This window comes from Faecalimonas sp. LCP19S3_D12 (assembly GCF_052121495.1).
Classification (GTDB): Bacteria; Bacillota; Clostridia; order Lachnospirales; family Lachnospiraceae; genus Faecalimonas.
In genome coordinates this window covers 1-57,671 of sequence record NZ_JBQKED010000011.1, presented here as the reverse complement: position 1 = coordinate 57,671, position 57,671 = coordinate 1, and the positions used below count along the sequence as shown (strand labels likewise).

47 protein-coding genes, 2 tRNA genes and 1 pseudogene (1 of these 50 running past the window's edge) are annotated in these 57,671 nt (G+C 41.5%); 10 read left to right on the top strand and 40 right to left on the bottom strand.

The window, feature by feature from the left end; translation table 11 throughout:
• The 24 genes and pseudogenes from ACTQXY_RS04950 to trmB all read right to left on the bottom strand — a co-directional run.
• On the bottom strand, window positions 1-572 hold the 5' end (the start) of the coding sequence (locus ACTQXY_RS04950) for an alpha amylase N-terminal ig-like domain-containing protein (RefSeq protein ID WP_441658541.1). Its footprint begins 1,459 nt before the window's first position; the window shows 572 of its 2,031 coding nt (coding positions 1-572); it begins with the start codon at window positions 570-572; its stop codon lies beyond the left edge, outside the window.
• Between the two features lie 17 nt (window positions 573-589).
• Window positions 590-2,407, bottom strand: a complete 1,818-nt coding sequence (gene ftsH, locus ACTQXY_RS04945) for an ATP-dependent zinc metalloprotease FtsH (protein ID WP_441658554.1) — start codon at window positions 2,405-2,407, stop codon at window positions 590-592.
• A 38-nt stretch (window positions 2,408-2,445) separates the two neighbouring features.
• Entirely contained in the window at window positions 2,446-2,973 is a 528-nt protein-coding gene (gene hpt / locus ACTQXY_RS04940; protein WP_441658540.1) for a hypoxanthine phosphoribosyltransferase, read from the bottom strand.
• Window positions 2,949-4,370, bottom strand: coding sequence for a tRNA lysidine(34) synthetase TilS (gene tilS / locus ACTQXY_RS04935; RefSeq protein ID WP_441658539.1), 1,422 nt, complete (start codon window positions 4,368-4,370; stop codon window positions 2,949-2,951). The genes hpt and tilS overlap by 25 nt, the downstream gene beginning before the upstream one ends.
• A 55-nt stretch (window positions 4,371-4,425) precedes the next feature.
• Window positions 4,426-5,838 (bottom strand): SpoIIE family protein phosphatase, encoded by a 1,413-nt coding sequence (locus ACTQXY_RS04930; RefSeq protein ID WP_441658538.1) that lies wholly within the window; start codon window positions 5,836-5,838, stop codon window positions 4,426-4,428.
• A gap of 94 nt (window positions 5,839-5,932) precedes the next feature.
• Complete coding sequence (locus tag ACTQXY_RS04925) at window positions 5,933-6,259, bottom strand: septum formation initiator family protein (RefSeq protein ID WP_441658537.1); 327 nt, start codon at window positions 6,257-6,259, stop codon at window positions 5,933-5,935.
• Between the two features lie 46 nt (window positions 6,260-6,305).
• Window positions 6,306-6,659 (bottom strand): spore cortex biosynthesis protein YabQ, encoded by a 354-nt coding sequence (gene yabQ, locus ACTQXY_RS04920; protein ID WP_441658536.1) that lies wholly within the window; start codon window positions 6,657-6,659, stop codon window positions 6,306-6,308.
• Between the two features lie 7 nt (window positions 6,660-6,666).
• Window positions 6,667-6,951: a sporulation protein YabP gene (yabP, locus tag ACTQXY_RS04915; RefSeq protein WP_441658553.1), complete on the bottom strand. Its 285-nt coding sequence runs from the start codon at window positions 6,949-6,951 to the stop codon at window positions 6,667-6,669.
• Between the two features lie 114 nt (window positions 6,952-7,065).
• Window positions 7,066-7,305, bottom strand: a complete 240-nt coding sequence (locus tag ACTQXY_RS04910; RefSeq protein ID WP_004613031.1) for an RNA-binding S4 domain-containing protein — start codon at window positions 7,303-7,305, stop codon at window positions 7,066-7,068.
• A gap of 99 nt (window positions 7,306-7,404) precedes the next feature.
• Window positions 7,405-7,680 (bottom strand): non-specific DNA-binding protein Hbs, encoded by a 276-nt coding sequence (locus ACTQXY_RS04905; protein ID WP_441658535.1) that lies wholly within the window; start codon window positions 7,678-7,680, stop codon window positions 7,405-7,407.
• A gap of 198 nt (window positions 7,681-7,878) precedes the next feature.
• Complete coding sequence (locus ACTQXY_RS04900; RefSeq protein WP_441658534.1) at window positions 7,879-9,612, bottom strand: phospho-sugar mutase; 1,734 nt, start codon at window positions 9,610-9,612, stop codon at window positions 7,879-7,881.
• A gap of 48 nt (window positions 9,613-9,660) precedes the next feature.
• A complete protein-coding gene (locus ACTQXY_RS04895; protein WP_441658533.1) occupies window positions 9,661-10,665 on the bottom strand; it encodes a CotS family spore coat protein in 1,005 nt (334 codons plus the stop codon).
• A gap of 72 nt (window positions 10,666-10,737) precedes the next feature.
• On the bottom strand, window positions 10,738-12,081 hold the full coding sequence (locus ACTQXY_RS04890) for a CCA tRNA nucleotidyltransferase (RefSeq protein ID WP_441658532.1): 1,344 nt from the start codon (window positions 12,079-12,081) through the stop codon (window positions 10,738-10,740).
• Between the two features lie 79 nt (window positions 12,082-12,160).
• A tRNA-Gly gene (locus ACTQXY_RS04885) sits at window positions 12,161-12,231 on the bottom strand.
• A 44-nt stretch (window positions 12,232-12,275) separates the two neighbouring features.
• Window positions 12,276-12,348, bottom strand: a tRNA-Phe gene (locus ACTQXY_RS04880).
• Between the two features lie 285 nt (window positions 12,349-12,633).
• A complete protein-coding gene (locus tag ACTQXY_RS04875) occupies window positions 12,634-13,515 on the bottom strand; it encodes a YitT family protein (protein ID WP_441658531.1) in 882 nt (293 codons plus the stop codon).
• 159 nt (window positions 13,516-13,674) lie between these two features.
• Entirely contained in the window at window positions 13,675-18,381 is a 4,707-nt protein-coding gene (locus ACTQXY_RS04870; RefSeq protein WP_441658552.1) for a discoidin domain-containing protein, read from the bottom strand.
• A gap of 147 nt (window positions 18,382-18,528) precedes the next feature.
• A pseudogene (locus ACTQXY_RS04865) lies at window positions 18,529-19,908 on the bottom strand (beta-N-acetylglucosaminidase domain-containing protein); the annotation flags it as partial.
• A gap of 177 nt (window positions 19,909-20,085) precedes the next feature.
• Window positions 20,086-21,474, bottom strand: a complete 1,389-nt coding sequence (locus ACTQXY_RS04860) for an amino acid carrier protein (protein ID WP_441658530.1) — start codon at window positions 21,472-21,474, stop codon at window positions 20,086-20,088.
• Window positions 21,475-21,536: 62 nt separating this feature from the next.
• Window positions 21,537-22,670, bottom strand: coding sequence for a toxic anion resistance protein (locus tag ACTQXY_RS04855; protein ID WP_441658529.1), 1,134 nt, complete (start codon window positions 22,668-22,670; stop codon window positions 21,537-21,539).
• Between the two features lie 17 nt (window positions 22,671-22,687).
• Window positions 22,688-23,932 (bottom strand): 5-bromo-4-chloroindolyl phosphate hydrolysis family protein, encoded by a 1,245-nt coding sequence (locus ACTQXY_RS04850; protein ID WP_441658528.1) that lies wholly within the window; start codon window positions 23,930-23,932, stop codon window positions 22,688-22,690.
• Window positions 23,933-23,983: 51 nt separating this feature from the next.
• Complete coding sequence (locus tag ACTQXY_RS04845) at window positions 23,984-24,256, bottom strand: thioredoxin family protein (protein WP_441658527.1); 273 nt, start codon at window positions 24,254-24,256, stop codon at window positions 23,984-23,986.
• Window positions 24,257-24,292: 36 nt separating this feature from the next.
• Window positions 24,293-24,427, bottom strand: coding sequence for a hypothetical protein (locus tag ACTQXY_RS04840; protein ID WP_441658526.1), 135 nt, complete (start codon window positions 24,425-24,427; stop codon window positions 24,293-24,295).
• A 57-nt stretch (window positions 24,428-24,484) separates the two neighbouring features.
• Window positions 24,485-25,150: a tRNA (guanosine(46)-N7)-methyltransferase TrmB gene (gene trmB, locus ACTQXY_RS04835; RefSeq protein WP_441658525.1), complete on the bottom strand. Its 666-nt coding sequence runs from the start codon at window positions 25,148-25,150 to the stop codon at window positions 24,485-24,487.
• 132 nt (window positions 25,151-25,282) lie between these two features.
• Here trmB and ACTQXY_RS04830 point away from each other — a divergent pair, with 132 nt between their 5' ends.
• The 9 genes from ACTQXY_RS04830 to ACTQXY_RS04790 are packed head-to-tail and all read left to right on the top strand — an operon-like array spanning window position 25,283 to window position 33,733.
• On the top strand, window positions 25,283-25,594 hold the full coding sequence (locus ACTQXY_RS04830) for a hypothetical protein (protein ID WP_004613043.1): 312 nt from the start codon (window positions 25,283-25,285) through the stop codon (window positions 25,592-25,594).
• A 2-nt stretch (window positions 25,595-25,596) separates the two neighbouring features.
• The gene (locus ACTQXY_RS04825; RefSeq protein WP_441658524.1) at window positions 25,597-26,649 is read left to right on the top strand and encodes a V-type ATPase subunit; all 1,053 of its coding nucleotides are present in this window, start codon (window positions 25,597-25,599) and stop codon (window positions 26,647-26,649) included.
• Window positions 26,646-28,577: a V-type ATPase 116kDa subunit family protein gene (locus tag ACTQXY_RS04820; protein ID WP_441658523.1), complete on the top strand. Its 1,932-nt coding sequence runs from the start codon at window positions 26,646-26,648 to the stop codon at window positions 28,575-28,577. The genes ACTQXY_RS04825 and ACTQXY_RS04820 overlap by 4 nt, the downstream gene beginning before the upstream one ends.
• An 18-nt stretch (window positions 28,578-28,595) precedes the next feature.
• Complete coding sequence (locus ACTQXY_RS04815; RefSeq protein WP_004613046.1) at window positions 28,596-29,027, top strand: ATP synthase subunit C; 432 nt, start codon at window positions 28,596-28,598, stop codon at window positions 29,025-29,027.
• Between the two features lie 2 nt (window positions 29,028-29,029).
• On the top strand, window positions 29,030-29,338 hold the full coding sequence (locus ACTQXY_RS04810) for a V-type ATP synthase subunit F (RefSeq protein WP_004613047.1): 309 nt from the start codon (window positions 29,030-29,032) through the stop codon (window positions 29,336-29,338).
• 17 nt (window positions 29,339-29,355) lie between these two features.
• Entirely contained in the window at window positions 29,356-29,943 is a 588-nt protein-coding gene (locus ACTQXY_RS04805; RefSeq protein WP_441658522.1) for a V-type ATP synthase subunit E family protein, read from the top strand.
• Complete coding sequence (locus ACTQXY_RS04800; RefSeq protein WP_004613049.1) at window positions 29,936-31,702, top strand: V-type ATP synthase subunit A; 1,767 nt, start codon at window positions 29,936-29,938, stop codon at window positions 31,700-31,702. Before ACTQXY_RS04805 ends, ACTQXY_RS04800 begins: the two co-directional genes overlap by 8 nt.
• 15 nt (window positions 31,703-31,717) lie before the next feature.
• Entirely contained in the window at window positions 31,718-33,103 is a 1,386-nt protein-coding gene (locus ACTQXY_RS04795) for a V-type ATP synthase subunit B (protein ID WP_441658521.1), read from the top strand.
• A gap of 15 nt (window positions 33,104-33,118) precedes the next feature.
• On the top strand, window positions 33,119-33,733 hold the full coding sequence (locus tag ACTQXY_RS04790) for a V-type ATP synthase subunit D (protein ID WP_004613051.1): 615 nt from the start codon (window positions 33,119-33,121) through the stop codon (window positions 33,731-33,733).
• A 38-nt stretch (window positions 33,734-33,771) separates the two neighbouring features.
• On the opposite strand, the gene ACTQXY_RS04785 is transcribed toward ACTQXY_RS04790, so the two are convergent.
• The 16 genes from ACTQXY_RS04785 to ACTQXY_RS04710 all read right to left on the bottom strand — a co-directional run bounded on the left by ACTQXY_RS04785 (window position 33,772) and on the right by ACTQXY_RS04710 (window position 56,689).
• Window positions 33,772-34,146, bottom strand: a complete 375-nt coding sequence (locus tag ACTQXY_RS04785; RefSeq protein WP_441658520.1) for a DUF1284 domain-containing protein — start codon at window positions 34,144-34,146, stop codon at window positions 33,772-33,774.
• 8 nt (window positions 34,147-34,154) lie between these two features.
• The gene (locus ACTQXY_RS04780; RefSeq protein WP_441658519.1) at window positions 34,155-36,128 is read right to left on the bottom strand and encodes a methyl-accepting chemotaxis protein; all 1,974 of its coding nucleotides are present in this window, start codon (window positions 36,126-36,128) and stop codon (window positions 34,155-34,157) included.
• Between the two features lie 49 nt (window positions 36,129-36,177).
• Complete coding sequence (glgB, locus tag ACTQXY_RS04775; protein WP_441658518.1) at window positions 36,178-38,091, bottom strand: 1,4-alpha-glucan branching protein GlgB; 1,914 nt, start codon at window positions 38,089-38,091, stop codon at window positions 36,178-36,180.
• Window positions 38,092-38,313: 222 nt separating this feature from the next.
• Window positions 38,314-40,848 (bottom strand): hypothetical protein, encoded by a 2,535-nt coding sequence (locus ACTQXY_RS04770; protein WP_441658517.1) that lies wholly within the window; start codon window positions 40,846-40,848, stop codon window positions 38,314-38,316.
• A 687-nt stretch (window positions 40,849-41,535) separates the two neighbouring features.
• Window positions 41,536-43,413 carry a beta-propeller domain-containing protein gene (locus ACTQXY_RS04765; RefSeq protein WP_441658516.1) on the bottom strand — a complete coding sequence of 626 codons (1,878 nt, stop codon included), beginning with the start codon at window positions 43,411-43,413 and terminating at the stop codon, window positions 41,536-41,538.
• Window positions 43,414-43,427: 14 nt separating this feature from the next.
• Complete coding sequence (locus ACTQXY_RS04760; protein WP_441658515.1) at window positions 43,428-43,973, bottom strand: RNA polymerase sigma factor; 546 nt, start codon at window positions 43,971-43,973, stop codon at window positions 43,428-43,430.
• A 148-nt stretch (window positions 43,974-44,121) separates the two neighbouring features.
• The gene (locus ACTQXY_RS04755) at window positions 44,122-46,416 is read right to left on the bottom strand and encodes a hydratase (protein WP_441658514.1); all 2,295 of its coding nucleotides are present in this window, start codon (window positions 46,414-46,416) and stop codon (window positions 44,122-44,124) included.
• A gap of 45 nt (window positions 46,417-46,461) precedes the next feature.
• The gene (locus ACTQXY_RS04750; protein ID WP_441658513.1) at window positions 46,462-47,547 is read right to left on the bottom strand and encodes a helix-turn-helix domain-containing protein; all 1,086 of its coding nucleotides are present in this window, start codon (window positions 47,545-47,547) and stop codon (window positions 46,462-46,464) included.
• 63 nt (window positions 47,548-47,610) lie between these two features.
• Window positions 47,611-48,960, bottom strand: coding sequence for a glucose-6-phosphate isomerase (locus tag ACTQXY_RS04745; protein WP_441658512.1), 1,350 nt, complete (start codon window positions 48,958-48,960; stop codon window positions 47,611-47,613).
• Between the two features lie 564 nt (window positions 48,961-49,524).
• Complete coding sequence (locus ACTQXY_RS04740) at window positions 49,525-50,286, bottom strand: hypothetical protein (RefSeq protein WP_441658511.1); 762 nt, start codon at window positions 50,284-50,286, stop codon at window positions 49,525-49,527.
• 133 nt (window positions 50,287-50,419) lie between these two features.
• Window positions 50,420-51,112 carry a 5'-methylthioadenosine/adenosylhomocysteine nucleosidase gene (locus ACTQXY_RS04735; RefSeq protein WP_441658510.1) on the bottom strand — a complete coding sequence of 231 codons (693 nt, stop codon included), beginning with the start codon at window positions 51,110-51,112 and terminating at the stop codon, window positions 50,420-50,422.
• 16 nt (window positions 51,113-51,128) lie between these two features.
• Window positions 51,129-52,265: a carboxynorspermidine decarboxylase gene (gene nspC, locus ACTQXY_RS04730; protein ID WP_441658509.1), complete on the bottom strand. Its 1,137-nt coding sequence runs from the start codon at window positions 52,263-52,265 to the stop codon at window positions 51,129-51,131.
• A gap of 29 nt (window positions 52,266-52,294) precedes the next feature.
• Window positions 52,295-53,497, bottom strand: a complete 1,203-nt coding sequence (locus ACTQXY_RS04725) for a saccharopine dehydrogenase family protein (RefSeq protein WP_004613073.1) — start codon at window positions 53,495-53,497, stop codon at window positions 52,295-52,297.
• A gap of 28 nt (window positions 53,498-53,525) precedes the next feature.
• Entirely contained in the window at window positions 53,526-54,383 is an 858-nt protein-coding gene (speB, locus tag ACTQXY_RS04720; RefSeq protein ID WP_441658508.1) for an agmatinase, read from the bottom strand.
• Window positions 54,373-55,224: a polyamine aminopropyltransferase gene (gene speE / locus ACTQXY_RS04715; RefSeq protein ID WP_441658507.1), complete on the bottom strand. Its 852-nt coding sequence runs from the start codon at window positions 55,222-55,224 to the stop codon at window positions 54,373-54,375. The genes speB and speE overlap by 11 nt, the downstream gene beginning before the upstream one ends.
• Window positions 55,225-55,240: 16 nt before the next feature.
• Complete coding sequence (locus ACTQXY_RS04710) at window positions 55,241-56,689, bottom strand: aminotransferase class V-fold PLP-dependent enzyme (protein WP_441658506.1); 1,449 nt, start codon at window positions 56,687-56,689, stop codon at window positions 55,241-55,243.
• 593 nt (window positions 56,690-57,282) lie between these two features.
• On the opposite strand from ACTQXY_RS04710, the gene ACTQXY_RS04705 reads away from it, so the two are divergent.
• Window positions 57,283-57,525: a TIGR03905 family TSCPD domain-containing protein gene (locus ACTQXY_RS04705; RefSeq protein ID WP_441658505.1), complete on the top strand. Its 243-nt coding sequence runs from the start codon at window positions 57,283-57,285 to the stop codon at window positions 57,523-57,525.
• The last annotated feature ends 146 nt before the right edge of the window (window positions 57,526-57,671 follow it).

Sequence of the window (57,671 nt, the reverse complement as noted above, 5' to 3'; positions counted from 1 at the left end):
ATTACTTCGATCCCCAATTCTTGCAGATAGTCCAGCTTTTCCAGCACTCCCTTAAGATCACCGCCATAAAATTCCCGAACTCCCATCAGCGCCGGATATTTATCCCAGTCATCTACCTTTGTACACGGCTCTCCAATATACATATACTCGCCGGACTCTACATCATTATTTCTATCTCCATTATAAAAACGATCCACAAAAATCTGATACATTACTGCGCCTTTTGCCCAATCCGGCGTTGCAAACCTAGGAGCAATGGCAAATGCGTAATATCCGATTATCTCGTTTGTGACACCGTATCTGTTGTAATAACAGATCTCCTCTCCTTTTTGTATCTCAAAGCAATATCGGAATGTATGCTCTCCCATTCTCCAGTTCACTTCATAGAAGTCAAATTCACCCTTTGTATATGCTTTTTGCAAATCATATTTCGCGTCTTTGGTCAAAAGGCGAACGGCATCTACATCATCTTTCGCAGTACGAAAACGCAGCGTGATTACCTCATTTGCATCGGGCTGCGGGGGGATGACATACGCCCCCGTCCCGTCACAAAACAGTGCCTGCTCATTCATATTTCTTATCCTCTTTCCTAAGACTCAGTTATTTCTTCATCAAACAACGCACTAAATTCTTCTCTCGTGATCTTCTCTTTTTCAAGGAGCAGGTCTGCACAAGACTCTAATACATGATTATATTTTTGAATGATTCCTTTTGCATTCGCATAGCATTCATCTATAATCTTCTTCACTTCACGGTCAATCTTTCCTGCAACTTCTTCTCCATATCCTCTTGAGGCGTGACCAAAATCTCTTCCCACAAATACTTCTTCACTGTCGCTGTCGTAGTTGACAAGTCCAAGTTCCTCAGACATACCGAACTTCATAACCATAGATTTTGCAAGTGCTGTAGCCTGCTTGATATCCTGTGAAGCTCCTGTTGTAATATCGTCAAATACAAGTTCCTCTGCAATACGTCCGCCAAGCGCTACGGTAATCTCCTGCAGCATCTTTCCGCGTGTATTGAACATCTCATCATTTTCCGGCAGTGGCATCGTATATCCAGCAGCACCTACTCCGGTAGGAATGATGGATACGCTGTAGACAGGTCCCACATCTGGAAGCACATGGAATAAGATCGCATGCCCCGCTTCATGGTAAGCCGTAATTTTCTTTTCTTTTTCAGATACCACTTTGCTTTTCTTTTCTGATCCGATTCCGACCTTGACAAACGCATGACGGATATCAGACTGTTGGATATATACACGATTCTCTTTTGCCGCCAAAATCGCAGCCTCATTTAACAAGTTCTCAAGATCTGCTCCCGTAAATCCGGAAGTTGTCTGTGCAATCTGCGCCAGATCCACATCGTCACCGAGTGGTTTCCCTTTCGCATGAACCTCCAAAATCTCTCTCCTGCCCTTCACGTCCGGTCTTCCGACCATCACTTTTCGATCAAAACGCCCAGGTCTTAAAATTGCCGGATCCAGAATATCCACCCGGTTCGTCGCTGACATTACAATAATTCCTTCATTTACACCGAAACCATCCATTTCAACAAGAAGCTGATTCAATGTCTGCTCTCTTTCGTCATGTCCGCCACCCATTCCGGTACCACGACGTCTCGCAACCGCATCAATCTCATCAATAAAAATAATACATGGGGCATGTTTCTTCGCGTCCTCAAATAAATCACGCACACGAGAGGCACCAACACCGACAAACATCTCTACAAAATCAGAACCGGAAATCGTGAAGAACGGAACACCCGCTTCTCCTGCCACAGCTTTTGCAAGCAATGTCTTTCCTGTTCCCGGAGGTCCCACCAAAAGAACGCCCTTCGGGATTCTAGCTCCCACCTGAATGTATTTCTTCGGACTTTTCAAGAAATCTACGATTTCTTCCAATTCTTCTTTCTCCTCTTGAAGACCTGCCACCTGCGCAAACTTCACCTGCTTCTCTGAACCATTCGTCATGCGTGCACGGCTCTTTCCAAAGTTCATAGTCTTCGCATTTGCACCGCCGCCCTGTCTGTTCATCATCATAAACAAGAAAATCACAACTCCGACCATCAAAAGTGTCGGAAACATCGTCGTCATAAACCATGACTCTCTAGGCACATCATCAAGTGTACACTTTACATCTGCTTTACTCAACAGTTCCTGTATCTCATTCACATCAGACACATTCAAATATTTGACATCTTCGCTCTGATCCTTCATCTGAATCTCAAGCCGTCCAGTCGGCACCTCTTTATTCTGTCGGATAATGACCGACTCCACATCTCCACTCTGAACTGCCTGCGTAAATTCCTGATACGTATACTCACGCTGCTTCATGTTCATCTGGCCAATAAACCAATACACTAATAAGGCAAGCGCTACAACCATAAAGATTGAAGCACCTCCCATTCCTCTGCTTTTCTTACTATTCAATTCTTAGCTCCTTCCTACTCCACACCTTCTACAACACCGATGTATGGCAGATTTCTATATTTTTGCGCATAGTCAAGTCCGTATCCCACAACAAATTCATCCGGAATATTGAACCCTACATAATCTACTTTTACATCGCGCACACGTCTCTCCGGCTTGTCAAGCAATGTGCAAAGTCTCATACTCTTCGGTCCTCTCTTTGCCAAGATTTCAAGCAGATAAGACAATGTTCTTCCAGAATCAATAATATCCTCCACGACGATCACATCTTTTCCTTCTAATGTCTCATCCAGATCTTTTGCAATCTTTACAACACCACTTGAAGTCGTTCCATCTCCATAGCTGCTCACGCTCATGAAATCCATGGATACCGGAACTGTAATTCTTTTTGCAAGTTCACACATAAAAAACACGCCCCCCTTTAACACACAGATAAGGTGTACCTGTTTCCCCGCATAATCTTCACTGATCTGCTTTCCAAGTGCCTCAATTCTCGCATCTACTTCTTCTTCTGATACTAATACTTTAATTTTTTCTGACATGACTCTTCTCCTTCGTTTATTTGTATTTCTAATATCCTTTTTGTATTCTCAGTTACTCGGCAGACACTGCTCGTACGATAGCCAACAATCCACAATATATGACTGCCCTCAGCAATCAGAGGAATGGTTCCTCTTTTCTCCGCTGAAATCTTCTCATTGATAAAGTAAGACTTCAGTTTCTGCGTCTTTCCCTCGCTATGAATTGTCAGGTAATCGCCCTGTCTTCGCGTCCTAATACTTACCGCGCTCCTTATTATATCATAATCAAACCATTTCGTGTAGACTTTTTCAGAAGGCTCTTTTGTCGCTCGTTCTGCCGCAAACACACGGCTTTTTATTTTCCATCCACACCACTCATAGAGATGTGTTACTCCTTCCTCGCAGCAAAGCCTTTTTTCTTCATTCCCCTGCAATACCGATTTCGCTTTTTTTCTGCAGACAACTCCCTCATATGTCCGTAAAGCTTCCATACCATATGGCAAATCAACCCGCCTTCCAACTTGCTTTTCAAACAAATTCCGAACCATCTGCAAATGTATGGACTCAATATCTTTCTCTTGCTTGCATACTTCTCTCAACACTCTTTTCAACACAAACGGCTGTATCACCTGCGGAACCTTTTGAAATTCACTCTGCCCGATAGCAATCCCTGCCCCCTCTTTCCCAACGCACTGTCTCCACGAAATTTCCGTCTGTTCTTCCAAAAATACTTCGATATCCCGCAGTTGCTCCATCACCTCATTGATGTGGGCAATGGTCTTTTTATTCACCTGCTCCTCAAAATAAGGCAAAATATGATTCCGGATACGATTTCTCATATACGCATCACTCTTATTGGTCTCGTCCACACAAAAGGTAATTCCTTCTTCTTCCAGATATTTCTCAATTTCACTACGCTGTACCGCAAGAAGCGGCCGAATCACATTCCCATTGATAGGACGTATGCCACCGAGTCCTTTCAGACCCGCTCCTCTTGCCACATTCATGAGAAATGTCTCCGCATTATCATTCTCGTGGTGCGCAAGTGCAATCTTTGTTCCACCGTATTCCCGCAATGTCTTTGCAAAGGCCTTTCGGCGCACTTCACGCCCTGCCTCCTCCAAAGATTGTTTCCTTTTTTTTGCAATTAATGCAACGTCTTCATGATAGATTTCACAGGGAATCCGATATCTTTCACAAAACGTTTTTACATATGTCTCATCTGCATCCGCATCTGCCTCCCGCAGTTGATGGTTTACATGAACACAGGCAAGTTCAAAAGGGAGCTCTTTTTGCAACTGTATCAATACAAAAAGAAGGCATATAGAATCTGCACCTCCTGATACGCCTACAATTACCTTATCGCCTTTTTCGAGCATATGCCATTTTTCCACATACCTTCTTATTTTTTCTAACATTATCCACATTTTCCTTTGTAATTATTCACTCAGACTAATTTTATCGTATTCCTTTTTATTTTTCAAGACTCCACATGCCCACAACCATAACCGTCATATCGTCTAAGGGTATCTCTCCGGAACACTCCAGAACCTGCTCTAAAATGTGATGCGCCATCTCTTTTGGGTTGGTTATACTCGTCCCATCAATGATCATTTTCATGATTACTTCCTGCTCTCCGACCGGAAGCGCATCAAGTACCCCATCTGTCACCATCACAACAAAATCTCCATCGCACAAGCTTCGCACAACACGATCCACTTCCAATTTCGGCAAAACTCCTATCGGAAGGCTTGTAGATTTGATTGTCTCTACCTTTCCGGAAAATTTTACAAATGTAGTTGACGCTCCTGCCTTCACAAATTCACACTTTCCACTATACAGGTCAAATACACTCATATCAATTGTGGAAAAACGCACTTCTTCACGCCCCATGACCAATGCCGTATTCAGCATTTGAATGGCAGTTTCTTTTGGAAATCCAGCCGCCAAAAGTTCTTCAAGCATTTCCACAACCATAGCACTTTCTTTGAATGCATCCTCCCCCGCACCCATTCCATCCGAAAGTATGAGCCCCTTTCTGCCTCCCGGCATCTCCATCATTGAAAAGCTATCTCCCGATATTTTATGACATCCCTTTCCGATTTTCGCAATTCCCTGCAGCGTGTGAAAACGCGGACCCTCCACACACGTAATCGTGCAATATGTCTCTCCCAGCACTTGCCTTTCATCACGGTCTGCCACCATCTTTCTTCCGACACATTCTGATATAATCTGCACAAGCTCTTTCGTAGATACACATTGCCCTTTGACGCATTTCGCAGTCACATGAACTTCATATTTTCCATCTTCCGTCACGAAAAACACCGTACTTAAAAGCCTTACCCCGATTTTTGAAAATCTCCCCCGTATTTTTTTCTCCAAATGCTCGTCCGCAAAAATGCTGGCATCCAACTCTCTCGTTGCGTGCTGAATCATCTGCGCAAACGCATCTAACTGTACGGCACACCCTTCCCGATTCTGAGCCATCTTATTATTCCACATCAAATTCTGTCGCGCACCTTTGAATACTTCTAATGCTGTTCGCAAAAAACGAGGTGCCTGCATGCACCTTTTCTGTATCTTTCGCTTTACCTCTGTATTCAATTCCACACCATACTCTTCTATCGTACAAAAAATTTCATGCACCATCTGATAAGTTAAAAACGCCTCTTGTCCAAGGCATACTTCTTTGTTCACACAATTACTACACACTTTCTCATGTACTTTTTCATACATTTCTTCCATTTCTGTTTTTGTAAATAAATCGTGTTTTTTCTCCAATTGCACAAATACCTTTGTTAGCTTTTCCAACGAATGTACAAACTTGTCCATCTGTATCACATATGGATTCACCTGCACAGTCCGTCCACCATTTAACTCCTCCATCACGAAATAACCCCTTTCTAATACATCTATATACACAAAAAGAATGTGTTTAAAACACATTCTATCTTTTGTATGATATTATGAAATTTTCTTATTATGACTCTGGCTCAAACAAAATCTCATTCTCATATATAAGCCCCAGTTTATCTTTGGCAACATCTTCTATGTAGGAATCTGTTCCAGCGTACTCTTCAAATTCTTCAATCTCTTCTGTGCGCGCTTTTTCCTTCTTCAATTGTGCCATAAGCTCCGCTTCTTGCTGCTGATAGCGTCTATTCTTTGACAAAAGCGATATACTTCCCACAGATAGTATAATTGTCAGCAACAGAATCACACCGCATATCGAAAGAATACTCGCCTTGTGACGGCGCATCCTCATCCGCTGACGTTTGTTGCGATTTTTCTCTTTGATACTTCCCATTATTTTACACCCTTATAAACCTATTTTTCGTCCCAATATAGTTATATTACCTTGTTTCAATTGATTTATCAATAGATTTTTCGTCTTTTTCACGAATCCTTATTCTCCATTTTCTTCTAATTTCAGACAGAACATGCAGTACAAAAAAAGTGAAAATCCCTCCAATCACAACACCTATGGTAAAAAACCAGCGAATACTACCATCACTAGTGTTATAAATCTTCTTAAACAAATATGCTCCGACCCAAATCCAAAAGAAAAAATCTTCTAAAGAAATAAAAAACAGACTATGTCTTATAAGTCTTCTAAAAATACGGATGCACGTATATACCAAAATGACAATATTTCCGGCTAGCATCGCCTGCAAAAAAATAGACATTTCATCACCGATTCCAAGCATAGCTCACCTACTTAAATAATTTTGCTAAAAAATTCTCACCCTGTCCGGCATTTTGCTGAACATCTGAATATGTAATACTGTCGATGTGACCTGACAGATCCACTTCCCCTTTTTCCACACTCAGACGGTTCACGTGTAAATCTTTTCCTTTTACCATAAGCATGCCCTGATCTGTCTCCAATAATATCTCATTCAAATCAAACGACAGCACATCAAGCACTCCTGTGACCATACTTGTCTTTCTATTATTCACCACCAGCTTATGAGGTTTTTGGACTTGTTTTTCTTCCAAGATTTCACAACCTTTCTCCATATTTCAGACTGCTGCCGGTATACTTACCGGAAGTAATATCAAACTTTGATATATCCTAATTATATGAACGGCTATGCTATATTATGACTGTTTTTATAAATATTTAAACAAATCTTTTGCTTCTTCTTTCTTTGTCGTATCCTGAATGTCCAACACTTCCACTTTTACATTCTTTGTTCCAAATTGAATCTCAATAACATCTCCCGGCTTTACTTTGACGGATGCTTTGGCTACATTTCCATTCACAAGCACTCTCCCCGCATCACACGCCTCATTCGCCACTGTTCTTCTTTTGATCAATCTTGATACTTTTAAAAATTTGTCCAATCTCATCTTTTCTTCTCCACCTTTATTTTTCTTTTTTCTATAACTGTTATTTAACAGTTATAGAAAAAAGAATGTGCCAAGCACATTCTTTTTCATGAACATTTATTATGCATTTACAGCATCTTTTAAAGCTTTTCCAGGTTTGAATTTTGGAACTTTGCAAGCCTCAATCTTCATTGTCGCACCTGTCTGAGGATTTCTTCCTTCTCTTGCTGCTCTTTCGCTTACTTCAAATGTTCCAAATCCAACTAACTGAATTTTTTCACCTTTCTTCAATTCTTCTTCCACTACGTCCGTGAAAGCTTTTAAAGCCTTTTCTGCATCTTTCTTTGACAATTCTGCTTTCTCAGCGATTGCTGCAATAAATTCTGTTTTGTTCATGGATTATGTTCCTCCTCTTATTTCAAACATAGAATGTATTTGTCAATAAATTCTATCGGTTTCTTTGCATGTTTCACACGCTTTTTCTGTATGAATATGCCTTTAAATACTGTTATACCTTTTCACTCGTCTTTTGTCAAGTGTATTTGCCCACTTTTCCTTGTTTTTTCGGGGTTTTTAGGCACTTTTCACACCCTTTTATAGCATTTTATCAATCATCGCCAGAACTTCTTTTCCAAGCGCTTCTGATTTGGCATCTGCATCCTCTAAAGAAGTGCCTTTTACACCATAATAGAATTTTACTTTTGGCTCTGTTCCCGATGGGCGCACACATAACCATGCGTCATCTGTCAGGTCATAATATAAGACATTGGAGTTTGGAAGTCCCGTTCCTGTCATCTCACCTGTCACAAGATCCTTGATTGTATCAGCCTGATAATCTCTTGCTTTCAACACTTCATATGCACCGATTTTTGTAGGAGGCTCTTTGCGCAGTGTCTCAAGGATTTCCTGAATCTTTGCCAAGCCTTCAATTCCTTTTAATGTAATGGCCTGAATATCATCCTTGTAATATCCAAATCTCTCATACATATCAACCATGGCATCCCAAAGTGTCATACCTTTTGTCTTATAGTATGCAGCTGCCTCACACAGTGCCATCGTCGCAACAATTGCATCTTTATCTCTTGCATGGGTTCCAATCAGACAACCATAGCTTTCCTCAAATCCGAATAAATATGTGCCTTTTTTACTCTGCTCAAAACCGAGAATCTGCTGTCCGATAAACTTAAATCCTGTCAGAACTTCGATCAATCCTGTACCATATCCTTTTGCAATCGCATCTGCCATATTTGATGTCACGATTGTCTTGATCAGATAACCGTCTTCCGGCAGTCCCACGGTCGCTTTTCGTTGTCCAATCTCATAATCCGCAAGCAGACATCCTGACATATTCCCTGTCAGAACTTTATATTCTCCGGATTTACTGTCTTTCACATATACACCGAGACGGTCTGCATCCGGGTCTGTCGCCAGAACAAGATCCGCATCTACTTCTTTTGCCAGTTTTAATCCCAACTCAAATGCTTCCTCAGCCTCTGGGTTCGGGTAAGAGACTGTAGGAAATTCTCCATCTGGTAATTCCTGCTCTTTTACAACATATACATTTTCAAATCCAAGCTCTTTTAAAATACGTCTTGCCGGGATATTGCCTGTTCCATGAAGGGGACTGTAAACAATCTTTAATTCTTTCCCCATCTCTTTGATCGCGTCCCAATGGATTACCTGCTTTTTCAATTCTTCCATATAAGCGTCATCAATCTCACCGCCGATCACCACATAAAGTCCTGCTGCCTTAGCCGCCTCCATTGTCATCGTCTTCACAGTATTGAAATCAGTCACTTTTTTCACTTCATCCATGATTCCTTTATCATGAGGAGGCGTGATCTGAGCCCCATCTTCCCAATATACTTTATATCCGTTATATTCCGGCGGGTTGTGACTTGCTGTAATATTGATTCCCGCAACACAATTCAACTTTCTTACCGCATAGGAAAGTTCCGGTGTCGGGCGGAGTGATTCAAATACATACGCTTTGATTCCATTTGCATTCAGACACAAAGCTGCCTCATCTGCAAACTCTGGCGACATTCTTCTTGAATCATATGCGATTGCCACGCCTTTTTCCTGAAGTCCTTTTTGCAAAATATAATTTGCAAGTCCCTGTGTTGCTTTTCTCACTGTATAGATATTCAAACGGTTTGTTCCTGCACCGATCACGCCGCGCAACCCCGCTGTTCCAAACTCTAAGTCTTTATAAAATCTTTCTTTTATCTCATTCTCATTATCTGCAATTGCTTTTAATTCCTGTTTCGTCTCTTCATCAAAATATGGATTTGTGAGCCACTCTTGATATTGTTCCTGATAATTCATACCATTTGTTCCTCCTTCGCTTTATCGCTACTATTATACACCAGCATTTTATAAATGAAAAGAAAATATCGTCTCTAAAAAATGTTTCTTTTCATCCATCTGACGAATTGCCATCTCTAATTTTTCAACACTCTTTGTAGGAATCCACGCTTTACTGGAACGATAATAGGAATTTGCAGCCTTCCAAAATTTCTCTGGATAAGATAAACTAATCGCAAGATACTCTAGTTCATGCTTTCCAAGTGACATAATCTGACTATAGGCATCGATTATTTTATCTCCAAGCAAAATATTCCACCGATTCTTTTCCATTGTCTTTCTGATGAAATAGTACAGATCTGCCAACTGCACATCCTGATGGAAATGCTCAAAATTTGTTGTTGCAATTCCATCCTGCATCATCAGAACATTGTGATAATTGTATTCACCATGCGTGATCGTTGTTTTCTCTTTGCTTTGCTGTACCAGCAACTCATATTCAGAATTTTCCAATCTGGCGCTCGCACTCTGCGCCCAATCATACATCGCATCAAAATGTTTTAAAAACGCCAGTTCGAACTCACCTTTTCCCACTTTCCCGCGGATAAACGCCCGCACCTTTTTCATCTCACGGTTATGTCTGCAGTACTCCTTTCGCAAATCCTCACCTTCCATAACAAAGGTCTCCGATTCCTCACCGAAATCAATGGGTTCTCGCAAAACTTTATGCAGTTTTGCAAGATTTTTTGTCGCCCCCACAATTTCCTGCTCTTTTCGGATATCGCATTCTTTTCCGTCATACCAACGTTTGACCACATACTTAATCCCATCTTCTGATGTGCTGAATAATTCATGCTCTTTATTTTCTATGACCTCATCTACCCTGTCACATCCATTTTCCATCATGTGTGCATATAATTTGTGCAACATCGGAATTCTTTTTTCCGAAATCATAAGCTCCCTGAGCACAAAGAGTCCCTGATTCGTAGTACATAAAATAGCACCCCTGATTCTGCGGGTGCTTTTTATATCTATATCATATTGATCCAACACACTTACTTCATTCTCTTTCATCGTTGCCCCCTACATTCATTATTTCCTATTCTCTCTAAATGTATGACGGACATCTTGTAAGTATGTGCATTTCTACAAAAGAGTTTCCTCGCGCAGCTTCCTGCTTTGCTCCAATAAAATCTCCTTTGTATTGTATTCCGGCTGCTCAATCACAAGCTCCAACAACGCCTGCAAGACGGCGCCAATCTGTTTTCCAGGCTGCATACCATCCGCAATCAGATCGCTCCCCGTAACTGCTAACATCTTCAGAGAAACACACTCTTTTTTCTTCAGAATCTCTTTGTAGCATCGCTCGATTCCTGCAATATTTGAAAGCTTCTCCTCGCGCATATATTCACTTTGTGCCATTGTATCCGCTTTTCTGACCTCCAGATAACACGGAAATAATTCTTCACCGATCTTATTCATGGCTCTTCTGACGTTCTTCGGCTGTGCGGGCATGCGATAATCATGATACTGCACAAGTTTTGTCACTTTTCCAAGTGTATCATTATCAAACTTCAGTCTCTTCAAAATTTTTTTTGCAACTTCCGCTCCTTTTACATCATGCATCTTAAAATGTGCAACACCGTCTGCGTCCACCGTCTTCATCTGCGGTTTTGCAACATCGTGAAGCAGCATCGTAAGTCTCAAGACCTTATCAGCTCTGACCTGTTCGACCGCCTTCAACGTGTGCATTCCTACTGAATACATATGATGCGGCGTCTCCTGACCTGTCCGCATCATCTCATCAAATTCCGGAAGAATCACTTTTGTAATTCCAAGCTCATATGAAAGCGCCAGCAAACCCGGATTCGGCGATACAAGCATCTTGACTAATTCCACCTGAATCCGCTCTGCACTGATATTTGCAAGCGTCGGTGCAAGTTTTCGAATCCCTTCCATCGTCTCCTCTTCAATCCGGAATCCAAGCTGTGCCGCAAATCGCACTGCGCGCAAAATCCGAAGTGCATCTTCCCCAAAGCGCTCCCTCGCATCGCCCACACAACGGATCACCTTTCGCTCCAGATCTTCGATTCCGCCGAAAATATCCACCAGACCTTCCTCTTCATTATATGCCATCGCATTGATCGTAAAGTCTCTTCTTAAAAGGTCTTCCTTCAGACTTCGTGTAAACACAACCTCCCTCGGATGTCTGCTGTCCTCATATTCTCCATCCACACGGTATGTTGTCACCTCGAACGCCTCTTTGTCGACCAGCACCGTAATTGTCCCGTGCTCAATCCCTGTATCAAATGTTCTCCTAAACAGTGCTTTCGTCTCATTCGGGGTCGCCGACGTCGTAATATCCCAGTCATCAGGCACTCGTCCCAAAACAGAATCTCTCACACAGCCACCAACCGCATACGCCTCGTAGCCGTTCTCCTTCAATTTGTTGATAATAAAATTTACTTTCTCAGGCAAAAAAATTTTCATATGCACTCCTTCGAGTTCCTTCGACTTCACAAAACTCACTGCAATTCGTCTCATTTTCCATATAAATGGATAGCAAAAAAGCGGGTGATGGGAATCGAACCCACGTATCTAGCTTGGAAGGCTAGTGTTCTACCATTGAACTACACCCGCATGTTACGTATTATATTATTAAGCTTAAGCAACTTTTAAAAGTATGCCCAGAGCCGGAATCGAACCAGCGACACGAGGATTTTCAGTCCTCTGCTCTACCGACTGAGCTATCTGGGCTTCTGTATCCTTTTTAGCTGTTCCTTAACACAAGTGATATATTATCAAAGGTAAGCTAAAAAGTCAACACTTTTTTCAAATTTTTTCATTTTTTAATTTTTTTACTATAGCGTTACTATTTAGTTACAGTTCACTCCACGCCATTCGCAAAACGCACTTTCAGTGCTTTTCCGCTGCAAGCAGCTATTTTTGCTCATAAACAGGCGTTCCCTTCATCAGTCTACAGCAAATGAGTCCTCATGCAAGCATGAACTCATTTACTATTGACTGATGTGTGAACTGTTACTAAATATTATGTTTATGAAGTGTAAATCCCCTGCCCATCACTTCATTTACCTGATTGATGATCATGAAGGCTTTCGGGTCAATTTCCAACACAAGTTGATTGAGCTTTGGCATCTCACGGTTGGACACTACCGTCAATAGCGCCATAGACTCTTTCCGCAAATATCCGGATTCTGTTTTGAGGAATGTAGAACCGCGGTCAAGCTTTTGCTGAATCGCTGTATTGATCTCTTCATAATGATCGCTGATAATCTTCACCTGCATCTGGCTCTTTCCATTTACAAGCACTTTATCCATAACCGTTGTGTAAATCATCACAAGAAGAATACCATATAAAATCTTCTCTCGATCACGAAATACCATCTGCCCGATCAAGATCATAAAGTCAAACGCATACAATCCCACAGAAACCGGAATCCCCAATTTCTTATTTAAGATCAATGGCGGAATATCGACACCACCCGTGGAAGCTCCCGCTTTGATGACAACTCCGATTCCGACTCCAATCAAAAGCCCCGCAAATATCGTACTGAGCAGAGGATCTGTCGTCAGTCCCTGAAGCGCATCTACTCTTTGAAGCACTCCCAGTATAAACGGAAAATAGAACGTACTGATCAGTGTTGTCAGCGCAAACGAAATACCGAGCAGCCATATTGCCAGTAAAAACATCACAACATTAAACACTGCCGCAAAGACCTCCACCGGAATTCCCGCAAAATGGTTTGCGATCAAACCAAGTCCTGTCGTTCCTCCGGTAATCAGTCCCATCGGCAGTACAAATGCAACAATTCCAAAACAATACGCCGTATTCCCAAATATTACCCAAAATAGTTTTTTCCAGTCAAAAACATTCTTCAACTCCTTTTTCCACTCTGTTTTCATCTGAATCCCCCTTATCCTTTTATCCATTTAATTTGTTAAAGAGAAAAAGAAAAGCAGGTATTCACCTGCTTTTCCTACTATCTGTCAATTTGAAATTTTTATACTCACTCCAAATATAACTTGTCATGTTCTTTCTCTTTTCTTCTGAACTTTATCTTTCTATAATGTATCATCTTTTCCCCAAAGATTCAAGAACATTTTCCGTCTCATAAGGACAACAATTGCCAAAAGTGAAAGTAGAAATGCTGCCATAACAGAAACATTTACACTGTCTCCTGTTGCTACCGCTCCGTTCGAAGAACCACCATTTGACGTACCGGATGTTCCGTTGTCCGGTGTTCCTGCTATTCCGCCACCGTTTTGCTGTTTCAGAACAAGGTTACCGATTGCTGCTTCAATTGCATCTGCATAGGCATCTACCTCTTTTTGCTTTGATCTTGGCAGATTCTCATCTATGCCTGCAAGCACATCTTTCAAATCTTTCACACTGTCATCTGTATAGACACTTAAGTCTGCCGGAATCTTTGCTTTCGCTTCATTCACTTTCGTGTAATCTGCAAGCTGCACAACCAGTTTCGCCTCTGCATTTTCAAATGCTGCTTTTGCGTTTTTGAACTCTTCCTCTGTTGTTGTCTTAGCATCCAGCTCCATCAATGTGTCGTATGCTGCTTTATACGCTGCATAGCTTGCATCCGTATAGTCCTCTGCCGGTGTCTTCAGGACGATAGAATCACGATACTCATCCATGCCTGAAGCAAGTTTTTCCAAACCTTTTATTGCTGCACGAATCGCTTCTGCTCCTTTCGCAACAGATTCTTTTGTCCCGTCTGTTTTCAGCGCTTCCGCTGCCGCAACAGCATCCTGTAATACTTTATAACTGTCTGCTGTATAATTCTCTGCGTTGTATTTTTCTGACTCTGCAATAGCAGCTTTCAGATCCACAATACTTACAAGAGCTTTTTCCGCTTCACGCATCGCCGCGATATTGGCTTTGTCAAGCTCTGCATCTCCTTTGGACATATCTTTTTCAGCTTTTGCAATCGCCTGAGAAAGAATGTCATAGCTTGCACTTGTATAATCATCTTTGTTCAGTTTCCTGAGTTCGTCGATCACTTTTTGGACATTGCTCTCACTGCCTTCTGCGAGCACTAAACTCTCCACCGCTTTATCTAACGCTTTAATGATATCTGCCACCTGATCTTTCGTTCCGTTGTTCAGATATCCTTGCGCTGTCTTCACAACATCCTGAAGTGCTGCCCAGCTGTCTTCTGTGTAGAGTGTTTCATCTTTCTTCGCAATCTCTGCAAGTTTTGCATTCAGCGCCTCTGTGTTTACAAGCCCCTGTTTTGCCTGTTCAAATACATTGCGTGCCTCATAAATTTCTTTTGGATTCTTGCGTTCTGCTTTACCGGCTTTCACAATTGCATCCAATGCTGTTTTTGCAGTTGTGTATGACTTGTAAGATTCCTTTGTGTAGTTCGTCTCGTCATATACCGGCGCATTCTGGAGTTCCGATTCTGCAAGTTCTCTCTGGACAAGTGAGTACTGTAATGCGTTTTCTACCTCTTGGAGTTTTGCAAGCAAATCTGCTACTTCTCTCTCAGAGATATTTTCTTTGTCTTTTAATCCCTCTTCAATTTGAGCTATCACCGTTTCATAGGCTGCATAGGTTCTTGCTGAATAAATCTCTACATAAACAGGCTGTTCTTCTGTTCCCACATTTTCTTTTCCTGCTTTCTGATTTTTCAGCGCATTCTCTAATGCAGTCACATCACCTTTGGCAACGGCATCTTTGTGTGCAGAAAGAAGTGCTTTCTCTGCCATGTCTACTACTTCCTGTGTCACATATTCATTTGCTGCGATTTCTTCTGCAACCGCTTTTGCATCTTTAACTGCCTGTTTGCTGTCTGCAGTCCAATTATCTGCGATTGGTTTTTTGATCGCCGCATTCAGCGCATCTTTATTGACCATTGCTTTTTCTTTTTCATTTGTCTTTATAATAGAAAGCTCTGGAATATCCTTTTCCCATGTTACAATGATTTCCAAAATCTGGCTGTCTTTTGCCACTGCAAATTCATTGATTGTCTGATTCAATTCTCCAATTGTAACCGCTTCCTGTTTCTCACCATTCTTGTAAAGCACAGCCTTTACAGTTGCGTTGGAAACCTTTCCGTTTTGGATTATACGGATTGTTCTCTGGTTCGGTTCGCTGACACGGTATGTAAAGGAACCATTTTCAGCTGACGGCTTATACGTTGTTGTAAAGTCCCCATCAAACATATTAGACGGAATCTTTCCTGCTTCCTCTGTCACCTCTGACACTACATCACGGTTAGATTCTGTTGTCATATATGCGCCGCCATTGATCTGCAACTCATACAATTCAACCCATCTTTCTGTGTATGTTGTCAATGGCACGATTCTTAAATAACGTCCGGATGCGCTAAGTCCTGCTGCCTCCGCATACATGTTTCCAGGGTTTGTTGTATCATGTTTCAGGTAATCAACGTCTTTTGCTGTAGTTGAGCTTGGCAAGTTCACTGCTCCTGCATTTCCGACTTCCAGAATCTTTGTCCACTCGTTATCCGGGGCATCTTTTCTGTCTGCCACTTCAAATTTTGCATGTCTTAAAAAGTCCACGCTTGTCTCTTTCATATAGTATCTGAAAGATTTGAAATCTACTGTCTGCCCAAGATCAAACACAATCTTTTTACCTGCATCCTGTGTTCCTGTGATTTTTCCGGATGTGGCAAGATTTCCATCAAATAAGTTATTGACTTTTCCGGTTGCTCTTAAATCCTCTGCGGAACTATTCTGCGCGAAATCACTCTCTACTGCCTTTTCCCCGATAAATGCATATGTCACATCAAATTTACTGATCGTAACTTTTTGTGTGTCATTTCCGGCATTGTAAAGTCTTACATATCTTGCATCTTCCAAAACTTTCGCATCTACATCTGTCCAACTCACACCGTTCATAGAACTTTGCAGTTTAATATTTGCATTCTGTCCTGCATTGACAGCAATCTTCTCAATCGCTTTGACATTCTTTAAATCTACACCGATGTACTGTCCTTTTTCTAAACTGATTGTTCCTGGAATCAGTGAAGAGACACCTTCTTCCATCTGACCAGCCATTCCATGATTTTTTACATTTGTATAGACATTCTCTGTGGTTCCTGCCTGAGACATCTTCTGTGTCACTGTAAACTCAGAGAATTTTGCCCAAGAACCTTTTTGCTCTAAATTGCGAATACGGATATAACGGGCTGTCACACCATTCAAATTAATATCCAGCACATCTTTTCCTTCTGCTTTCCCGGTGTATGCTTCATATCCTTTTACCGGAGTCCAATTTTTATTATCTACAGATGTCTCAACTGCATATTTTACAATCTTATCTCCCCCGTCATATCCAACTACGATGTGCGCTTTGTCTAATACCGCCTCTATTCCAAGGTCATACCCGAGGAAGTCATCTTTCATCACATCATCTGTCGTTGAATTACCACTTCCATCTGGATCGTACCAAACATATGTATTGTCATCTCCATCATAAAGGCTGGATTCTTTTCCCTGAGATACTGTCCAGCGGTCTGTCTTCATCACCTTATATGTAATCGGAGTTGTCGCATTCTTTGGCGCACGGATATCTAATTCACCAACACGCACCCACCCTGCTGTCTGCTCTTTGTTTACAATTCGGATTGCTTTGATCTTCTCGCTTGTTGTAAAGTTCACCGTCTGATCTTTTGCGTTTGTCAGTTCTCCTGCTTTTTTCCAATTGTTCTGCCCGTTTACGCTGTACTGTACTTCCGCTTTCTTGAACACATCATTCGCCGCTGATTGTCCCTGTGTCAATCTCACGCTTCCAATCTGTTTTGCTTCCGGCAAAGTAACCTGAATATAAGCACCATTGGCAATCGTTTCCTTATCTGTTCCTTCATATGGTCCTTTTGCAAGCCATGCTTCTGTGGAAAGATCACCATCAAACATTTTTGCATCTGTATGGTCAGCTCCCTGTGTGGAAATTCCACTGAATGTCACGGTTCCGGTATAACGCTCTGTCTCTGTTGGAGCTTCTTTTTGATTGTTGATCTGAATTTCACGAATCTCAAGCCAGCAGTCATTTTTGTTCGCCTCTGTCACAATCAATCTGATTCCTTTCGCCTTCAGATCTTTCGGAAGATTTTCTTCCTCCACACTGATATCCTGAACTTTTCCCTGTTCTCCGGTAAAGTTGTTATCCATTCCTTCCAAAGTCAAGTCTGTCCAAGTTCCATCTTCTGCCATGTACTGCAGTTTTGCATGCTCAAAATGATCTTTTCCTGCTCCAAGCACAAAACGAATGCTGTCCACATCAATCATTTTGTTGTATTCCACACCGATATAATCGTCTTTTGAAAGTGAGTTCGGATTTTTGTAAATCACTTTTGTGGATTCATCGCCGTCAAAGAGATTCTCTTTCGCTCCTTCCGGTGTATCTTTTCTGCTTGTGATAAACTTCTGAATCACTTTATCCGGGTTGATTGCGGTCTCCGCCTTTGCAGATACATATTCCGCCAATGTATTGATAAACGGAACGATGTGTTGTACACCAACCTCTGCATATTCCTGATGATCTACATATAAAAAGTCATGTGTTTTTGATCGGTCAAATGCTGTCTTTCCGGCTGTATTGTAATTGATCACAGCTGACACATCACCTTCCAGATCACTCTTCACACCGTTTAAATATGCAATTGCCGCTTCTGTTGTGTCGTCCCAGCAGTCCAGCCAGTATACAATCTGCCCTTTGATCGCTTCATTTCCGCTGGCACGATATGTTTTGGCAGCTTCTTTGAGCAGTTCAAATTCTTCAATCATTGCGTCCACATCAGCTGCTGTAAGTGTCTCCGCTTCCAGTTTTTCTTTAAATGCATTTAACTGTTCTTTCAATACTACGGATTCCTGCAATGCTGTAACACGGGAATCCATTGCCTGATTGATCATATGCTTTGACATCTCACGAAGCGCATCGCTTGCTTCATTTGAAATTGCAGAATTGTGATCCACGAAAGAGAAGGATGCATTCCAAATCTCTTCTGCCTCTTCTTTTGTCTCCCAGATATTCCATGCGTAAGATGCATTTCCGAAGATTGCAACCTTACTTGGCTCTGACTGCTGCATTGGATTCAACATAATTCCCTGAATCTTAGATGGTTCCACTCCCGGATGAAGGAATGTATCATATCCACCCATGATCAGGTGTTTCTTTGAGTTATCTGTACAAGGCCAGTTAATCCACATAAATGGTCCATGACCTACATTGTTTGTAAATGTAGAAGTAAAGTTATCCGTCACTTCTCCCCAGACTCTTCCTCCAGTCATAACAATCTGTACGTTGTCCGGTGCCTGTTTCAAAATCTGAAGTTCCTGACTGCTTCCGTTGCCCATATAGTCATATGGAACATATGGAATTGTCATCTTCATATCCGGATATTCTTTTTTCACTTCTTTGAGCCAATCTGTCATATCATTCAACAGGCGTAATCCGTTTTGTCCACCCGGATTCCAGAAGTCATCTGCAAGAATAGCAATCTGACGTACACCCTAATCGATCACCTGTTTGAACTTTGCCTGCAGTTTTGCTAAGTCTTCCTTATAATGTTCATCAAAACGAAGATGATTTTCGCCCGGGAACGGATGCAGCGCATATACATAACGACATTTAGACTCATTTCCTGCCTCTGCCAATGGTCTGATCTTTGTCTTTAACTCTTCCTCCGTATAAAGTTCATCCCACTGCGTGCGGTGCTTCGGATCATCTTTCGGTGCATAAAAATATGCATTCAGTTTATAATATCCGCCCCATTTCATCAGATTCACGCGGTCTTCTGTAGACCATGGATTTCCGTAATATCCTTCAATAAATCCACGGCTCACAACATCTGCATAGTCCTCAATCTCAAAGTTTCGTATTATGAGACTGTCAAGCTGTGCAAATACATGATACAGCGTAGTCAGTCCGTAAAATGCAGAATCTGTATCTTTTCCAAGTACAGAGATGACATTTTCATCACTCGCCAAAAAATACGAATCTGTCTTCTCAAACAATGCATCTTCCGGTGCATACTCTTTTGTAATATAGTCCTCTGCCTCTCCGTCTTCTCCGTGCACGCCGACATAGACGTTCGTCGCACCTTTCTTCGGCTCATCTGACTCCTTCACCTTAATATCTTTGAGCGCCGCTGCCTCCTCCAGCCGGTCTTTTGTCGCCTCATCAATTCCGGTGTCATAGATGACATTCATCTCCTTGCCGAGAATATAATCTCCCTCCTGATATTCCATCTTATGAGGAGTTGGATAGATTACATAGTCCTCTGCGGTTTGTTTTGCCGCCTGTACCGGCATAAAATTAGTCGGTATCGCAACGGCTGCTGTCAGCATCCCGGCAATCAGTCTCTTTATCATTTTCCTTCCCATAATTTTCGCCTTTCCTTTCTCATATTTTATCCTCAAGCACTATCATTTCTTATTATATCATTTTTCATAGTTTTGTGTTGTTTTTTTTATTTTTTTTGTATAATTTTACACCTTATTTTTAATATATTCTTTCGTGATATAGACAACTTCACCATTAAGCAAAATCAGAGCTGTCATATTTGGCAATGCCATCAGTCCATTGAACGTATCCGCCACCTCCCACGCAAGGTGCGGCGTCATCATACACCCCGGCAGAATCATCAGTACATAGACCATTTTGTAAAGAAACGCCGATTTTTCTCCAAACAGATATGCCGCCGTGCGCTCTCCAAAATATGCCCAGCCAACCATTGTTGCAAAAGCAAACAATACGATCGAAATTGCAAGAAATTTATCTCCAAAAGGAATAACCGTCGAAAAAGCTTCCCCGGTCAAAGTCGTTCCATCCACATTTTCGATTCCACGCGCCATATTGGAAAGATACACTTGCGGCTTATAGACACCGGAACTTAAGATTACAAGCGCTGTCATCGTACATACTACAATCGTATCAATAAACACTTCCAAGATTCCCCACATTCCCTGTATGGCAGGAGATTTCACATCTGATGCCGCATGCGCCATGACAGAAGAACCAAGCCCCGCTTCGTTGGAGAATACCCCTCGCGAAATACCGATTTTCATTGCCTGACGAATTCCATATCCTATCACTCCTCCTCCCACTGCTTTCATGCGAAAAGCCTCCTCAAAAATCATGCGTACTGCTCCCGGAACTTCCGCGCGGAAATGAATGAGCACGAGCATTCCGCCTGCCATATAAAACAATGCCACAAATGGAACCACTTTTTCTGTCACTGCCGCAATCCGCTTCACACCGCCTAAAATTACTGCCGCCACAACAAGTGTCACAACCGCTCCTGTAATGAACGGCGGAATAGAGAGACTTTCTTTTAATCCGCTTGCCATGGAATTCGCCTGTGTCATATTTCCCATTCCAAATGATGCAAAAATGCAGAATACAGCAAAAAGCACGGCAAGCCATTTACACCCAAGTCCACGCTCTATGTACACCATAGCGCCGCCAACCCATTCTCCCTTTCTATTTTTATAGCGATACCGTATCCCCAGAAGATTTTCCGCATAAATTGTCATCATCCCCAAAAACGCAGATACCCACATCCAAAAAATAGCTCCCGGTCCTCCTGCAATCAATGCTGCTGCCACACCTGTGATATTCCCGGTTCCAAGTGTCGCAGCAAGTGCTGTACAAAAAGACTGAAACTGCGAAATAGAATGTTCCTCTTCGGTCCTGCGCACACGCCTGTCCCGAAACATCTCCCCGATTGTTTTCCCTAGCCAGATCCGCACCTTTGTAAACTGGAAAAATCCGGTGCGCACGGTAAACATCACTCCGACAAACAGAAAGACAGCGAGCATTCCCCGTCCCCAGATGAAACGGTTTACAACCGCATTGATTTCCTTTACATACTCCATAAAAAATCCCCCATATACTTGGCAATAATACCAAGTATATGAGGGATATGTTATAAAAAGTCCTACCGGATCTCCAATAGTTTCTGTTTCAGTTCATTTTCGATACGGTTCAATTCTACTTCTGCCGTTCTTCTCTTTTCTTTTCCTTCCTGCTGAATCTTCATCACTTCATCCAATGTAGAAATCAAAGATTCATTGGTTGCTTTCAGCGTCTCGATGTCGACAATGCCCCGCTCTGACTCTTTTGCAGTCTCCACCGTAGCGAGTTTGAGTTTTTCCGCATTCTTTCTCAATAATTCATTCGTCATATCAGTCACTTCCCGCTGAGCCTTTGCTGCACGAGAAGAATTTTCCACACCAATCGCCAAAACCATTTGACTTTTCCACAGCGGAATCGTATTTACCAACGTAGACTGAATCTTTTCAGACATGACCGTGTCATTGCTCTGCACAAGACGAATCTGCGGCGCCATCTGAAGCGAGATCGTCCGAGTCAGTTCCAAATCATGAATTTTCTTTTCAAACCGATTACATAATGCATTCAGATCATTGACCGCCTGCGCATCTTCCGGCAGCCCTGACCGTGCAGCTTTCGCCTCCAGTTCAGGAAGCTCCGTCGCCGCAACATCCTGTAATTTCTTCTTCCCTGCTGCAATGTACATCGAAAGTTCTTTGAAATACGTTGTGTTCAGTTCATACATCTTATCCAGCATGGCAATGTCTTTCATAAGCTGTATCTGATGTCCTTCCAGCGCATCACAAATTTTATTCACATTCACTTCTGCCTTGTCATATTTCGCTTTCATATTCGCAAGCTTATTGCCGCCTTTTTTAAAGAATCCAAAAATCCCTTTTTCTTCCTCTTCCTCATCAAAGCTCTTAAGTTCCGTCACAACACCCGCAAGCATATCTCCAACTTCGCCAAGATCCTTCGTCTTTACATTCTCAAGCGCGCTTTCTGAAAAATCAGCAATCTTCTTCTGGGCCCCTGCTCCATACTGAAGAATTGCGTTGGAACTTCTCAGATCGATCTTTGCCGCAAAATCTGCTACCATCTTTTTTTCTTCCGGTGTGAGCACGTCCAATTCCTCAACCTGCTCTTCTTTTACTTCCACAACTTCTTCTTTTGTCTCCCCAAACGGATCCAAGGTCAAAACCGGCGCTTCCTGCATCATCTCATTGATATCTTGTCCCATAAGCTTATGTCCTCCTACTATTTAAAATCTTTTTCTTTATATCCTTCTCTTGCGAGCATCATCTGCAGAACTGAAATATCCGTTGATACGTCAAACGCAGCATCCTGAAACAGATCATCTAAAAGCTTTTCAAACGCTCGACTGATGGTATCGAGTGTATTCTCAATCTCCTGCATCGCATTCGTGATATTCTCCCCTTTTACTTCCAAAGCATCAAACTCACGGTACGCATTCACAAGCTTCAGTGTTGTCGGCATATAATAGTCCATAAACTTATCCATCTCTTTTTTCTGCTCCGGATGTTTTTTCACTGACTCAAAAATACGACGCACAACCTGCTCCAATCTGTCTAACTTTTCAGAAATAACTTCACCCGGAATATCGTCATTCGCCTCACGGATTGTCCTGATATACTCATCCCCGGTGCGGATCATCTCCAAAATCTCAGGTGACATCTTCTCTTCCTGTTCTTTTCTTTTTGCCTCTTCCATCTCCCTCTGCCGAAGCGATTCCTCCGCCTGCAGATAATAGTCATATGCAATCCGATTAATCATCAGGCAGGTCTCCTGCTTGTCCATGTACGCTTCCCGAAACACTCGTTTCTGAATCATCTTTCGAAGATCTTTCCTCGTCTCTGTCTCTGACTGATTCGACTTTTCTGCCAATTCCTTAATCTCACAGAAGCCTCTTCCATTCAAAATCTCTACATATTTTCGCGCCCGTCTGTATCTCTTGCGATAATGATTTCCTGTCGCAGACAAAATAATTCCTGCCAGAAACGGAATCAAAAGCACACCTGGACCTAGAACGATCTCGGCAAGACTTGCTGTACCTATCATCTCTAAAAATGTCTTTGTAACCAGCAGAGCGATCATCCCCGCAATCGAAACAATACTCAATATCGTTCCTGCCACAATGCGTCCTGTCCCTTTTTTGATCTTGGGCGCAAGCACCATATTGATCTGCTTTTTCCCTACCGGTCTTGCATAGTTTGCCTGATAGACATTGCTTTGCTGGTTGGTCTGTGCCTGCTTCCTCAGATTCTCAGCCTGTCTTTTCTGGCTCTCCTCATACTGCCTTCTCACTTTTTCCTTATATACTCTCGCCTCATCCAGCGCCTGATTCACCGTCTGGTTAATTGTCTGGTTCAGGCGATCGTAATTCATCGACTCTACAGCGTTTTGCACCGTCTCTTGGATCTGTCTTCCAAGATTTGAAAAATCATTATCATACATATATCCGTCATATCCTTCCTGAATCATTCTTTCGCTTTTCCGGCAAAGCCCACCGGCTTTACCGGAGTAAACATTCCTCTACTTTCCAATCACCGCCTCAATCCTCTTTTTCAGAATCTCCTCACCGATGATCCCAGCCATCCTCATAACTTCATTTCCTTGTTTCATTATAACAAATGTCGGTACAATTTGGATACTATAATCTTTTGCAATTTCAGTTTCTTTTTCAATGTCTATTCTGACGACTTCCAGCTGTTCCTTATAGACCTCTTCTATCTCATCCACAACCGGCATCATCATATTACATTTCGGACACCAGTGCGCAAACAGAACAATCAGTGTAACCTGCATATGCCACCCTCCCGGACACTAGTGTACAGCTCGCCCTTATGGTTTACATCTTGCATTCAAGATATCGCAGACCTCTTCAAACGAGCGTCTAATGCATTTTAGCTTACATGTCAGTTTCCTGTTATCATAGCAAAACTGACAAAACGAATGTTTCCACTTTCCTTTCCCCATAAGGTTCTCCTGTTCTATACACATACTTTCTATATAGAATATGCCGAAAGCTTCGAACTATTTCCTCGCTGCGATCAACTTATGGATCGGATTGCCAATGCTTGAGAACTTCTGCTCGTATTCTGTCATAATATTCCCCACATTCATCTTTTCATCGTGATGCAGGTCATATGTATGTGCCAGCAATTTCCATCCTGCTTCCGCCACCTGTTCCAGGGAGAACTCAAACAACTGGCTGTTATCTGTCTTAAATTCCACAACACCGTCTTGTGCCAGCACCTTGTCATACTGTCCAAAAAATCGAGTAGACGTAAGCCTTCTCCCGGCATGTCTTGCCTTCGGCCAAGGATCCGAAAAATTCAGGTAGATCTTTGCCACTTCGCCTTTTCCAAACACATCCGGCAGCGTGAAAGCATCCATACAGATAAAACGAATATTTTTCATATCACAAAATTCTTCTGTGTCGTATTTTTCCAATGCCCTCAGCAAAACACTCGAATAGCGCTCGATTCCAATATAGTTTATCTGCGGATTCTGCTTGGCAAGATTCAAGAGAAACTGCCCTTTCCCCATTCCAATCTCAATGTGAATCGGGTTCTCATTTCCAAAGACCGTATGCCACTTCCCTTTTTGTTCTATCTCATTCTTTATTGCAACCGGATGGTTCTGAATCACATCATCTGCACCCGGAATATTTCTAAGTCTCATACTCTTGCACCTCATTCTTTTTTCTCAGTATATCTCGTCGGAGATATATCGTCAATTTATAGTTGCATTATTTTCGCAAAACCCTTTTTTTATTTCTTCTACTGTGTTACATTATTCATATCAGCTTGCACAAAAGGAGGGTTCACAATGAATTCTATTATCAGCAAATTGTCAGAAATTGAGACAGCCGCTACAGCCATTGTAAAGCATGCCGAATCAGAAAAAGACAGGCTCGATCAAAAGATGCAAAAAGACCAACAAAGATTCGACGAAGATCTGGCTGCAAGCACAAAAGAAAAACTGGATGCAATCCAGCAAAATCTGACTTCTAAAATGAATACGCAGCTACAGCAGCTGCAGTCAGAAAGTGAGCGAACCATTCATTCACTCACAAGGGAATACGAAATCAAGCATGAGCAATACGCTCACGAAATATTGAAACGCATTACAGAGGTATAATTATGGGAAATCTACTATCATATAGTGGAATCGTAACAAAGATACATGCAATGCAGGCCAAGCTTTTAACAGATGACCACTTCCGGGAAATTGCACAATTGCGCAATGTTGCCGAGGTGGTCACTTATTTGAAGAAACTTCCCGCGTACGCAAAAGCCTTTGAAACTGTAGATGAGAATACACTTCACCGTGGAGATGTCGAGAAAATCCTCATCCAGTCCCTTTACAACGATTACTCCAAACTGTATCGTTTCTCGGGTCTGGAACACCAACGATTTTTAAGACTGTATCTCAAACGCTATGAAGTTGATTTGATCAACTACTGTCTGCGAATTGTCTACAACCATTATGAAGAACCGTTTGATCTGAATCACAAAAAGTCGTTTTTTGACCGCTACTCCCAGATTTCAATCAACCGTCTGATCACTTCCAAGACCATGGAAGAATTAGTAGACAATCTGCAAGGCACAGAATATTACGCTCCACTGAAAATTTTACAGGAATCCGGGCAGCCCGTCGATCTGTTTGATTACGACCTCGCCCTCAACTTATATGAATTTACCTCCGTCTGGAAAGCGCGCAAAAAAACGCTCAAAGGATTGGAACTTAAGATTTTTACCCGCGACTGCGGAACGAAGATCGATTTGATTAATTTACAATGGATTTACCGTGCAAAAAAATACTATAACATGGATTCCATTCAGATTTACGCTTTTATCATTCCGGTTTATTTTCACATCAAACTTCCTGAGATAAAAACGTTGATCGAAAGCGAGTCATTGGACGAGTTCATGGAACTGCTCCGAAAGACTTATTACGGCAGACGGCAGCCCTTAGATGATGCATTTACCATTGAAAAGATGTATACGGACTGCCTGTCACGCCTTTACTCCACCGACCGCAAAGAACATCCGTATTCCATTGCTTCCATCAACTCCTATCTTTTCCAAAAAGAAGAGGAACTAAGGAAGCTTACAACGGCATTGGAATGTATTCGCTATGGTCTGTCCGCTGGAGAAACATTAAAATATATAGGGGGTGTGAGACCACAATGATTGTAAAAATGAAATTTTTAAGTATCACCGGACCGAAAAATGACATTGACCGGGTAACGGATCTGTATTTCTCAAAATATGAGATTCAATTGGAAAATGCTCTTTCGGAATTAAAAACGGTCGATAACCTTCAGCCGTTTATCGAGATCAATCCATATAAAGATGCACTGGAAAAGGCGAATCAGTTCGTCGGATATTTGTCTGACAAAGAATCTCTTCCGGAAGTTCCGCTTTCGATGGAGGAGCTGTTCCAGACAATCCGTACAGCAAACAACAACTATATGGATCTCAAAGAAAAAGAACAGAACCTGAAAGAGGAACAAGAAGCACTGCGAGACAAACTCAAAGTGATCGAACCGTTTTCAGGTCTCGAATGCAACATCCACGACGTGATGCAGTATCACTTTATCAAATTCCGTTTTGGGCGTGTTGCACTGAACTATTATCACAAAGTAGAAAAATATGTAAGCGAGGACCTTAATGTAATCTTTTTAGAGGGCGGAAGAGATACAAGCTACGTATACGGCGTATACTTCTCCTCCCGCTCCGATTCCGAACGCATCGACGCTATTTTAAAATCACTGCATTTTGAGCGTATTTTCCTGCCGGATGAGTATGATACCACGCCGACTGATGCATGCCGCACACTTGAAAAAAGTATTCATTCGATTGAGAAAAAAATCCGGCATATCGACGAAGAGATTGCTGAGATTCTCTCAAAAGACAGCGCAAAACTTGTCTCGGCACAAAAACGTCTGCAGGTACTCGCCAAGAACTTCGATGTGCGAAAGCTTGCTGCCTGTGTGGAAGACAAACACGATAACTTCTTTATATTATGCGGATGGATGTCCGAGGCTGACATCAGTTCCTTCCTCGAAGACGTCAAGCATGATCCGAACCTGTTTGTCGTCGTGGAAGATGACCACGAGACCTATTTCGGGGAACCTCCGACAAAATTGAAGAACCCGAAGATCTTCAAGCCATTTGAAATGTTCATCCGTATGTACGGACTTCCGGCACACAATGAGATGGATCCGACGATTTTTCTCGCGCTGACTTACACCTTTATCTTCGGCGCCATGTTCGGAGATGTTGGCCAGGGGCTCTGTCTCGCAATCGGGGGCGGACTGCTCTACAAATTCAAAAAAATTGATCTTGCGGGGGTCATCTCGCTTGCCGGTATCTTTTCCACCTTTTTCGGCTTTATGTTCGGAAGTGTATTTGGATTTGAAAATATCATTGAGGCAAAATGGCTGCATCCGATTTCAGCTATGACGAGCCTTCCGTTTGTCGGTCAACTGAACACCGTATTTATCGTTGCAATCACATTTGGAATGGGAATCATTCTCCTGTCCATGATTTTCCAGATTATCAACTCCCTGCGGGCGCATGATTTAGAAAACGCATGGTTCTCACCGAACGGAGTCGCCGGACTGATTTTCTATGGCTCTGTCGTATTGGCGGTTGTCTTGTTTATGACAGGTCACAAGATGCCTGCTAACATTTTGCTCGCCGTGCTTTTCGGTGTCCCGGTTCTGCTGATGGTCTTCAAGGAACCGCTCGCCAAAAAACTTGAAAAGCGCACCGGAAAAACAGAAGGCGGAAAAGTCATGTTTTTTGTACAGGCATTCTTCGAATTATTTGAAACAATGCTCAGTTACTTTTCCAACACACTTTCTTTTGTGCGTATCGGCGCTTTTGCTGTCAGCCATGCAGCGATGATGGAAGTTGTACTTATGCTTGGCGGCGCCACACAAAACAGCAGTCCAAATTGGATCGTCATTGTAGCCGGCAACATATTTGTCTGCCTGATGGAAGGGCTTGTTGTCGGAATCCAGGTGTTAAGACTGGAATATTATGAAATGTTCAGCCGCTTTTACAAAGGAAGCGGACGCGAATTCAAACCATATAATCAGAAAAATGTATAAACTCAGGAGGTTTTCATTATGACTTTAACAGTAAAATTAACTCTTATCGTAACTTTAATCTTAAGCATCATTCTTCCTTTCGGATACTATCTGATCGGTGAGAAAAACAAAAAGCGCTACAAAAAGGCAATCGGCGTCAATATCTTCTTTTACTTTGGCGCTTTTGTAATTGCAGGCATTATGATGTTTGGCGGTTCTGCGCAGGCTGCTGATGCAGCTACAACTGCTGCTTCTACCGCCACAGGACTTGGGTATATCGCCGCCGCTCTCGTTACCGGTTTAGCATGTATCGGTGGTGGTATCGCTGTTGCCAGTGCTGCAAGCGCTGCTCTTGGAGCAGTCAGCGAAGACTCCAGCATTTTTGGTAAATCCTTAATTTTTGCAGGTCTTGCAGAAGGTGTTTGTCTCTACGGACTGATCATCTCCTTCATGATCTTAGGTAAATTGTAATTATGAAGATGTTTTTGATCAGTGATAATGTCGATACGTACACAGGAATGCGACTCGCCGGCGTAGACGGTGTTGTTGTACACGAACGAAGCGAGCTTCACGACGCCCTGCAGAAAGTTATGGATGACAAATCCATCGGTATCGTTTTGCTCACCGAAAAATTCGGGCGGGAATTTCCCGATCTTATCGATGAGATCAAGCTCAAACGAAAACTACCGCTGCTTGTCGAAATTCCTGACCGTCACGGAACCGGCCGTAAAAAAGACTTTATCACATCTTATGTAAATGAAGCCATCGGCTTGAAACTATAGTAAAAGAAGGTGAAATCTTGACAATCGAAGAAAAATTAAAGTATCTGCAGGATGCTTCCATGGAAGATGCCAGAGCAATGGGCAACGAGATTATAAGTGAACATCAAGAGGCTTTAGACCAGATACTAAAAGAGCATAAAGAGACTGCCATCCGTCAGGCGGAACTCACCTTAAAAACAGAGACCGCCAACGCCAGACAATCTTTAAATAAAGCCATGGCAAGAGCACAGATCGAACTCAAACGCGAACAGGGAAAATGCCAGACAGACTTAAAAAACCGCTTGTTCAAACGTGTTCTTGTACTTGTAAAAGAATATATGAAGACAGATGACTACAAAAAAATTCTGGAAAAACGCATTCAAAAATCACTGGATTTTGCAGATGGTGAAGAAATTCTGATCTACATCAATCCAAGTGATGCGCATTTGAAAGATGATTTAGAAGCAAAAACCGGCGCCTCCCTCACCGTAAGCCGAGAGGATTTTATCGGTGGGACACGTGCCGTCATGCAAAAACGACGTATTCTGATCGACTACTCGTTTAAATCAGCACTCTCGGAAGAATACGACAATTTCTTGTTTTTAGGAGGTGGCAACTATGTTTAGAACCGGAACAATTTATGGAGTAAACGGTCCTGTCATCTATCTGAAAGGAAATACCGGATTTAAAATGTCAGAGATGGTCTATGTAGGGAAAGAAAGATTAGTCGGCGAAGTTATCGCACTTGATAAAGATAAGACAACCATTCAGGTCTTTGAGGAGACGACCGGGCTGCGTCCGGGAGAGACTGTTGAGGCTACTGGAGATGCCATCTCCGTAACCCTCGCCCCGGGAATTCTCAATAATATATTTGACGGTATTGAACGTCCGCTGGAACGCATCGCCGAAAATTCCGGTGCATTTATCAGCCGTGGTGTGAGTGTAGATTCGCTGGATAAAGAAAAAAAATGGAAGACACATCTGACAGTCTCCATCGGAGATTCCGTTCACGGAGGTGATATCATTGCCGAAGTGCCTGAGACAACGGCCATCGTGCACAAATGCATGGTGCCTCCACATATCAGCGGGATTATCACTAAAGTCATGCCGGATGGAGAGTACACAATTGATGAACCGCTCGTAACAGTCGAGCTAAGCTCCGGCGAGACGATCGACCTGACTATGACTCAGAAATGGCCGATTCGTGTTCCCCGCCCAACGCACCACCGTTTTCCTGCGTCCGTTCCGCTCATCACCGGACAGCGTATTCTTGATACGATGTTCCCGATTGCAAAAGGCGGCACCGCCTGTGTTCCTGGTGGATTTGGAACCGGAAAGACAATGACACAGCACCAGATCGCAAAATGGTCCGATGCCGACATCATCATCTACATTGGCTGTGGAGAACGTGGAAATGAGATGACACAGGTACTGGAAGAATTTACAAAACTGGTGGATCCTAAATCTGGCAATCCTCTGATGGACCGAACCACTTTGATCGCAAATACTTCCAACATGCCGGTGGCGGCCCGTGAAGCGAGCATCTACACCGGTCTCACACTTGCAGAATACTACCGTGATATGGGATATGACGTGGCAATCATGGCAGACTCCACATCTCGTTGGGCAGAAGCACTTCGAGAGCTCTCAGGACGTCTTGAAGAAATGCCTGCGGAAGAAGGTTTCCCTGCTTATCTGGCATCACGCTTATCTGCGTTTTACGAGCGTGCGGGCATGATGCACAACTTAAACGGAACTGACGGCTCTGTATCTATTATCGGAGCTGTATCACCACAGGGCGGCGACTTCTCTGAGCCGGTTACACAGAATACCAAACGTTTTGTCAGATGTTTCTGGGGGCTTGATAAGAGCCTTGCGTATGCGAGACATTTTCCGGCAATCCACTGGCTGACAAGCTACAGTGAATATCTGCTCGATCTCGCCCCATGGTATAACGAACACGTTTCGCCAAAGTTTGTCGACTACCGCAATCAGCTGATGGCTCTTTTGAATCAAGAGAGCAGCCTGATGGAAATCGTAAAATTAATCGGAAGCGATGTGCTGCCGGACGACCAGAAACTCGTTTTGGAAATTGCCAAAGTCATCCGACTGGGATTCCTTCAGCAAAACGCATTTCATGCAGACGACACTTGTGTCTCATTAGAAAAGCAGTTCAAGATGATGGAAGTTATCTTGTATTTATATCAGAAGTCAAAAGCACTCATCACACTGAACATGCCGATTTCTGTTCTGAAAGAAGAAGATATTTTCGAAAAGGTCATTGCGATCAAATACGATGTGCCAAATGACAAACTCGAACTATTTGATGAATATATGAAAAAAATCGATGCATTCTATGACCGGATTATGGAAAAGAACGCATAAAGGAGGAGGATTTGTATGGCAATTGAATATTTAGGCTTAAGCAGCATCAACGGTCCTCTGATCGTGCTGGAGGGTGTACAGGATGCGTTCTTTGATGAGATCGTAGAATTTGTAGTAAACGGAAACGAGCGTAAGTTAGGTCGCATCATTGAGATTTACGAGGATAAAGCAGTTATTCAGGTATTTGAAGGGACTGAAAATATGTCTCTGCTCAACACCCACACAAAACTCACCGGACATCCGATGGAGATCGCCCTCTCACCGGATATGCTCGGAAGAACATTTAACGGAATCGGGCAGCCGATTGACGATCTCGGTCCGATTACGTCAACGTTGACAAGAGATATCAACGGACTTCCGCTTAACCCGGTAAAACGTGAATATCCTAGAAACTATATCCGCACCGGTATCTCTGCAATCGACGGTCTGACCACACTGATTCGAGGACAGAAGCTTCCGATTTTTTCCGGAAACGGTCTTCCACACGACCAGCTTGCCGCTCAGATTGTAAAACAGGCTTCTCTCGGAGATGATTCCGATGAAGAATTTGCTATTGTATTTGCTGCAATGGGTGTCAAACATGACGTTGCGGAATTTTTCCAGCGCACATTTGAAGAAAGCGGTGTATCCGACCACGTAGTCATGTTCCTGAATCTGGCAAACGATCCGGTCGTGGAGCGTCTTATCACACCAAAAGTAGCGCTCACCGTCGCAGAATATCTGGCATTTGAGCAGAACAAACATATCCTTGTCATCCTCACAGATATGACATCCTTTGCGGAGGCGATGCGTGAAGTCTCCTCCTCCAAAGGCGAGATTCCAAGCCGAAAAGGATTCCCGGGATATCTTTACAGTGAACTTGCGACAATCTATGAACGCGCAGGAATTGTGGCAGGTGTCAACGGTTCAGTAACACAACTGCCAATTTTGACAATGCCAAATGACGATATCACGCACCCGATTCCTGACTTGACAGGCTATATCACCGAAGGGCAGATTGTACTTGACCGTGCACTCCACGGACAATCCGTCTACCCTCCAATCAATATTTTACCGTCCCTTTCCCGTCTGATGAAAGACGGTATCGGAGAGGGATACACTCGCGCAGACCATCAAGATCTTGCCAACCAGCTCTTTTCATCCTACGCCAAAGTAGGAGAAGCGAGAAACCTTGCCTCTGTCATCGGTGAAGATGAACTCTCCCCGATCGACAAAAAATACCTTGCCTTCGGAAAGGAATTCGAGGAACGCTATATCGGTCAGGGGCTGGAGGAAAACCGTACAATCGAAGAGACACTTGACCTTGGATGGGAACTTTTAAAAATGCTTCCAAGAGAAGAATTAGATCGTATTGACACAAAGATTTTGGAACAATTTTATGATAATCGTTCAGACTCATAGAAAGGGGGCGTTCTTATGGATCCTCGCACATTTCCCACAAAAGGAAATCTGATTCTTGCAAAGAATTCTCTGGCTCTTGCCAATCAGGGTTATGAGCTTATGGACAAGAAAAGAAATATTCTGATCCGCGAACTTATGGAACTGATCGATCAGGCAAAGGACATTCAGGAACAGATTGATTCCACCTTCACACATGCATATAAATGCCTGCAGCACGCCAATATTGAACACGGTATCAGTCTCGTATCCCAACTTGCCTATACCGTCCCAATTGAGGATTCTATCAAGATCAAAAGCCGAAGCATTATGGGAACGGAAATTCCACTTGTGGATTACACTCCGGATGAGAATCAGCCGACTTACTCTTTCAGTACAACTGATGAATCCATCGACCGTGCACGCGAAGCATTTCGCAAAGTAAAAGAGCTTACGATCAAATTATCCATGATTGAGAATGCAGCCTACCGGCTTGCGACCAATATTAAAAAAACACAAAAGCGGGCAAACGCTCTGAAAAATATTACAATTCCGACTTATACCACTTTGGTATCTTCCATTTCCAATGCTTTGGAGGAAAAAGAACGTGAAGAATTCACACGATTAAAAGTGATAAAACAGCGGAAAATATAATGGAATACACTATTCTATTCAAAAATGGAGTGAACTTTCTATTCACAAAGTTCACTCCATTTACATGTTCCGCATATTTCTTTTCTCTTCCCCTGAAGTAAGATTCGTTCTGATACCAGTTTAGAAAAAGTATCCCAAGTCAAAACTGTACCTTCTTCCAAACCACAAAAAGAAAGCACTTTCTGATCATATGCCCGAACAAGATCCGGCGTATTACAACTTCCATTTTCTAAATTGGGGCATTTCTCACAGATAACATCTCCATGCGTAATAATTTGCAAAGAAGGATTCTCCTGCATCTGTTCTAAAATCTTTCCCATATGCACCACAAACGAATCGCTATATCCTTCTCCTTGAAAAAATGCAAGGCACATTCCATGATGTGCCCGCAATAAAATCGCTTGCTCTTCCATATTCATTCTTAAATCTGAAATCTTTCAACTAATTCATTTAAAATTTTTGCCTGTTCAGATAGTTCTTCACTTGCCGCAGAACTTTCCTCAGCTGTCGCTGCATTTGTTTGAACTGCCTGTGATATTTGTTCAATTCCCAATGTAATCTCCGATATAGAAGTAGATTGTTCTTCTGATGAAACAGCTATGCTATTTATAATCTCCATTACTCGTTTTGAACTCTCTACGATTCCATCCATTGCCTCAGCTGCTCTTTTCGCTATCGCAGTACCATTTCCTACCGCTGAAACAGTTTCTTCAATTAAAGCTGTAGTATTTTTAGCTGCATCTGCTGATTTGCTTGCAAGATTTCGTACCTCATCTGCTACAACCGCAAAACCTTTTCCTGCATTTCCAGCTCTTGCTGCTTCCACTGCCGCATTCAGAGCCAATATATTTGTCTGGAATGCAATATCTTCTATTGTCTTGATAATCTTTCCAATCTCATCTGATTTTCTGCTAATCTCATTCATTGCAGACATCATCTCTTGCATCTTTTCATTGCTCTGCTCAATATCTTTGCCTGTCTTTACTGATTCCTGATCTGCCTCTTTTGCAAATTCCGCATTGCTCTTCACACGCTCTGATATTTCTGAAATTGATGCAGCCAGCTCTTGAACAGAACTTGCCTGTTCCGTAGAACTCTGAGATAAAATCTGTCCTGTAGCTGCCACTTGCTCGGCACTATTAGTTACTTTTATAGATGTCCCATCAATTTTTTTGATTGTACCTGTAAGAGAATCTGAAATATTCAGCAATGCTTCCTTAACCTTCTCAAACTCACCTTCATAACTATTTTCAAGTGTGTATTTAAGATTTCCACTGGCAATTTGAGTTAAAATTTGGGATATCTCATCAATATAATCCACATAATCCCTTAACCTTCCCGCTGTTAAATTGAAATGGGCTGCCAAGTTCCCCAATTCATCTGTAGAATGATATGTAATTTCCTGATTCAAAGATCCCTGAGCTATTTTTTGCGCAACATTATCAATTTCCTTAATTGGCTTGATAATTCTTCTTAACACGACAATAATCAGTAAAACACATAGAACAATAATTCCTACTACTGCCATTACAACAGTCTTTACCAACAAGCTGTTTAAATCAGCCATTACCTCTTTTTCTGGAACATAAGATACTAGTGTCCAATCTGTTCCGGTAAAATTCTTGAGTTCAATATTTAGAGCATCTCCACCTTCTCCATATTTAAAAAAACCTTCTTTTTTGTCATTGATAAGGCTTTCCACATATTTGTATAATCCGCCCTCTTCCTTCAATGTCTTTCCAACAAGTGTTTCCTTGGAATGTCCTATAATCATTGAATTTTTATTATCAACTAAAAAACATCCTCCACTTTTTTGAATTTTAACATTCTTCACCAAATTAGAAATTTCATTTAAATATAAGTCAGCTGCTATTACACCTCTTACACTTCCCTGTTTGTCTTTTAATTGTCCAGATACACCTACTACATATTTTTGACTTTCTTCATCAAAAAACACTTCTCCAAACTCAATCACACTCGATTTTAGTCCGTTCACGTACCAGGATTTTTCAAAGACATTATAATCTTCCCCCGGCACAAATGTGGCATGTGTCATATTCCCTTCTTTATCAGTGATATAAATACCCGCAGGAAACGCACTATTTTTCTGTGCTGTAAGTTTAATATATTCTTTTTCTTCTTCCGGCGTCATGTTCATATACTGCAATGTATCCGCTTCAGTCTCTATTACTGCAACTGTAGAATGCATCCACCCTTCAATCTCTGCATAGACTTTTTCTGTATTCTTCTGCAAAATCTCACTATTTTCTTTTTTCACGATCTTTGACGTATTCTGATATGTTCCTCCTACAATTAGTCCAATCACTATAATAATCGTTGGAACAATCACTAATATCATCTTGTTTGTAAGTTTTGTTTGTCTTTCCTTTTTCATTTGTTTCCCTCTTTTTCTATCTGGTATATTTTCTACCACTTTAAATCATCTAAAACTCAAACACTGCAACCCCATATGGCGGCAAGTCGTACACAAAAGAAAACTCTCTTCCATCACATTCCTTTTTCACACCCTTATAAATTACAGGGCGTTCCTTACCTTCCCCACCATATTTCTTTTCGTCGCTGTTTAAAATCAATTTGTATTGTTTTCTCTTTGGAACGCCTACACGATATTCCGGTCTCGCAACTGGAGTAAAATTACACACAAACAAAAGATTTCTCTTTCCATCTCTCGCATGTCTGATAAAGCTATAGATGCTCCTCTCAGCATCGTCTGCATTCACCCACTCAAATCCTTCAGGTGAGCAATCCAACTCATACATCGCCTTGTTCTTTTTATACAGATGCAATAAATCCTTTGTAAATTCCTGTAGCTGTCTATGCCAACTTTCTGCAAGAAGGAACCAATCCAACTCTCGTGCTTCACTCCACTCCTGAAGCTGAGCAAAATCTTGTCCCATAAATAAAAGTTTCTTGCCAACATGCCCCATCATGAATGCATATCCAACTTTCAAATTCGCAAACTTATCAAATTCAAGTCCAGGCATCTTGTTTAACATAGAACATTTCAGATGAACCACCTCATCATGAGACAATACAAGAATATATTTCTCACTATACGCATAGCTCATAGCAAATGTCATCTGATTATGACATCCTTTTCTAAAATATGGATCCAGTTTCATATATTCTGTAAAATCATGCATCCACCCCATATTCCACTTCAAACTAAATCCAAGTCCGTCGCATTCTACAGGTGATGTTACTTTCGGCCATGCTGTGGACTCTTCTGCAATCATGACTACCCCTGGATTTCTTCCGATAACAACAGAATTCAAATGTTTGAAAAATCCGATTGCCTCAAGATTTTCATTTCCACCATACTTATTTGGAATCCACTGCCCATCTTCTTTCCCATAATCCAGATACAACATAGATGCAACCGCATCAACTCGCAATCCATCAACATGATAATGCTCAATCCAAAACAACGCATTTGCAATCAGGAAATTCTGAACTTCAGATTTCCCATAATCAAATACCTTAGTTCCCCAGTCTGGGTGTTCTCCTTTTCTTGGATCTGCATACTCAAAAGTCGGCGTTCCATCAAAGTCTGCAAGTCCATGTGCATCTTTGGGAAAATGTGCCGGAACCCAATCAAGAATCACCCCAATTTTATTTTTATGAAAATAATTAATCATATATGCGAAATCTTCCGGTGTTCCATACCGCGAAGTCGGTGCATAATAACCTGTCACCTGATATCCCCACGATCCATCAAACGGATATTCTGCAATTCCCATTAGCTCAATATGTGTATATCCCATCTCTTTGATATACTCTACAGCTGCCTTTGCAAACTCCCTATATGTGTAGAATCCCTCATCTTCTCTACCAGGATGCCGTTTCCACGAACCAATATGTGCTTCATAAATGGACATTGGCTCTTTGTGATGATCCCATACTGCCCTTCGTTCCATCCACTTGCTGTCGGTCCATCTCATATTACTAATATCAACTACTTTAGATGCGTTCCCTGGTCGAAGCTCCGCATAATTTGCAAATGGGTCTGCTTTATAAATGTAATCTCCTTTGTATGTTTTGATACAATATTTGTATAATGCACCTTCCTGCACATCTGGAACAAAACATGTATAAATTCCCAATGGTTCTTCCCTTTTCATCCGATTTGTCTGAGGATCCCACTGATTGAATTCACCAACTACCGAAACTTCTTTCGCATGCGGAGCCCATACTGCAAAATAAACTCCTTTTTTTTCTTCCCCCCCTATCATATGAGAACCGAGTTTTTTGTATATCTCATAATGATTTCCTTTTCCAAATAAGTAATGATCTAATTCTCCAACTTCATATGACTTCTTTTTGTTTTCTTCTCCCATACCATTACCTTCCTAAATCATATTTTGCTTTGTCGTTTATTCCTACTTATTATAAGTTTATTCTATCACTATATTTATAGTAATAATAGTATTATATTCCAAAAAACTATAACTATCTTCACCTTAATATGATTATTACTCAATCAAACTTGCTGTGTATTTTACCAAAAACTGCCATACTAACAGATTTAATTTCTGTCAGCATGGCAGTTTTCTATTATCTTATCTAAAATCTTGTTCTTGTAAAATAATTCTCGAAGTTTCTTCCTTGCCTTTCTTAAACAGTTTCTTTATAAAACGCTTAAAATTCTTCCTTTGAGAATGTTCGATTGCTTCATCCACAATTTCTTTTACATCCGCAACTGTCACAACACTCTCTTCTCTCTGCATAAGATCAATGCGGCTATAAAGAGCTAAAATACCCATTTCATCAATCTTATAACCATTTTCTTTTGCGTATGTTTGACCAAATGTCACCAACTCATCATTAGTAAATACAGGAAGCTCTAAACGTGAAGTAAATTTCTTCTTAAAGGCAGGATATGCTGATAGCATCTTATCCAGAGGTCTGCGCTCTTCTTCCAATACTACAAGTAATTCCCCTGTTTGTTCTTCCATGAGATCATTTAATTGTGCGACCGTTTTTTTATTCATCTGAGAAGCACGCTCAATAATGATTGCTCCACCATGTAATTTTTCTATAATCTGTGAAACATCTTTTTTATTCAACGACTCCGCTGTAACAATCGCTACTTTTCCTTGTTTTAGCTTCCTATTTTTTTGAATTGCCTTCACAATATCTACAGCCAAAACCGTCTTTCCGGAACCCTTTCTACCTACAACTAATAAATTAGCAGTTCTTGAAGTTCCATATCTAGTTTTACATTTTTTATCATTCTCCAATACGTCTACAATCTGTTCGCTCATACCATGTACTGGTACAAAATAAGAGAATAATTTTTTCTGTTCTTCTGTCAAACCAGCCTTTATTCCAATCTCACTTTGAACATCTAAATCATAGCGTCCTTGCACAATAAAACCTGTATCAAACGGTGAAGTTGGACTCTCTGTGCGCAATTCCTGTACTTTTTCTATGGGTTCTTCCACCACAGTATCATTCATCAACGCTTTGGCTGATATCGCAATTGCCTGTGTGTCTCCAAGCTTGATTCCCTCTGATTCTTCAATTTCTTCAATCTCTTCAATCTCCTCAAATCCATCGGCTTCCACTTCTTCAAACGCTTCCTCATTAAAGCTTTCCTCATCAAATGGATCTTCTTCCGGCTCTTCCATTTCCTCTTCTTGCTCTTGCGGAATTTCCTCTACGGATTCTATTTCTGATTTTCTCTCAAAAACTTGTTCCGTCCGTTCTCTTCTATTTTTATTCGTGCGGATTTCTACAGCTTCTGCTTCTAACTCTTCCATCAATTGTCGAATGTCATCTGGGAGAATGCTCTCTACCTCTTCCACCTTTTTTGCTTCTTGTCTTTCTCTCTCCGCTCTTGCCTTCTCTTGTTCTTCTTGAATAATCTGGGCATTTTCTTTCTGTTTTTCTTCCCAGTTTTGTAAAATTTCCTCTACACTCATTTTAGTAGTTTGAGAAAAAATCTCTTTTTTCATCTGCTCATCTATTTCTTCCTCTGAAGAAGAGGTTTCTTTCTCTTCTGACTCCTCCTTCGTCTCCGAAACAGTTCCCTTTTCTTCTGGCTCTTTCTCTATCTCCGAAGTACATTTCTCTTTTTTCGTCCCTTCTTCTGCCTCCAAAATCAACTCTTCTTCTCGCAGCTCCTCTTTCATCTCCAAGGCGTCTTCCCCTTCTTCCGGTTCTTCTTCCTCCTTCAAGACTGCTTCCTCTTCTTTCGGCTCTTCTTCCTCCTCCAAGACTGCTTCCTCTTCTTTCGGCTCTTCTTCCTCCTCCAAGACTGCTTCCTCTTCTTTCGGCTCTTCTTTCTCCTCCAGCGCTACTTCTTCCGCTTCCTTCATCTCCAAAGCCTCTTTCTCTTCTTTCGGCTCTGAAGTCACCTCTTGTTCTTCCTCTTCAAAAGGTTCTGCCTTTTTCTCTTCCTCAACATACTCTTTTTTCTCTGCTATTTCTTCAGATTTTTCAGCTATCGGTTCCTTCTTCCTTTTTGCCGGAGTTGGTTTGTCATTTCTGTGAATATATTTCTCTTGCTGCAACGGCGTTAATGGCTTATATTTCATCTTCAATTCCATAGCTTGATACACATATTTTCCTTCACTAAACCACAGAATCAAATCATCGCATTCTTCCAAACACTCCGTTAGCATCCCTGCCGCATCATATAACTTTGCAAGTTCATAAGCCCACTTTTCCACATACTCTGCCTTCTTAAAATCTTCCAATGCTTCAATCTGCTGATTCAAAGGAGCTTTTTGGCTTTTCAAAATTTTGTATCTTAATATATATTGGTTCGGATCTTTTGGAGCCATAGCAACAAATTCTTCATAGCAATCTACAGATTCCCTTATATCATTCATTTTTAGTGCTAAAGTTCCGAGACGATATACAATTTTTCTACTTCCAGGTGCTCTATCATATGCTAAAAATAAAATTTCCCTGCTTTTTTCATACTCTCCATTATATTCATAAACTTCACTTGCCCCACAGAGCATTGCCGCATTTTTAACTTTTCTCCAATCAATGCTATCCGCTATTTCTGCTGCCTTTTTATACGATTTTTCTCCCATATACTCAAGCATTTGCTCTGTTTTTACTCGATATTCGTATTTATCCAAAGTATTCACCCCTATTATTTCTATGACCTTTCTGTCTAATCGAATTTTAGCTTTCTACATTCTGCTTTATTTTATCACAGGAGATAACCAATGTCAAAAAGATGTAACAAAAACGTAATAAAAATAAGGTTATCTTAAACTTTTATAAGATAACCTTACTCTCTATTTTATTGTTTTTTTACTCACCTTTTCGGAAAATATATCAATTATAAAACCTGTTGCCTTTTTGACTTTATATACAATCTCTAACTCAAAGCTATGATTATTCTTATTCCCTAATTCTAATCTCTTTGGATGTTTCTTTACACATCTTATCGTTTCCTTTGAATCTATGTGGTATTTCTCTTTTCAATATGTCTGCAAATATTGATTTTCTTTACTCCAGATTCCTTACTTTCCGAATAAAATTCTTTACTTATTTTCTTTCTCTGGATTATACTTATACTCTATGGTAAAGGCTTTCATCACAGGTTTTTACATTTGCCATACCACCAACATATTGAATTGTAAATTCTGAACTATCCATTGGACCAAAGCCTCCTTTTCTTACTATTTTCAGAAATTTTTTCTTTTCTGAATTTTTTTGTTGAGTTTATAATAACACTACGGCCTTTATTTGTCAATACTATTTTTATATTTTATTATTATTTTTAAAATTCAATATATAAAACTGAAAAATGTCTGTTTTTAAAGTATAAGTTCTTCTATTTTTTCATAGTTCTCGAGATTGTAAGACTCAATCTGATTTCCATTGATTAGATAAAACGTACTATCTATATAGATTCCCCTGACATTTTCCCCATATTCTTTTGTCATTTCTTTCCTCTTACAGGTAAATCCTTGCATCCTATTATATTCATAAATATGATAATAGTTTTCTTTTTCTCCAAATGTATAAAAACCAATCAGATTTTTCTCTGCATCTGCCAGTACCGACTTATATTGGTCAAATGCCGTGCTATAATAACTGCCATTCAATACTATCTTATCAATTTCTTTGACATTGGACGGATCTGAGATATCGAACATAGAAAGTTTGACTTGATTGCTCTCTACTCCTTTCTCGTCAACTTCCTCTCCGATCCCAAGAAGCAGTCCATCCCCATATGGATGAAGATATTCTGAAAATCCTGGAATTTTTAGTGTACCTATGATTTTCGGATTGTCAGGATCAGATAAATCAACTGAAAAGAGAGGATCTGTCTCTCTAAACGTCACAAAATATCCAGTGTCTCCCATAAAGCGCGCAGAATAGATACGCTCATTTTTTGCCAGATTTTCGATTGTCCCAGTCACATTTAGTTTTTCATCCAACACATACACAGAATTGGACTCAGTCTCCTCCAGAGTCGTAACCATTCTGAGGTATCCATTGTACTCGTCAACGCTAAAACTGTCGTTCAGATAACCGTTCACTTCCGCCTTTGCCTGACCGTTTATTTTACCATTTCCATAAGAAAATTTTCTAATCTCAGTAGACCTACCAGTTTCTTTCCAAATATTTTCACAGATATAAATATTTTTTGCGCTCGCATAACAAAAACCTCCATTTGACAAAATACTGACTGAATTCTTTTCTGCACTTGGATTTTGTATGTCGATCGCTGTAATTACTGTATAAGTGTTTGCTCTTTCTGTCTCTGGAAGGCATATCTCATCACTGGCGAGCAGCTCTCCATCCACACATGGAATATACCGTTCTTTTTTACCTTCTTCCGGATTGTAGATATTATATTGACTGAATACATATAGATAATGGTTATTCAGACGCGAAGTGACATAACTTCCACTCTGCGAACACTCTCCAAGTTTCTTTGGTTTCTCTCTGTCAGAAATGTCATATATGATACTCTTTGCCTCGCTATTATCTACCTCTGCACAATCAGAGGCGATCTTTGAAAATTCATTTTTGTTATTGTAGATTCTTTCTCTTTCGCTACCAAGAACAATCAGATATTGATTTTGAACATATATCTCCGATACCTTCATCTCTTCCCCAAGCGTAATCTGCTCTATCTGCTCCAATTTATTTTCCGCTGTATCCACAATACCAATTTCGTTGCCTTCTTCTTTCACCACATATAGATAACGTCCATCCGTCTTGACGATATCTCCCTCGTCTACACTCTCCTCCCTCGTATTAGTCTTGGAATAACTGCTTTCTGTTTTCCCACTATCTTCCACCGCATTCTCCGAGGTCGCTTTTTCTTCGGACTCCAATACAACTCCATCTCCATAATAATAGTCGAATTCTTCAACGAACTGATAAACCTCTTTGTAGGATTTTGCCATTCGAAGCCCTTCGCTCTCCTGCACCTCTTTTACAACCGGATTAACATACCCTTTTTTGCCAACTGTACGCTCCTTTGTCTGAATATACGCTATCCCAAGCAGTCCAAGACATGCTGCTGCCGTCAATGCATAACGATATGCTTTCTTTCTGTATCTTTTTTGATGTCTCATCAACTGTTCTTCCACCGCCTCTGGCCTTAACTGTTCTGGAATCTCAATATTTTCTATCTGCTGTCTGACTCTGTCCATGATTTCTTTTTCATGTTGTTCCATATCGCTACTCCTTCCTAACACAATATTTTTCCAAGTTTCTCCAGCGCTCTGCTTCTCTTGGAACGAACCGTATTGGCATTCATTGGTTTTCCTTGTTCCGCAAGTATCTTGCCGATTTCTTTGCTGTTGTACCCTCCGAATACGGATAATGCAATAATCTGCCTCTCTTCCTCTGCAAGTATTTTCCATGCATTTTGAACATCAATGGTTTCTTCATAATCACTATGTGATACACTCTGACTCTCATCTCGGTTTTCCTGCAGCTTAAATGTCTCCTGTCTGCTTCTTACTTTCAATTTCTTTTTGCAGACATTTGACAATATCTTAAATATCCAGCCACGAAACGCCTCATCTTTTTGAAGGCTATAGATATTTTCATAAACTGACAGCACCGTCTCGCTCACGACATCCTCCGCATCCTGAGGGTTCTTCATCATGTACAACGCAAAATAATACAAATCTTTATAAACATTTTCATATAACTTCGAAAATGCCTTTACGTCTTTTTTCCGTGCACGTTTTACTAAAACTGATTCTGAACATGTATCATAATCGTACATCCTATCCCCCTCCTTCCACCGGTATAAATATAGAGTATCAGAAAGTACAAAGTGTTGCATAAAAAATACAGAAATATATTTTTCTTATACACAAAAAGGGAGCTTACCGCTCCCTCTTTATAAGTTATTGTCTATATTCTTTACAAATTTATCCTCTATAGTAATTAATCAGACATCCTTTTAAGATGATCTCTCTTTCATTATCTGTCAAATCACCCAACTTCAGTGTAATCTCTTTCAAACTGTCTCCAACCACATATGCTTTCACAGCGTCTTTCTTATCTTCCACTGCTTTTCTCACATCCGGCACAAAGATATAATCTCCGTTTTTGAAGCTTAACTCTGTATCTTTTTCTTCTGTGATAAACGGGAGCATACCCCAGTTGATCAAATTCGAACGGTAACGTTTTGTCGCATATTCATTTGCGATATTTGCCCATCCTCCAAGTACTTTCTGGCAGGACGCTGCCTGTTCACGCGCTGAACCATCTCCCGGTTTCACCGCGAAGATCGTACTTCCGACACCGATGTTGCCTTCGCCCACTTCCGGATAAGATGCACGGATTGTCTCCATAACCGGTTTTAATTCTTCCAACACTTCTAATGGACACTGATTTGTCTCAATTGCTTTCTGTGCTTTCTGCACTTCTTTTGCGCGTCCCACATATGCAGGATCTTTACGTGACAATGCAAACTCTGCAAGTCCAAGTGGGTTAGAACGGTAAGAAGAAGTCTCTCCTGACGGAATCAACTCATCGGTTGTTGTAACCGGATCGTGAATCTCAGATACCACTTTCAAGATCAGATTTTCCGGTAATGCTGACATTGCCGGCCAGTCTTTGATGTTTGGTCCAAACTGAATCTCAACACTTGGATCTGCAATACCTTTGCTGTCAAACACACGGTTTGCATAAATGCTCTTATCAAAATGATATTTCGGAGCTTTGTATTCTCTGTCCATCACATCAGCCGCAGAAGTTAAGAAACCTTTATTTGCCGCTGTCGCAGCGATAGAACGCGCATCCATAAGTGCCACAGAGGAAATCTGTCCGCTCTGTAATTTAGAACCTTCACGGTTCGGGAAGTTTCTTGTAGAGTGACGAATACTGAATGCATTGTTAGCAGGTGTATCTCCTGCACCAAAACAAGGTCCGCAGAACGCTGTTTTCACGATTGTTCCGGCTGCCATCAGATCTGCAACCGCTCCGTTTCTCACAAGCTCCATATATACCGGTGTACTTGCCGGGTATACACTGAATGTAAATGCATCAGAACCGATATTTTTCCCTTTAATGATCTCTGCTGCCGCGCAGATATTTTCAAATCCACCGCCGGCGCATCCTGCGATAATTCCCTGTTCTACATAGAGTTTTCCGTCGCGAATCTTATCCTGCAGCGAATACTCAACCGCACCGTCAAGACTTACGAGCGCTTTCTGCTCTACATCGTGTAAAATATCTTTTAAGTTCGCATTTACCTCGTCAATCGTATATGTATTGCTTGGGTGGAATGGCATCGCGATCATCGGTTTGATCTTGCTCAAATCCACATAAACAAGTCCGTCATAGTACGCTGCCGCACCCGGATTCAGTTCTTTATACTCTTCACTTCTTCCGTGAGTCTCATAGAATTCTCTGATTGTCTCGTCAGTCTTCCAAATAGAAGAAAGACAGGTCGTCTCTGTTGTCATAACATCAATTCCGATACGGAAGTCTGCGCTTAACTTGTCCACACCAGGTCCGACAAATTCCATTACTTTATTATTTACATATCCATTTGCAAATGTTGCTCCAATGATGGCAAGCGCCACGTCCTGAGGTCCCACTCCGACAGATAGCTCTCCGTCTAAGTAAATCGCAACAACGCCCGGCATCTTAATATCGTATGTCTTATTCAATAACTGTTTTACAAGCTCCGGTCCGCCTTCACCCATCGCCATTGTTCCAAGCGCTCCATAGCGAGTATGGCTGTCAGAGCCAAGAATCATCTTTCCGCCGCCTGCAAGCATCTCTCTTGCGAACTGGTGGATGACTGCCTGATGTGGCGGAACATACATACCGCCGTATTTCTTTGCACAGGTAAGTCCAAACATGTGGTCATCTTCATTGATTGTTCCACCTACGGCACACAGACTGTTATGGCAGTTCGTCAGAACATATGGGATTGGGAACTTTTCAAGTCCAGACGCTCTTGCGGTCTGAATGATTCCGACAAATGTGATATCGTGCGAAGTCAATTTGTCAAATTTAATCTTTAATCTCTCCATATCGGAAGAAGTATTGTGTGCTTCTAAAATGCTGTACGCAATTGTGTTTTTTGCAGCTTCTTCTTTTGTGACCTGCTGTCCTGTCTTTGCTGCAACTGCTGCCTGTGCATCATTCACATCTTCGATAATCTCTGTACCATTCAGTAAATATGCACCATGTTCATATAATTTTATCATTCTACTGTTCCCTCCTACGTCTTATTATTTGTTCATTATAGTATTCTACTCTTTTGATTGCAAGAATTTCAGATGATTGGATACCATCATAGCGATTTTAAATGTGAGCGCATCATCAAATACCCGGACATCTAACCCTGTCAGCTTCTGAATCTTCTCCAGGCGGTATACCAATGTATTTCTATGTACATAAAGCTGCCGTGCCGTTTCCGAGATATTTAGATTATTCTGGAAGAACTGATTGACCGTACTCAGAGTCTCCTCATCGAACTGATCCACCGCTTTTCCGTCAAACACTTCCTGCAAAAACATGTCACACAAAGATACCGGGAGCTGATGAATCAGACGGCCGATGCCCAGCTCATTGTAAGCAAGGACATTTTTCTGCTCATAGAAAATCCGCCCCACATCCAGCGCCATGCCCGCTTCTTTGTATGACTTTGATACATCTCGCAGCTGATTTACGATCGTGCCATATGCCACCCGCATGTTGACCATCGCTTCCATCGTCAATGTATCGACAATGGATTTTGCAATCATGTTCAGTTCTTTATATCCCTCGGTCGTCTCCAACGCCTTAATCAGGATAATATGCCCTTCATCGACTGAAGTCACAAAATCTTTAGAGCCGGTTGCATAGAGACCTTTCATCGTCTCAAGAACGATATTGTCCGCCTCATTTTTCGGTTCAATCAAGAATACAACTCTTCTTCGCTCCACTTCAATTCCAAGCTTTTTTGCCTGATTGAAAATATCCACGAGCAGAAGATTATCAAGCAATAAATTCTGGAAAAAATGATTCTTATCCAAACGTTCTTTATATGCGTGTATCAGGTTCTGGAACTGACTGATACAAAGTCTTCCGATGACTGAAACCTGCTCTATAACCTCATGAAGCGCAAGGACATACACTGCATCATAGTTATCTCGAATCAGGAAAAATGCCTCATGCTCACATACCTGCTCATCTTTTCCTTCTTTCAGAAATTTGTCTACTCCAGCCTTAATTCTATCCTCGTTCATTCCCGCAATGGCAAGGCATTTTCCCTCCATACTCCACACGGAACAATCTACCCCCATAATCTCATGTATATCGTTGATAGGTTTGTGCAATATTTGATTCGATAACAACTTATCACTTCCTTTTTTACATTTAAAGCCAAAGCTGCTTCGTTGCAACTCTGGCTTTTTTTCTTATAATCTCTTTAACAATTCTTCTCTTTCTTTTTCAAACCCAGGTTTTCCAAGTAAAGCAAACATATTCTTTTTATAGCTTTCCACACCCGGTTGGTCAAATGGGTTCACCCCTAAAATATAACCACTCACGCCACAGGCAAATTCAAAGAAGTAAAACAACTGTCCAAGATAGAATTCGTTCTGCTCTGGAATTGTCACCATTAAGTTCGGTACATTTCCATCTGTATGTGCTAAAACAGTTCCGTTCATCGCACTCTTATTGACAAAATCAACTGTCTTTCCGGCAAGATAGTTCAGACCATCCAAATCCACCGGCTCTTCTCCGATGAAAAGCTCCTCTGTTGCTTTCTCCACATTCAATACCGTCTCAAACATAATACGGCTTCCATCCTGAATGAACTGTCCCATAGAGTGAAGATCTGTTGTCAAATCTACAGATGCAGGGAAGATACCTTTCTGGTCTTTTCCTTCACTTTCTCCGTACAGCTGTTTCCACCATTCAGATACATAGTGAAGGCTTGGCTCGTAGTTCGCAAGTACCTCAACTGTTTTTCCTTTGCGATGTAAAATATTACGGATTGCCGCATACTGTAATGCACCGTTTTCAGCAAAATTATTTTCTAATGCTTCTTTTCTTCCAGCCTGTGCACCTTCCATCAATTTCTCAATGTCCGCACCGCTTACTGCGATCGGAAGAAGACCTACCGCTGTCAATACAGAGAAACGTCCTCCGACATCATCCGGAACAACAAATGTCTCATATCCTTCCTCATCAGCAAGATTCTTCAATGATCCTCTCGCTTTATCTGTTGTCGCATAAATTCTCTTTGCAGCCTCTTCTTTTCCATATTTTTTCTCCAACATCTCTTTGAAAATACGGAATGCAATTGCAGGCTCTGTTGTTGTTCCTGATTTGGAAATCATATTTACAGAGAAATCTCTGTCTCCGATTACATCGATCAGATGTTTGAGATATGTGCTGCTGATGCTGTTGCCAACATAATAAATCTCAGGTGTCTTTCTAATCTCTTTTGAAACAACATTGTAAAAACTATGTCTTAAAAATTCGATTGCAGCTCTGGCTCCCAGATAAGAACCACCGATACCGATTACGAGCAATACCTCGGAATCATTTTTAATCTTCTCTGCCGCTTTCTGAATGCGTACAAATTCTTCTTTATCATAATCAACAGGCAAATCAATCCATCCAAGGAAATCATTCCCTGCTCCTTTTCTGCTTAAAAGCAATTCCTTTGCATCCATCGCCAACTTGCTCATATAATCTACTTCATGTTCTGCAACAAATGTACTTGCTTTTGAATAGTCAAATGTGACTTTATTTCCCACGTTTATCCTTCCCTTCTAATTGGTCTCATAGATGTTATTATTTTACCAAACAGCAGAGGGGAAAGTCAAGGAATTATAAATATCTGTTCACAATTGTATTCCTTGTACAAATGTGATACACTCTGAGTAGAACAATCGTGATATAGGGTGGCTGACCTCTCACTCTTTTATAGATGGGAGGTGGAGCTGATGAACAATAAACATTTTGACTTTAAAGACTTAATGCAATTTGGTATGTTCATTTTATCACTACTGACCTTCATTTATCTGATCAGTCATTAGTACATAGAAAAACCACCCTGATACTTTGACGAGTTGGGTGGTAATTCTAAATTATTTTCAATTGGTCAACCACTTTTATGTGGCGATTGTTCTTTTTGTACCTTTAATATAGCACATCCGCATAGACTGCGCAAGCAATATGTTCTTTTCAGTCTCTATAAAAATCTCTTTTTATCCAATTTGAATATTACTGCCAATGCCACATAGCATATCGCGAACACAATCCCCCACCATTTCAAAGCTTTGTACTTTATTTACTCCGCTGCAATCGCTTTATTTCATCTATGCCAAAAATTCTTCTAAAATCCTGCGCACCTGCACTTCCTGCAGTCTTTTTTCTTCCGCTGCATCTTTTTCTTCTTTTGCCGGTTCCTCCCGCTTCATGGTATATACCTGTTCCTGCTCGGAAACCGGCTCTTCCTGAATCTCTTCCACCTCTGCTGCAACCACTTCTTCCTCAGCCTCCGGCTGAAACGCTTCTTCCATTTCCAATATGCTTGTCTGGCTCATAGCCTTTTCTTTATACAATTTGGCATAGCGATGTGCACAGACATTTTCTAAATAATCAACCATATAATTCTCCGCCATCTGTAAATGATAATTTTCGTCACTTGACATATGTATCATACACAGTATCGCCACACTGGCCCCAGTCCACGCTGCATATTTGAACACTTGATCCTCAAATCCATACAGATAATATACCGCAACAGTTCCCGCTACGCCTAATACTGCTACAATCCAAGTCATCTTCTTTTCCAAATTTCGAAAGGTATGGAGTCTGGTTCCCCAAATACGATACTCATAAACATACTTTTTCACAAATGCTTCCACGTTCTGCACTTTATCGCTCACCATACTGGCATGTTCAAATTTTGCTCGTACAAGTCTCATCAGCTTATGGTTACTTTTGTTCATTCTACTGGCTGCTTTCACCATTCGTCTCAATGTAACATGGGCAACCAGCTTGCTTAAAACTCCAATCCCCGCTGCCACTCCCATTGCATAAAAAATAATTTGATTTTGCACTAATGTCTCTAACATAATAAAAAGAGCCCTCCTTCTTTTATTTATTGCTACCGCTATTATACAGCAAATAAAGAAGTTGGGTTCTTGAATCGTTTTACATATTTCAACAACAAATCATGCGAATTTTGCATGATTTGTCACATGTTTTTTATAAGCGTGGCAGCAAATTCTTCACAAGCCTTACAGAATGTGTGATTGCCTGCTTTTCAAACGCCGGATAGTCCATCGTCGCACTGTTGTCGGCTTTGTCCGAAATTGCTCGGATAATGACACACGAAACTTTATTCAAGTACGCCGCATGGGCGATTGCAGCGCCTTCCATCTCAGTGCATTTCGCCTCAAAATTAGCTACAAGCTTATCTTTCACTTCTTTTGACGATACAAACTGATCTCCACTCACAATACGTCCTACGAATGTGTGAATATCCGGGTTTGCCTCCTCATTGGCAGTCTTCGCCTTCTCTACCAGCTCTTCATCTGCCGGAAATGAAAAGGTATCCATTCGCGGCACCTGTCCGATTGGATCTCCGAAAATACTTGCATCCATATCATGCTCTACCGCATCTGTAGAGATTACCATATCTCCGATATCAATATTGGCATCTAAAGAACCGGCAATTCCTGTGTTGATCAATGTATCCACCCCAAATTTGTCTACTAAAATCTGTGTGCAGATTGCGGCATTGACTTTTCCGATTCCGCTTCTGACAACAACAACTTCTTTTCCGCACAGTGTTCCTCTACAGAAATCCATAGACGCAAATGTGACATTTTCTTCAATTGTCATAGCCTCTTTTAACGCGGCTACTTCCTCCTCCATCGCTCCTATAATACCTATCATAACTGTTTCCTCATTTCTATAATCTCATCTTAAAATCTTCGTATTCGAACTGTCGAACCACCCGGCATTCTCCATCCTTATCTTCCAATACAATTGCCGGCAGACGCATTCCATTGAATGTATTGTTTTTGACCATCGTGTAGATTGCCATATCTTCAAATGTGAGTGTATCACCTCTTTTTAGCGGCTCCTCAAATGAATAGTCACCGATTACATCTCCCGCAAGGCAGGTCGGTCCCGCAAGGCGATAAGTATATTCCTTCTCCTCCGCCTCATAGCCGTCCTGAAGCGTCGGACGGTATGGCATCTCAAGCACATCCGGCATATGACATGCTGCGGACGTGTCCAAAATCGCAATCTGTATGCTGTTTTCCGCAATTTCTTCCACTTTCGTAAGCAGTACACCGGCATTTAAGGCTACCGCCTCTCCCGGTTCCAGAAAAATCTCCAAGTCATATTTTTCTTTCATCTCACAAATACATTGCTCCAACAATGCGATGTCATAGCCCTCTCTCGTAATATGATGTCCGCCGCCAAAATTCAGCCATTTCATCTTCGGCAGCCATTCCCCAAACTGTCTTTCCACTTCTTTCAGTGTGTCATGCAAAGGCTGCGCGTCCTGCTCACACAATGTATGAAAATGCAGACCATCAACATATTCCAAAAGCTCTGGTCTGAATTTCTCAATCGTCACCCCAAGCCTCGATCCAGCGGCACATGGGTCATAGATCTCATGCCCCTCCTGTGTTGAATACTGCGGATTAATGCGAAGTCCCACACTTTTTCCCGCCTCAGCCGCTCTCTTTCCAAATCGTTCCAGCTGTTCAAAAGAATTAAATACAATGTGATCGCAGTAAGTTAAAATCTCATCAAATTCTTCTTCCTTATAGGCAGGTGAAAAAATATGTGTTTCCTTTCCAAACGGAATTCCCATCTCTTCCGCCCCAAGTCTTGCCTCGTACAAACCACTGGCTGTTGTTCCCGAAAGGTATTGCGCAATCAGCGGATACACCTCATACATGGAAAATGCTTTCTGGGCAAGCAGGATTTTACATCCGGTTCTATCCATCACACCTTTTAGTATCTCAAGATTTTGTCTGAGCTGTTCTTCCTGAACGACATAACACGGTGTTGGAAGTTCATTTCTTCTCATCGGTTCTCCTCACCTTTTCTCTCTTCAAATTAATCGATCAATTCCGGATCTTCACTGATTTTCCATGGCAGTCCATATTTGTTCAGCGCTTCCATGAATGGATCCGGATCAAACTCTTCAATATTATATACACCTGCTTTGTTCCATGTTCCGTTCATGATCATCATCGCACCGATCATGGCCGGAACTCCTGTTGTGTAAGAGATTGCCTGAGATCCCACCTCTTTGTAGCATTCCTGATGATCACATACATTGTAAATATAAAGTTTCTTTTCTTTTCCATCTTTTTTCCCGATGAAAATACATCCGATATTTGTCTTACCAACTGTACGAGGTCCCAATGACGCCGGATCCGGAAGTACTGCTTTTAAGAACTGAAGCGGAATAATCTCTTTCCCTTCATACATGATCGGTTCAATAGAAGTCATTCCTACGTTTTCCAAACATTTTAAATGTGTCAGGTAGCTCTGTCCAAATGTCATAAAGAAACGGATTCTCTTAATTCCAGGTATATTCAATGCAAGAGATTCGATCTCTTCATGATGAAGAAGGTACATATCCTTCTCCCCAACTTCCGGGAAATTATAAACACGTTTGATTTCCATCGGCTCTGTCTCTACCCAGTGACCATCTTCCCAGTAGGAACCTTTTGCTGACACCTCACGGATATTGATCTCCGGGTTGAAGTTTGTCGCAAACGGATAACCGTGGTCTCCCGCATTACAATCCATAATATCAATATAATTGATCTCATCAAAATAGTGTTTCAATGCATATGCAGAAAATACGCTTGTCACTCCCGGGTCAAATCCACTTCCAAGAAGCGCTGTGATACCAGCCTCCTCAAATCTTTCACGATATGCCCACTGCCACTTATATTCAAATTTTGCTGTATCTTCCGGCTCATAATTCGCTGTATCGATATAGTGTACTTTTGTCGCAAGACATGCATCCATGATTGTCAGATCCTGATATGGAAGTGCAAGATTGAGCACTACTTCCGGTTTTTCTTTTTCAATCAACGCAATCAGCTCATCTACATTGTCAGCATCTACCTGTGCTGTTGTAATCTTTGTATTTGTCTTTCCTTCCAGTTTTTCTTTTAAAGCCTCACATTTTGAAACAGTACGGCTTGCAATACACATCTCTGTAAATACTTCACTTACCTGACAACATTTTTGAATTGCCACACTTGCTACACCGCCACAGCCAATAATTAATATTTTTCCCATTTTTTCTTCCTCCTGTTTTTATCCTGATTTATTTTGCCAATGCAATTAAAAATTCTCTCACAATCTTTCCTGCTACCGCAGTTGACACGCCGCTTTGATCATAGTGCGGACTAAGTTCGTTCACATCACATCCGATGACATTGCAGCCTTCGCACACTTTTATAATCGCATCCAAAAGCTCTTTAAAACTTACTCCACCAGCCTCCGGCGTTCCTGTTCCCGGAAATACAGACGGGTCTAACACATCCAGATCCACCGTGAAATAAACCGGTTTTCCTTTAAGCGCTGCTATCGCATCTTCCAAACCGTTCAAGTCAAACGGATGCATCGTCACATGTCCTTCTTTCGCCCACAAAAATTCTTCTCTGTCACCTGAGCGAATACCAAACTGATAAATTTTGCCGTCACCTACAAGTTCCCAGCACCGTCTCATCACACATGCATGTGACTCTTTCACATCCAGATATTCATCTCTAAGATCCGCATGCGCATCAAAGTGTATGATATGAAGATTGGGGTATTTCTCAACCGCCGCTCTCATACTGCCAAGTGTCACCAAATGCTCTCCGCCGATCATAAACGGAACTTTACCATCCTTCAAAATCACACGGCATCGTTCTTCTATCATCTCAAGAGACTTCTTTGCACTTCCCATCGGCAGTTCCAGATCTCCGCTGTCAAACACGCAATACTCTGTCAGTTCTTTGTCCTGATACGGACTGTATGTCTCCAGACCAAAAGACTCATTTCTGATTGCGGCACTTCCAAATCTTGTGCCTGGGCGAAAAGACGTTGTCGAGTCAAACGGCGCTCCGTAAAGCACAATCTTTGCGTCTTCATACTCAGACTCGCATCCTATAAACGTCACAATATTTTTATTCAACATCTTGTACTAATTCCTCCACATATGCCGGGAGTGCAAATACTCCTTCGTGCAGTCTCGGCAAATAATATTTTGTCTGAATCCCACGCAATTTCCACTGAATTCCATCCATATCATGAATCGGATGATATCTCTTTGAAGCGAACCCAAACAGCCAGTGTCCTGACGGATAGGAAGGGATATGCGCCTGATAAATCCTGCTGATCGGAAAGGATTCAACGATTCTCTTGTGCATTCTCTGACATTGGAATGCCTCTTCCTTGTAAAATGGACTCTCATGCTGGTTGATCATAATACCATCTTCATGAAGCGCATTAAAACAATTTCCATAAAATTCTTTTGTAAAAAGCCCTTCCCCTGCGCCAAACGGATTCGGCGAATCAATGATGATCAAATCATACGCATCGGATTTGGAACGGATAAACCGCAATCCATCCTCATGATAAATATGCACACGCGGATCATTCAGACTGCATGCCATCTGCGGAAAATATTTTCGGCATACCTCCACAAGAAGTGGATCTGCCTCTACCACATCAATCTGCTCCACCGTATCATATTTCGCAAGTTCTCTTACAACACCGCCGTCTCCTCCGCCGATTACAAGTATCCTTTCCACTTGCGGATGCACTGCCATCGGCACATGACTGATCATCTCATGATAGATAAACTCGTCTTTTTCGGTCAGCATCAAATCTCCGTCTACAACAAGAATTTTGCCAAACTCTTTCGACTCAAGCACATCGATTCTCTGTATCTCGCTCTGAGCCGAAAACACCTGATAATCCACTCGGATTGCCAGTTTTACATTGTCCGTATGTTCATCATGGAACCACATCTCCATCGCTTACACCTCCCTGTTATTTCAGCACGTTCAGATACTCTATCTGGGCATCTTCCGGTCCGGTCATAGAACATCCTTTTTCTTTTGCGTAAATAATATAATCCAAAATTTCTTTTGTAATCTCTTCTCCTGGCGCAAGAATCGGAATGCCCGGCGGGTAGCACATTACAAACTCACTGCAGACTCTCCCAACCGTATCTCTCAGCGGAAGAGACTCTTTTTCCGCATAAAATGATTCCTGCGGCGTGGTGACAACACGTGGGTCGATGTACTCTTGCGTCAACATTCCCGTTTTATCTTTCTGATAGCGTCTTTTTACTTCCGCCAAGGCACTCACAAGACGCTCCACTTCCTGCTTACGGTCTCCGATGGACAGATATGCCAGAATATTTCCGATATCTCCGAACTCAATCTGGATATCATACTCATCTCTCAAAATATCATATACTTCGATTCCGGCAAGTCCCAGTTCCAGCGTATGAATCGAGAGCTTTGTCGTATCAAAATCAAAAATACTGCTCCCATTCACAAGCTCTTTGGAAAACGCATAATATCCGCCAATTTTATTAATCTCTTCCCTTGCATAGTCGGCAAGTGCAACGACCTTTCCAAACGCCTCTTTTCCGCGAAGCGCCAGATTTCTTCTGGAAATATCGAGACTGGACAGCAATAGATATGAGCCGCTCGTCGTCTGTGTCAGGTTGATGATCTGCCTTACATGCCCTTCTTTTACTCCTTTGCCAATGAGTAGAAAGGAGCTCTGTGTCAGACTGCCACCGGATTTGTGCATGCTGACAGACGCCATATCTGCTCCGGCTGCCATCGCCGAGATTGGTAAATTCTCTCCAAAGTAAAAATGCGTCCCATGTGCCTCATCCACAAGAACCTTCATATCCTGCTCATGCGCAAGTTTTACAATCGTCTTGAGATCCGAACAAATTCCATAATATGTCGGATTATTTACAAATACTGCCACTGCATCAGGATTTTCCCGAATCGCCTGCTCTACCTGTGACACTTTCATTCCAAGCGAGATTCCCAACTCTTTATCTACATCCGGATTCACATATACCGGATGTGCTCCACAAAGAACAAGAGCATTAATAACACTTCGATGTACGTTTCGCGGAAGTATGATCTTGTCGCCTTTTTTGCAGCAAGACAACACCATTGCCTGAACGGAAGAAGTCGTTCCGCCAACCATTAAAAATGCGTGTTTTGCTCCAAATGCATCTGCTGCCAGCTCCTCCGCCTCTTTGATGACCGATACCGGATGGCACAGATTATCGAGCGGTTTCATAGAATTCACGTCAATTCCAACACATTTTTCTCCAAGAAGTTCCACCAGTTCAGGATTGCCTCTTCCATGCTTATGCCCCGGAACATCAAACGGAACAATACGCATTCTTCGAAATCGTTCCAATGCCTCATATATCGGAGCTCTCTGCTGTAATTCTTTTTCCATCTTATCGTTCCTCTTTTCTATCAGGTTACTACAATTCCTCACCACGCGTAATTTTACATACAAAAAACGCAGGCAGGAATTTACATCATTCTTGCTTGCGTCTACTTCTTTATCACTTTCATGCGAACAATACAGTCCGAGACTGTCCTTCTTCACATTCCAGATATTTATGTTAGAGTCTATATAGCAAATATTTTACTTTTAATACTCTTATTGACCGTTTCACAAGTTGATGTGTTGTTCTCAACACCGGTTATAAAGTAACCAACTTATAAAATTTGAGCTTCTAACTCAATCAATAAGGCAGCATTCACTGCCAAAAATATTTGCATGAAACTCTAAACTTTTCTGCGTTCCATACGTTTTGTATTTTATAATATTTTTGCCCATACATCAAGCACTTTTCACAGTTTTTTTGAAAATATTCACAAATTGATTACTGTTTGCTCCTGTCAGTCCGTAGAAGAAACAGAGCTTTGTAAGGGCATACTTGCACGTAAAAGAAAAAGTTCTGTTTCTTCTAGTTTTTTCATATCCCATTTGTTATAATATGTGAAACACTATTAATATCATATTCATAGGAGGATAATTTTATGGAATACAGAACAAAAGGAGTCTGTTCCCGTATGATAAAACTGGAACTTGACGGAGATATCATCCGCTCTGTAGAATTTGTTGGCGGATGTTCTGGAAATACGCAAGGTGTTGCCCGACTAGTAGAAGGTATGAAAGTAGATGATGCGATTGCCCGTATGGAAGGCATACAATGCGGTCCGCGTCCAACTTCTTGTCCTGACCAACTTGCTCAGGCATTAAAACAAGCTGCCGGAAAATAGAAATAAAAAGAAAAGGAATGGATTCATTCCATTCCTTCAGACTGTAGACAAAGTTGGTGCTGGGAGTTATCCCCAGCACCACTTTTCTGTAAATAGCCTCTGTTTTAATAAAAATCTTAAAAAACTCCAAGATTCTTTCATTTTAG

Excerpts from the sequence above, each read along its gene's own strand:
- tilS (WP_441658539.1), bottom strand. The coding sequence starts at position 4,370 with ATGTTAGAAAAAATAAGAAGGTATGTGGAAAAATGGCATATGCTCGAA.
- ACTQXY_RS04735 (WP_441658510.1), bottom strand. The coding sequence starts at position 51,112 with ATGATAGGTATTATAGGAGCGATGGAGGAGGAAGTAGCCGCGTTAAAA.
- ACTQXY_RS04740 (WP_441658511.1), bottom strand. The coding sequence starts at position 50,286 with ATGTTAGAGACATTAGTGCAAAATCAAATTATTTTTTATGCAATGGGA.
- ACTQXY_RS04840 (WP_441658526.1), bottom strand. The coding sequence starts at position 24,427 with ATGGGGAAAGGAAAGTGGAAACATTCGTTTTGTCAGTTTTGCTATGAT.
- ACTQXY_RS04860 (WP_441658530.1), bottom strand. The coding sequence starts at position 21,474 with ATGGAGTATGTAAAGGAAATCAATGCGGTTGTAAACCGTTTCATCTGG.
- ACTQXY_RS04765 (WP_441658516.1), bottom strand. The coding sequence starts at position 43,413 with ATGGAACAACATGAAAAAGAAATCATGGACAGAGTCAGACAGCAGATA.
- ACTQXY_RS04820 (WP_441658523.1), top strand. The coding sequence starts at position 26,646 with ATGATTGTAAAAATGAAATTTTTAAGTATCACCGGACCGAAAAATGAC.
- ACTQXY_RS04795 (WP_441658521.1), top strand. The coding sequence starts at position 31,718 with ATGGCAATTGAATATTTAGGCTTAAGCAGCATCAACGGTCCTCTGATC.
- ACTQXY_RS04755 (WP_441658514.1), bottom strand. The coding sequence starts at position 46,416 with ATGATAAAATTATATGAACATGGTGCATATTTACTGAATGGTACAGAG.
- ACTQXY_RS04890 (WP_441658532.1), bottom strand. The coding sequence starts at position 12,081 with ATGAAAATTTTTTTGCCTGAGAAAGTAAATTTTATTATCAACAAATTG.
- ACTQXY_RS04905 (WP_441658535.1), bottom strand. The coding sequence starts at position 7,680 with ATGAACAAAACAGAATTTATTGCAGCAATCGCTGAGAAAGCAGAATTG.
- ACTQXY_RS04725 (WP_004613073.1), bottom strand. The coding sequence starts at position 53,497 with ATGGGAAAAATATTAATTATTGGCTGTGGCGGTGTAGCAAGTGTGGCA.
- ACTQXY_RS04815 (WP_004613046.1), top strand. The coding sequence starts at position 28,596 with ATGACTTTAACAGTAAAATTAACTCTTATCGTAACTTTAATCTTAAGC.
- ACTQXY_RS04785 (WP_441658520.1), bottom strand. The coding sequence starts at position 34,146 with ATGGAAGAGCAAGCGATTTTATTGCGGGCACATCATGGAATGTGCCTT.
- nspC (WP_441658509.1), bottom strand. The coding sequence starts at position 52,265 with ATGAGAAGAAATGAACTTCCAACACCGTGTTATGTCGTTCAGGAAGAA.
- ACTQXY_RS04895 (WP_441658533.1), bottom strand. The coding sequence starts at position 10,665 with ATGAAAGAGAATGAAGTAAGTGTGTTGGATCAATATGATATAGATATA.
- glgB (WP_441658518.1), bottom strand. The coding sequence starts at position 38,091 with ATGGGAGAAGAAAACAAAAAGAAGTCATATGAAGTTGGAGAATTAGAT.
- ACTQXY_RS04870 (WP_441658552.1), bottom strand. The coding sequence starts at position 18,381 with ATGATTGAAGAATTTGAACTGCTCAAAGAAGCTGCCAAAACATATCGT.
- ACTQXY_RS04930 (WP_441658538.1), bottom strand. The coding sequence starts at position 5,838 with ATGGAGGAGTTAAATGGTGGACGGACTGTGCAGGTGAATCCATATGTG.
- ACTQXY_RS04875 (WP_441658531.1), bottom strand. The coding sequence starts at position 13,515 with ATGAAAACAGAGTGGAAAAAGGAGTTGAAGAATGTTTTTGACTGGAAA.
- ACTQXY_RS04800 (WP_004613049.1), top strand. The coding sequence starts at position 29,936 with ATGTTTAGAACCGGAACAATTTATGGAGTAAACGGTCCTGTCATCTAT.
- ACTQXY_RS04830 (WP_004613043.1), top strand. The coding sequence starts at position 25,283 with ATGAATTCTATTATCAGCAAATTGTCAGAAATTGAGACAGCCGCTACA.
- ACTQXY_RS04910 (WP_004613031.1), bottom strand. The coding sequence starts at position 7,305 with ATGAGATTGGACAAATTTTTAAAAGTATCAAGATTGATCAAAAGAAGA.
- ACTQXY_RS04710 (WP_441658506.1), bottom strand. The coding sequence starts at position 56,689 with ATGGAAAAAGAATTACAGCAGAGAGCTCCGATATATGAGGCATTGGAA.
- speB (WP_441658508.1), bottom strand. The coding sequence starts at position 54,383 with ATGTTGAATAAAAATATTGTGACGTTTATAGGATGCGAGTCTGAGTAT.
- yabQ (WP_441658536.1), bottom strand. The coding sequence starts at position 6,659 with ATGCTTGGAATCGGTGATGAAATGTCTATTTTTTTGCAGGCGATGCTA.
- speE (WP_441658507.1), bottom strand. The coding sequence starts at position 55,224 with ATGGAGATGTGGTTCCATGATGAACATACGGACAATGTAAAACTGGCA.
- ACTQXY_RS04810 (WP_004613047.1), top strand. The coding sequence starts at position 29,030 with ATGAAGATGTTTTTGATCAGTGATAATGTCGATACGTACACAGGAATG.
- ACTQXY_RS04790 (WP_004613051.1), top strand. The coding sequence starts at position 33,119 with ATGGATCCTCGCACATTTCCCACAAAAGGAAATCTGATTCTTGCAAAG.
- ACTQXY_RS04760 (WP_441658515.1), bottom strand. The coding sequence starts at position 43,973 with ATGTACGATTATGATACATGTTCAGAATCAGTTTTAGTAAAACGTGCA.
- hpt (WP_441658540.1), bottom strand. The coding sequence starts at position 2,973 with ATGTCAGAAAAAATTAAAGTATTAGTATCAGAAGAAGAAGTAGATGCG.
- ACTQXY_RS04855 (WP_441658529.1), bottom strand. The coding sequence starts at position 22,670 with ATGGGACAAGATATCAATGAGATGATGCAGGAAGCGCCGGTTTTGACC.
- ACTQXY_RS04900 (WP_441658534.1), bottom strand. The coding sequence starts at position 9,612 with ATGAATTATCAGGAACAATATCAAGAGTGGCTCACAAATCCATATTTT.
- ACTQXY_RS04780 (WP_441658519.1), bottom strand. The coding sequence starts at position 36,128 with ATGAAAAAGGAAAGACAAACAAAACTTACAAACAAGATGATATTAGTG.
- ACTQXY_RS04825 (WP_441658524.1), top strand. The coding sequence starts at position 25,597 with ATGGGAAATCTACTATCATATAGTGGAATCGTAACAAAGATACATGCA.
- trmB (WP_441658525.1), bottom strand. The coding sequence starts at position 25,150 with ATGAGGTGCAAGAGTATGAGACTTAGAAATATTCCGGGTGCAGATGAT.
- ACTQXY_RS04850 (WP_441658528.1), bottom strand. The coding sequence starts at position 23,932 with ATGATTCAGGAAGGATATGACGGATATATGTATGATAATGATTTTTCA.
- ACTQXY_RS04705 (WP_441658505.1), top strand. The coding sequence starts at position 57,283 with ATGGAATACAGAACAAAAGGAGTCTGTTCCCGTATGATAAAACTGGAA.
- ACTQXY_RS04845 (WP_441658527.1), bottom strand. The coding sequence starts at position 24,256 with ATGCAGGTTACACTGATTGTTCTGTTTGCGCACTGGTGTCCGAAATGT.
- ftsH (WP_441658554.1), bottom strand. The coding sequence starts at position 2,407 with ATGGGAGGTGCTTCAATCTTTATGGTTGTAGCGCTTGCCTTATTAGTG.
- ACTQXY_RS04925 (WP_441658537.1), bottom strand. The coding sequence starts at position 6,259 with ATGGGAAGTATCAAAGAGAAAAATCGCAACAAACGTCAGCGGATGAGG.